The organism is Haematobacter missouriensis, from assembly GCF_000740775.1.
Classification (GTDB): Bacteria; Pseudomonadota; Alphaproteobacteria; order Rhodobacterales; family Rhodobacteraceae; genus Haematobacter; species Haematobacter missouriensis.
On record NZ_JFGS01000008.1, the window covers coordinates 1 to 57,671 of the forward strand.

A 57,671-nucleotide genomic window follows, 5' to 3' on the forward strand; every position below is an offset into this window, starting at 1 on the left:
GGAGGGTGTTCGCGTCCGGCCCGGCGGTCAAAATAATCGATAGTCATCAATTAACAGGCTGCTGAAAAAGACTTTTTGTCCTGTGCGGGAGCGGAAATCGTTCGCCATATGACGAAATCCCGCTGGAAATCCATAGACTTCCGGGCGTTTCTGGGCCCGGCACATGGGTATGACACTTAAGGACTTTTCCAACAGCCCATTAAGTATCTCAGGCACCGGCCGGCGCCCTGGATCACCCCGTCACAAATCTCTCTTGCGCGGCGAAAGTCCCGTCGCTAGCATCCTAGTAAATCCGTTGGGGTGCCCGCAAGGGCTGAGAGGCGTCACGCTAACCCATCGAACCTGATCCGGGCAATACCGGCGTAGGGAACGGAAACTGCGAAGGTGCCCCTTGGGCACCGTCCTGGTGTCGTCCCGTGCCGCCCGAAGTAGCGGAGGACGACGTGGCAAGGGCAGCACGGCTTCTCATCATTGCGGGGTCCGACAGCGGCGGAGGTGCCGGGATTCAGGCCGACCTCAAGACCGCCTCGGCGCTTGGTGTCTTTGGCACGACGGCGATCACCGCGATCACGGCGCAGAACACGCTGGGTGTGCAGGCGGTGGAGGTGCTTCCGCCGGCTCTGGTTGCCGCGCAGATCGGATCCGTGCTGTCCGACATCGGTGCGGATGCCGTGAAGATCGGGATGCTCGGCACGGCGGACATCGCGTGCGCGGTCTCTGCCGCGTTGGAGGGCTACGGCGGCCCAGTGGTGCTGGACCCGGTGATGGTGGCGAAATCGGGCGATGCACTGTTGAGCGACGATGCCGTCTCCGCCCTTGCCCGCCACCTCCTGCCCCGGGCGACGCTGCTGACCCCGAACCTTCCCGAGGCCGCGCGCCTTCTGAATGCCTCGACCGCCCGGACGGAGGCGGAGGCCGTGGAGCAGGGGTGCGCGCTGCTCGCGCTCGGGGCGAAGGCGGTGCTGATGAAGGGCGGGCATGCGGAGGGGCCGCTTTGCCGTGACCTGTTGGTGACGGCGAGGGGCATCCGCCGCCACGAGGCACCCCGCGTCGCCACGCGCAACACGCATGGCACCGGCTGCACGCTATCCTCCGCCATCGCGTCCTGCCTTGCGCGCGGCGCGACGCTGGAGGGGGCGGTGGCAGAGGCCCATGTCTGGCTGCAGGCGGCGATCCGCGCGGCGGATGGCCTTGCGATCGGTGCGGGGCACGGGCCTGTTCACCATTTTCACGCCGTCTGGCACGCGCAGGAGGTTCCGGCATGACCGATGTCGTCACCATCCTTGGCTCGGGCGTCGCAGGGTTGACCGTGGCGCAGGAACTGACGACGCGGGGCCTGCGGGTGCGGATTGTCGATCCCGCCGGGGCGCCCGGTCCGCAGGCCTGTTCGTGGTGGGCGGGCGGCATGCTTGCCCCCTTTTGCGAGGGGGAGAGCGCCGATCCCGCCGTGGTTCGCCTCGGCGCGCAGGCGGCGGAGTGGTGGCACGCGGCGGGCGTGGAAGTTGTGCGGGAGGGGACGCTGGTCCTCGCCCCCGGCCGCGACAGGTCCGAGCTTCTCCGCTTCGCCCGCCGGACGGAGGGGCACCGGACGCTTGACCAGGAGGGGATCGCGGTGCTGGAGCCGGACCTTGCCGAACGGTTCGATCGCGCGCTGCATTTCGCCGCGGAGGCGCATCTCGCCCCTCGCACGGCGCTGGCCAAGCTCATGTGCAACCTCGTCGGACGGGGCGTGGAATTCGCGGACGGTGGGGCGGCGGAGGGAGAGGTGATCGACTGCCGTGGCCTTGCCGCGCGCGACTGCCTGCCGGACCTGCGCGGCGTGCGGGGGGAAATGGTGATCCTCCGCGCCCCCGGCCTGATGATCCGCCGGCCGGTCAGGCTGCTGCACCCGCGCCACCCGCTCTATATCGTGCCGCGCGGGGAAGGCGTCTATATGCTGGGCGCGACGCAGATCGAGACGGGCGCGCGCGGCCCAGCGACGCTGCGCTCGGTGGTGGAACTGCTGAACGCGGCCTACGCGCTGCACCCGGCCTTTGCGGAGGCCGAGGTGGTGGAGATCGGTGCCGACGCCCGCCCCGCCTTTCCCGACAACATGCCGCGCGTCTTTCGGCGGGCAGGGCGCATTCACGTCAATGGATTGTTCCGGCACGGCTTTCTGCTGTCTCCCGCCATGGCCATCGCGGCGGCGGACCTGCTGATGGCAACCCGGCAGAAGGAGGAGACAGCATGAGGATCACGCTGAACGGCACGGCGGCGGAAGTGGAGGGCACGACGCTTTCCGCCGCGCTGGACGAACTGGGCTACGCCGGCGCGCGGGTCGCGACGGCGGTCAACGAAACCTTCGTGCCTATGACACGGCGGGCGGATCACGCGCTTCGCGATGGCGACCGGGTGGAGGTTCTCGCCCCCCGGCAGGGAGGCTGACATGCCGGTATTCTATGGAACCGAGGTCGCCTCGCGCCTCATGCTGGGAACGGCGCAATATCCCTCTCCCGCCGTGTTGGCGGAGGCGTTCCGCCGCTCCGGCGCCGGGATCGCCACCGTCTCCCTCCGGCGAGAGGGTGCGGGTGGCGAGGGGGGCGCGTTCTGGGGGCTGATCCGCGATCTGGGCCTGCCGCTCCTGCCCAATACCGCGGGCTGCCACTCGGTGAAGGAGGCCGTCACCACCGCCCATATGGCGCGGGAGGTCTTTGGCACCGACTGGATCAAGCTGGAGGTGATCGGCCATCCCGACACACTGCAACCCGATCCCTTTGGGCTGGTGGAGGCCGCCCGCATCCTGACCGGCGACGGCTTCAGGGTGTTCCCCTACACGACGGAGGACGGCGTGCTGGCGGGCCGTCTGCTGGAGGCGGGCTGCGAGGTGCTGATGCCGTGGGGGGCGCCCATCGGCACGGGGCGCGGCCTCTCCAATCCCTATGGGCTTCGCACGCTGCGCGCGCAGTTCCCCGACGTGCCCATGGTGATCGACGCGGGTCTCGGCCTGCCCAGCCATGCGGCACAGGCGATGGAGATGGGGTTCGACGCCGTGCTGCTGAACACCGCCGTCGCCAAGGCCGGTGATCCGGCCGCGATGGCGGAGGGGTTCGCCCGCGCGCTGGAGGCCGGACGACTGGCGTTCGAGGCCGATCCGATGGACCCCCGCGATATGGCGGCCCCCTCAACCCCCGTCATCGGAATGGCGGTGCTGGCATGAAGCTGGACAGGTTCTATCCGATCTTCGACCATCCCGACTGGCTCCGCCGGGCGCTGCCGCTTGGCGTGCGTTTCGTCCAGCTCCGGGTGAAGGACCGGCCGGAGACGGAGACGCGCGCCATGATCGCGAAGGCGCAGGCGCTCTGCCGTGCGGCGGGGGCGGTGCTGGTCGTCAACGATCATTGGCGGCTGGCGATCGACGCGGGCTGCGACTGGGTGCATCTCGGGCAGGAGGATCTCGACACGGCCGATATCGCCGCGATCCGGCGCGCGGGGCTGCGGCTCGGCCTGTCCACCCATGACGAGGCGGAGCTGGAACGCGCGCTGTGCCATGCGCCGGATTACGTGGCGCTGGGGCCGGTCTGGCCCACGATCCTCAAGAAGATGAAATGGCATGAGCAGGGGCTGGACAGGGTGCGGGACTGGAAGGCGCGGGTCGGTCCGATCCCGCTCGTCGCCATCGGCGGGCTGTCGGTGGAGCGCGCGCCGCTGGCTTTTGCCGCCGGGGCGGATGTCGTCTCCGTCGTCACGGACATCACCCTGAACCCGGAGCCGGAGGCCCGGATCCGGGCGTGGATGGAGGCGACGCGATGAACCGCTATGCCCGCCAGATCGCCGTGCCGGGCTTCGGTGCCACGGCGCAGGAGCGGCTGGGCCGTGCCACGGCGCTGGTGGTGGGCGCGGGCGGGCTGGCCGCGCCGGTGCTGCAATACCTCGCCGGGGCGGGTGTGGGGAGACTCCGCATCGTCGATCCCGACCGGGTGGAGGAGAGCAACCTTCACCGCCAGACCCTGTTCCGCCATGCCGATATCGGACACCCCAAGGCAGAGGCCGCCGCCCGCGCCCTCGGCGACCTGAACCCGGAGACGGCGGTGGAACCGGTCGCCGCGGCGCTGGACCCGGGCAACGTCGATGCGCTCGTTTCGGGCGTCGATGTGGTGCTGGATTGCGCCGACAGTTTCGCCGTCTCCTACATCCTCTCGGACGTCTGTCTTTCTGCGGGCATGCCCCTCGTCAGCGCCTCCGTCATCGGGACGGAGGGCTATGCGGGTGCGTTCTGCGGTGGTGCTCCCAGCCTGCGCGCGGTCTTTCCCGAGTTGCCGCCCCGGCTTGGCTCCTGTGCGGACGACGGGGTTCTGGGGCCTGTGGTGGGCGTGGTGGGCGCCATGCAGGCGCAGATGGCGCTGACACTATTGGCAGGGATGAAGCCCGCACCTCTGGGCCGTATCGTCAGCTACGACGGGAGGACGCAGCGGCTCGGCGGGTTCTCCTTCCTCGGTGCAGAGGAGGTTTCCGGCCCAAGGTTCGTTCACTCAGATGATATAAAAATCAACGACTTCACCGTTGACCTTCGCGCAGAAAATGAGGGGAAGATCATCTGCGCCGAAGCGCTGCGCCTGACGGCTGCGGATTTCGTCGCCGGTGGGCCGCTGCCACAGGAAGGGCAGCGCGCCGTGCTCTGCTGCCGCTCAGGCCAAAGGGCTTGGGTCGCGGCGGAAAGGCTCGCCACGCTTTGGCCCGGTGAAATCGTACTTGTCGCCCTTGGCGATCATAGGGAGCAACCATGAAACACCTCATGCTCACCGCCTGTCTTGCAGCCCAACCCGCGCTGGCGGCGGACCGGCTTACCGTCATGCTCGACTGGTTCGTGAACCCGGATCACGGCCCGCTCATCATCGCGGAGAAAAAGGGCTATTTCGCTGCACACGACTTGGAGGTGGAGATCGTGGCCCCCGCGGACCCGGCAGATCCTCCCAAGATGGCGGCCGCAGGGCGTGCGGATATCGCTGTTTCCTATCAGCCGCAGCTTCATCTGCAGGTGGCGGAGGGTGTGCCGCTCCGCCGGGTGGGAACGCTGATCGCCACCCCCCTCAACTGCCTGCTCGTTCGGGCCGACGGGCCTGTCAGGGATCTGTCAGACCTGAAGGGGCGCAAGGTGGGTTTCTCCGTCGCGGGGGTGGAGGAGGCGCTCCTCGGGGCGATGCTCGGCAGCGTCGGGATGACGAGCGCCGACGTGGAGCTGGTCAATGTGAACTGGTCGCTGTCCCCCGCACTGCTGTCGGGGCAGGTGGATGCCGTCATGGGCGCGTTCCGCAACTTCGAGCTGAACCAGATGGCCCTCAATGGGGTGGAGGGGCGGTGCTTCTATCCGGAGGAGCACGGCGTTCCCCCCTATGATGAGCTGATCTATGTCGCGAAGCTTGATGCGGATGCAGAGAAGATTTCCCGCTTCCTTGCCGCGACGGAGGAAGCGGTGCAATACATCATCAACCACCCGCAGGAAAGCTGGGAGATATTCGCGTCTTACGCGCCGGAGCTGAATGACGATCTGAACCGTATGGCATGGCGCGACACCCTTCCCCGGTTCGCCCACAGCCCAGCGGCGTTGGATCATGGAAGATACGCCCGGCTCGAGGCATTCCTTGCCGCTTCCGGCCTGTCGGACGGCAAGGCGAGCGTGAGGGATCTGGCAATTGACGTCGATCTGTCCCAATGAGTTACGGTAATATATTCATGTGCCTCCGCAGCGCGACTGGCGGGGCTTGGTCGGACTATGTCAGCCACCCCTTCGTCACCTCGCTCGGAGACGGCAGCCTGCCGCGAACGGCCTTTATGGGCTATCTGGTGCAGGACTACCTGTTCCTCCGCCATTTTTCTCGCGCTTGGGCGCTGGCCGTGACCAAGGCCGAAACACTGGAGGAGATGCGCCACGCCGCCTCCGCCGTGAATGCGCTGCTGAATGACGAGATGGCGCTGCATGTCCAGCTCTGCGCCCGCGCGGGGATCAGCGAGGGCGCTCTGGAACGCGCGGAGGAGCGGCTGGAAACGCTCGCCTATACGCGCTTCGTCATGGATGCGGGGCATGCGGGGGACTTCCTCGACCTGCTGGTGGCGCTGGCGCCCTGCGTCATGGGCTATGGGGAGATCGGCCTGCGCCTCCGCGCGCGCGGCACGGGAGGCCCCTATGCGGAGTGGATCGAAACCTATGGCGGCGATGCCTATCAGGCGCTCTGCCGCGACGTTGGCGGTCTGATGGACAAAGCGGGCGCGCGGCGGATCGGCACGTTCGTAGAGGACAGCCCCCGCTGGCCCTCGCTCGCCGGGCGGTTCCGCATCGCGACGGTGCTGGAGACGCGGTTCTGGGACATGGGCCTTGCGATGGGGGCCACAGCCACCCCGGCAGAGGCATGAGGCCGGGCCTGCGGCTTGCCGGCAGCGTGCATTCCGGTGCGGCAACGCTGCTTCGCCCGGTTGCCCTGACGGTGCCGGGCGGGCGCTGGACCTGCCTGCTCGGCCCCTCGGGCGTGGGAAAGTCCACCGTGCTGCACTGCTTTTCCGGCCTCGATCCCGGTCTGCGGCTTCGGGGGGAGGCGCAGGCGGAGGATGGCGGGAGCCTTGCCGGTCGTGTGGCGCTCATGGCGCAGGCGGACATGCTCGCCCCATGGCTCACGCTGCTCGACAATGTGATGCTCGGGGCGCGGCTTCGGGGGGAGCGGGCGGAGCCGGAGCGGGCGCGTAGCCTGCTGGGCGCCGTGGGACTGGCGGCAGAGGCTGAGCGGAAACCCCATGCCCTTTCCGGCGGGCAGCGGCAGAGGGCGTCTCTGGCCCGCACTCTCTATGAGGATCGTCCGGTGATCCTGCTCGACGAGCCGTTTTCTGCGCTGGACGTGGGCAACCGGGCGCGCATGCAGGCCCTGGCGGTGGAAGCGCTGAAGGGACGCACGGTGCTGCATGTCACCCATGACCCCGCAGAGGCCGCGCGGCTGGGGGAGCATCTGCTGCTCCTCACCGCCGATGGTCTGTGCGCCCTGTCGCCGCCGGAAGGGGCGATCCCCCGGCCACCAGACTGCCCCCGGACTCTGGCGGCCACGGGGGAACTGACCCGCCGGTTGATGGAGGTCGCATGATCCGCTGGCTCGCACCCGTCGCCGCGATCCTGTTGCTGTGGCAGGGGGTGGTGGGCTTCACGGGTCTTCCGCCCTACATCCTGCCCGCGCCGCTTCGCGTAACCGCGGCGATCAGGGACAATGCCGGGCTGCTGGCCAGCCATGCCATCGTCACGCTGGGCGAGATTGCGGTGGCACTGGTGTTGGGGGCGCTTCTTGGCGCGGCGACGGCGGTGGCGCTGGCGCTCTCACCGCCCCTCAGGCGGGTTGCGGAGCCGCTGCTGGTGCTGAGTCAGGCGATACCGGTCTTTGCCCTCGCGCCGATCTTCACGCTCTGGTTCGGCTACGGCATGGAGTCGAAGATCGCCGTGGCGCTGATCGTGGTCTACTTCCCCGTGACGGCGAGCTTTCTGGATGCGCTCCTGCGCACACCGCCGACCCTTGTGCGCCTGGCGGGCGTGATGCAGGCACGGCGCTGGACGATGATGTGGCATGTGCAGATCCCCGCAGCCCTTCCCGGCCTGCTTTCGGGTTTGAAGATCGCCGCGGTCTATGCCCCGATCGGAGCGGTGATCGGGGAATGGGTCGGCGCTTCACGCGGGCTCGGTTATCTGATGCTGCTGGCCAACGGGCGGGCGCGCACTGATCTGATGTTCGCGGCGGTGCTGCTGATCGCCGTCATCGCCGTGGGATTGCACCTCGCCACCGGCTGGGCGGCAAGGCGCATGATGGAGTGGCAGGAGCGTTAGATCCCCGCCGCGATCCCGGCTTCCGTGTCCGCGGTGGCCTCCGGCGCGGCGACGGAGAGGTCATTGGCGGGCGGCGTGGGAAGGGGGGTGCCGGGCGGAACAGTGCCTAGCCCGAACTGATCCCGGCGCAGCACGATGACCTTGGCCCCCGTTTCCACCCGGTCGTAGAGGTCACGCGAGTCCTGATTGTAAAGCCGGATGCAGCCAGAGCTGTCAGCCGTCCCGATCGTCCAGGGATAGGGTGTGCCGTGGATGCGGTAGAGCGTGTCGCGCCCGTTGCGGTAGAGATAAAGCGCCCGAGCGCCCAGCGGGTTATCCAGCCCGCCCTCCATGCCGCCACGGAGCGGCTCATAGACCTCCGGCTCACGTTTGATCATGTTGGCCGTGGGCGTCCAGCGGGGCCATTCGCGCTTCATCGGGATATAGGCGGTGCCGGCAAAACCGCGCCCTTCCTTGCCGACGGCGGCGGTGTAGCGGATCGCCCGATTATTCCCGAGGATATAGTAGACGTAACGGGCCCACGGATCGACGATGATCGTGCCGGGCTTCTCGTCAGACCAGTAATCCACCTCGCGGCGCACCTTGTCGTCGGAGAGCCAGGCGGGGTTGACAGCGGGGATGGTCATGTCGCCGTCCGGCTGGGCGGCATACATGGCGACGGTCTGTTCGCTGACGTAGTGGACCGGTCGCGACGCCTGCTGCGCCCCTCCGCCGCAACCGGCGAGCAGAAGGGAGACGAGGATCAGCGAAACGGGGGAGGTGAGCCTTGATCGGGAGCGTTGCGGGGCGGAGGGTCGGCTTTTCTGCTGCGGTGTCATCCGGTAACCGTTCATGGAGGTTTGAGGCCAAGCTAGCGCAAGCGGCACCGATTTCCCGAAAGGAGACAAAAGAAGGGCGGAGCGATGCAGGTGGGCCACTAACGGGGTGCTGTAAAGTTCCCCTGGGTCTGGGCGGGAGCGGACATCGTCGGTAATCTGGGGAAATCCAGTCCGAAATCCACGGATTTCTGGCAGTTCCGGGGCCGATTTCCGATTTCCAGAGCAAGGACAGGACAGGTCAGAGCTTTTTCAGCAGCCTGCTGAACCTGCCAGAGGATGCCCAGGGGAGTGCCGGTCGCGCGGGAAGACGCAACCGGCAGGTCGTCATTGGCCGCGCAGACGGCGTTGTTGGCCCATCGCGCGGATCAGGCTGGCCCGGGCGATCCATGGGCGGGAGGTCCAGTCGTCGATCTCGGCGGGTTCCGCTGTCGGGCAGCATTCGATCCGCCCGGTACCGGGGTCGATGCGCCAGACAGGGACATGCGCATCCGGCCGGGCCTCCGGCTGGATATGATCGCCCTGGCGAGAGGTGAAAAGGGTAAGGCAACGGGCAATGATGCCGTTCCGCGCGGGGATGGCGTGGGTCATGGCTCTCTCCTCGATGGGCCGCGCGGGCCGTCGGGAGAGCCTTTGTCAGGCCCGGTCCGAAAGCCGTTGCGGCAGGGGTCTTCGACTGCTGTCGCTGGACATCTGGTTTACCTGTGTGGAACTCCGGTCGGACTCGCCGCTCGGATGGGTGACATGTAACAGCACGGGTCGGGTTTTTCCAGCCCCGACCCGGCGCGTTCACGCAGGTGTTTCAGCCTGGGATGGACTTCACCGCAGTCTCCAGCAACCCGCCGAATTCGCCGGAGAACGCCTCTGGCGTCCACTCCTCCAGTGTGCCCGCCACATGGACCGCCCCGATGGGCCGCCGCGCCGTATCGAGCACCGCTGCGCCAAGCGCGATCTCGTGGCGAAGAAGCTGGCCGACCATCATCGCATGGCCCCGCGACCGTGCCGCATTCACCGCCTCCATCACCTCGGCAAGCGCGGTGACGGTGGTGGCGGTGAAGGGTGTGAGGTCGGATCGCGCGACGATCTCCGCGATTTCGTCATCCTTCAGATGCGCGAGAATGGCGACGCCGCCTGCCGTGCAATAGACGGGCACCGTGTTGCCGGTGAGTGTCGCGGTGAAAATCTCGTGCTTCGAAGGCATCCTGAGTGCGTAGATCAGCCGCGTGTCGTCCCAGAAGGACATGTCGACCCGCTCCCGCGTACGCCGTCGAAGCTCCAGAAGCACTGGTGTCGCCCGCTGGCAGACCGGGTCCAGCCGGAGCGCGGAATGCGCCATGGTCAGCACCCGCTTGCCCGGAAGATAGCCTTTATCCTCCCGATCGCGCACGATCATGCCCATCGACACGAGCGTGTGGACCATGCGTTGCGCCGCGCTCCTGTCAAGGCTGGAAAGCGTCGCTATTTCTTCCAAGGTCAATGGCTTACGGGCCATTTCGAACACGGTGAGGACGGAGATCGCCCGTGCCGCTGCCCGCACGAACAGTGGGTCTTCTGCCTCATTCCGTGCCGTTGCTGGATCGAAATTAGGCACGCCAATCAAGTCGCGGAACATTCAACCTCCCTGAGGTCACAAACTCGGTTGACAGCGCGTCGGGTCTGCGTAAGCTGAATTTCAATAAACAAGTATCGCCTGTCAATACAGGTGGACACCATCAGGGAATATCTCCGTTGCAACGACGTGTGGCCTTTGCGGGCTTTCTGCACGAGACGAATACGTTTGCCTCCGCTCCGGCGGACATGGCGGCCTTCCGGCAGGGGGGCGGGTATATCCCCTTGACCCGTGGCGCGGCGCTGCGGGAGGCGATCCGGGGGGTGAACCTTGGCATGGCAGGCGCCTTCGATCATGCGGAGGCCGCCGGCTGGGACGTGGCGCCCATCCTCTGGGCCGGTGCAATACCGTCGGCTCCGGTGACGGGGGCCGCCTATGAGGCGATCGTAGACGAGATTCTGGCCGGGCTGCGGGCTGCCGCACCCTTTGACGCCATCTTCCTCGACCTGCACGGCGCGATGGTGGCCGACGACGTGGACGACGGGGAGGGGGAGCTTCTGCTGCGCATCCGTGCCGACTTCCCCGATCACCCCATCGCCTGCGCGCTCGATCTGCATGGCAACATCACGCCGCGCATGTATCAGCTCGCCGATGTGCTGGTCGGCTTCCGCACTTATCCGCATGTGGACATGGCCGAAACCGGTCGGCGTGCCGCCGAAGCGCTGGACGGGCTGATGGATGCGCCGCAGGGCTGGTCGCGGGCGATGCGGCGGGGCGATTACCTGATCCCGATAAGCTGGCAATGCACGGGGATGGAACCGGCGCGGAGCCTTTATGCGCTGACCCGTGACCTGCCCGAAGGCGTGGCGAGCGCATCGGTCTTCCTTGGTTTCCCGGCGGCGGATTTCCCGGATTGCGGCCCTGCGGTCTTTGCCTACGGTCCGGATGCGACGGCGGTCGCGACCCATGCCGATCGCCTTGCCGCCGCGTTGGCGGAGCGGGAAGGGGCCTTTGCGGGGGAGGCTTTCTCACCCGAGGAGGCAGTGCGGGAGGCGATGCGTCTCGCCGCGGGCGGGGCGGGCCCCGTGGTCATCGCGGATACGCAGGACAATCCCGGCGCGGGCGGCTCCTCCGACACCACGGGGATGCTTCGCGCGCTTGTCTCCTGCGGGGCGGAGGGCGCGGCGCTCGGCAATTTCCACGATCCGGAGGCGGCGCGCGCGGCCCATGCCGCGGGCGTCGGTGCGGAGATCGAGATCCCCCTCGGCGGGCGGTCCGGGCTGAAGGATGACGCACCTTTCCATGCGCGGTTCCGCGTGGCCGCGCTGTCCGACGGCCGCGTCCATGCAACCGGTCCATATTATGGCGGTACGATGATCGACATGGGGCCGTCCGCTGCGTTGGAGATCGGCGGCGTGACGGTGGTCGTCACCAGCCACATAGCGCAGATGGCCGACCGCAACTTCTACCGCATGGTGGGAGTGGAGCCGGAGGCGCAGCGCATTCTGGTCAACAAGAGTTCCGTGCACTTCCGGGCGGATTTCGAGCCGATCGCGCAGGCGATCCTGGTTGCGACAGCGCCCGGCGCGATGCCGCTCTGCCCCTCCGCCCTGCCGTGGACGCGCCTGCGCCCCGGCATCAGGCTCCGCCCGAACGGCCCCGCCTTCGGCGCGGCCTGAACCCGTCATAAAAACGAACCGACAGAGAGGAACGACATGAGCTATCTTCCGCGATACATGGCCAAGGCCGGTCTTGCCGCCTCCTTCCTCGCGCTGGCTGCGGGGGGGGCGCTGGCGGAAACCACGCTGACCGTGGTCATGCATTCCGACCTGCGCGTGCTGGACCCGGTCATCACCACGGCACATATCACCCGCGATCATGCCTACATGATCTACGACGTGCTGGTCGCGGAGGACGAGAACTTCCAGATCCGGCCGCAGATGGCGGATGTCGCCGCCTCCGACGACGGGCTGACCTATACGTTCACGCTGCGCGACGGGCTGAAATTCCACGATGGCGCACCGGTGACGGCGGAGGATGTGGTCGCTTCGCTCACCCGCTGGTCCAAGAGGGACGCGGGCGGCCAGCTCATCATGGATGTGACGGATTCGCTGACGGCGAAGGACGACAAGACCGTCGTCTGGACGCTCAAGGAACCCTTCGGCCCGTTCCTTGCCACCATCGGCAAGCAATCGGCCCTGCCGCCCTTCATCATGCCCAAGCGCATCGCGGAGACCCCGGCGAACGAGGCGATCAAGGAGCATATCGGCTCCGGCCCGTTCAAGTTCGTGCCCGAGGAGTTCCAGCCCGGCGTGGGGGTGAGCTATGTCAGGAACGAGGATTACGTTCCGCGTGACGAACCTCCCTCCGGCTATGCGGGCGGCAAGGTCGTCAATGTGGACAAGGTCCGCTGGCTCACCATGTCGGACAGCCAGACGGCGGTGAATGCGCTGCAATCGGGCGATATCGACTATATCGAATCCATGCCCGCCGACCTGATCCCGCTGCTGGACGGTGATGACACGGTGGTGGTGGAGAAGCGCTCGCCCTACGGGATGCAGACCATGGGCCGCGTGAACTTCAAGCATCCGCCCTTCGACAATCCCGACATCCGCCGGGCGGCGCTTATGGCGCTGTCGCAGGAGCCGGTGCTGGCCGCGCTGACCGGCTCGCCGGACTACTACAAGGTCTGCGGCGCGATCTTCGGCTGCGACACGCCGCTGGCCGACGATACCGGCTCGGCCACGCTGACGGGCGCGGGCGATCCCGCGGGGGCAAAGGCGCTGCTGGAGAAGGCCGGTTATGATGGCACGCCCATCGTGCTGATGCAGCCGACGGACAGCCCGACGCTCCGCGCGCAGCCGGTCGTCGCGGCCCAGCAGCTTCGCGCCGCGGGCTTCAACGTGGACATGCAGCCGATGGACTGGCAGACGCTGGTCACGCGCCGCGCCTCCATGGAACCGCCCGCGAACGGCGGCTGGAACATCTTCTTCACCAACTGGATGCTGGCGGAGATCGCTTCTCCGACGATTTCCCCCATGCTGAACGGTCGGGGGGATGCGGGCTGGTTCGGCTGGCCGGAGGATGCGGAGCTGGAAGCGCTGAAAAAGAGCTTCATCGCCGCCACCACGCCCGAAGCGCAGAAGGAAGCGGCGCATAAGATGCAGGCCCATACGCTCGATCAGGTGATCTACATCCCGCTCGGCGAATACAACTTCCCGCAGGCCCGCCGCACGGTGGTGGAGAACATGCTGCCCAACCAGGTGCCGGTGTTCTGGAACATCACCAAAGCCGAAGACTGATGCCAGCCCTTGCGCCCGCCCCCTCCCGGCGGGCGCACTCCTTCCATCCCCCCGGAGAGATGTGATGCTCGCCTACACGTTGAAACGCATCCTGTCGGTTGTCCCGGTCCTCGTTCTCGTCTCCCTGTTCGTCTTCTTTCTCCTGCGTCTGACCCCCGGTGACCCGGCGGCGATCATCGCGGGCGACGCGGCGACGCCCGAGCAGCTCGAACGGATCCGGGAGGCGATGGGCCTGAACGAACCCGTCGTGACGCAGTATTTCCGTTGGATCGGCAAGCTGCTGCGCGGGGATTTCGGCACGTCGCTGATCTCCAACGTGCCGGTGCTGGAGCTGGTGGGCCAGCGCGTCTGGCCCTCCATCGCGCTGGCGCTGCTGACCATCGTCATCGCGGTCTGCGCCGCGATCCCGATGGGTGTCCTTGCCGCGTGGAAGCACAAGAGCTGGATCGATTATCTGGTGATGTCGTTCTCCGTGCTGGGCTTTTCCGTGCCGGTCTTCCTTGTGGGATACGTGCTTCTGCTGATCTTTTCGGTCTGGCTGGGATGGCTGCCGCCGCAGGGATACAAGCCGCTCTCCGCAGGGCTCTGGCCATTCCTTGAGCGTGCGATCCTGCCTGCGCTGACGCTCGCCTCCATCTACATCGCGCTCATCGCCCGGATGACGCGGGCCGCCATGCTCGACGTGCTGAATGAGGATTATATCCGCACCGCCCGCGCCAAGGGGGTGGGAGACAGGCGGCTTCTCTTCGTCCACGCGCTGAAGAACGCCGCCGTGCCGATCGCCACCATCGTCGGCACTGGTTTCGCTCTGCTGATCTCCGGCGTCGTGGTGACGGAGACGATCTTCAACATCCCCGGCATCGGGCGGCTGACGGTCGATGCGGTGCTCGCCCGCGACTACCCGGTGATCCAGGCGATGATTCTTCTGACGGCGACGCTCTACGTCTTCGTCAACCTGCTGATCGACCTGTCCTATTCGCTGTTCGACCCGAGGATACGCTACTGATGGAAGCCAACCGTTCCCTCGTGGAGAAGCCGCTCGCGCTCCGGCTTCTGTCCTTCTCCTCGCCCGCGAAAAGCGGCTGGGGGCCGTTCATCGCGCTGCTCCTTCTGGCGGCGGTGTTGCTGCTGACGATCTTCTCCCCCTGGATCGCCACGCATGATCCGCTGGCGATGGACCCGCTGAACCGTCTGAAACCCCCGTCGGAGGCGCATCTGCTCGGCACCGACAACTTCGGGCGGGACCTGTTCTCGCGCATGATCCTCGGCGGGCGGATCTCGCTGCTCATCGGCATCTGCACGGCGGTGGTCGCCATCACGATCGGTGTGCTGATCGGGCTGGTGGCCGGGTTCTTCCGGCTGGCGGATTCGATCATCATGCGGGCCATGGATGCACTGATGGCCATGCCGTCGATCCTGATCGCCATCGCGCTCGTGGCGCTGAACGGGCCGTCCATCGGCTCCGTCATCGCGGCGATCACCATACCGGAGGTGCCGCGCGTCGTCCGCCTCGTCCGCTCCGTCATCCTTTCGGCCCGGGAGGAGCCTTATGTGGAGGCTGCAACCGCGCTCGGCTCTTCCACGGGCAAGATCCTGTTTCAGCATCTGCTGCCCAACACCATGGCGCCGATGATCGTACAGGGCACCTATATCGTCGCTTCCGCCATTCTGACGGAGGCGCTGCTTTCCTTCCTTGGCGCGGGGATCAGCACGGAGATACCCACCTGGGGCAACATCATGGCGGAGGGGCGGCAGTATTTCCGCATCAGCCCCGCCATCGTGCTCTGGCCCGGCCTGCTGCTGACGATCTGCGTGCTATCCATCAACCTGATCGGGGATGCCGCGCGCGACGCGCTCGACCCCCGCATGAAGAAACGGGAGGCCTGAGATGCAGCTTCGCGACAGGGATTTCTCGGCCGAACCCGTGGTTCTCGACATCGAGGGGCTGGTGGTGGAGGTGGCGGGCGGCCAGCCCATCCCGGTGCTGAAGGGCGTGAGCTTCGACATCCGCCGGGGCGAGACGGTCTGCCTCGTGGGGGAGTCGGGTTCGGGCAAGTCCGTCACCTCGCTCACTGCCATGGGCCTGCTACCGAAGGATGCGCTGAAGGTGGCGGGGGGCTCCATCCGGCTGAACGGGACGGATCTCCTCGCGCTGTCGCCTGCGCAGATGAAGCGGATGCGGGCGGCGAGCCTCGCCATGATCTTTCAGGAGCCGATGACGGCGCTGAACCCGGTGATGAAGGTCGGCGCGCAGATCATGGAGGTGTTGGACCTCCACACCCGTCTGCCCGCGGCGGAGAAGAAGGCCCGTGTCATCGACATCATGGAGCAGGTTCATCTGCCCGACGTGCCCCGCATCTTCGAAAGCTATCCCCACCAGCTTTCCGGGGGCCAGCGGCAGCGGATCATGATCGCCATGGCGCTGATCCTGGAGCCGGCACTGCTGATCGCGGACGAACCCACCACCGCTCTCGACGTGACGACGCAGAAGCAGATCCTCTCGCTCATCGCCGAGCTGCAGGAGAAGCATGGCACGGCGGTCCTGTTCATCACGCATGACATGGGTGTGGTGGCGGAGATCGCCGACCGGGTCTGTGTCATGCGGCATGGCGAGATACTGGAACAGGGCGGCATCCGGCAGGTGCTGGAGGCCCCGCGCCATCCCTATACGAAAAGCCTGCTCGCCGCGGTGCCGAGCCTCGTCCCGCGAGAGCAGCGACCGGAGGCCGCGACCGCGCCGGTGATCCAGACCAAAGCGCTCGGCATGACCTACCGTTCCGGCGGGTTCCTGAGCCGCAAGACGGAGGTCCACGCCTCCCACGGCGTGACCTTCTCGCTCACCCGCGGGCGGACGCTGGGGATCGTTGGGGAGTCGGGATCGGGCAAGACGACGGTCGCGCGCTCCATCATGCGGCTCATCGAACCGACGGAGGGGGAAATCCTGCTCGACGGGACGGATATCGCCCATCTGACCACGGCGGGCATGAAGCCGCAGCGGCGAAAGCTGCAGGTGGTGTTTCAGGATCCGTTCCGCTCCCTCAACCCGCGCTGGACCATCGCGCGGTCGCTTACGGAGGGGCCGCTGAACTACGGCACCCCCTATGAGGAGGCGATCGCGGAGGCGAAGCGGCTGCTGAAGATCGTGTCGCTGCCGGAGGATGCGCTCCGCCGCTACCCGCACCAGTTCTCCGGCGGTCAGCGCCAGCGTCTTGCCATCGCACGGGCGGTGATGCTGAAGCCCGACGTTCTGGTAGCGGATGAAGCAGTCTCGGCCCTCGACGTCAGCGTGCAGGCGCAGGTGCTGGAGCTGCTGGCGGAACTGCAGCGCCAGACCGGCATCGCCATCATCTTCATCACCCATGACCTGCGCGTCGCTGCCCAGATCTGCGACGAGGTGCTGGTGATGCAGCGTGGCAAGGTCGTCGAGCAAGGCCCCGCCGCCGAGGTGCTGCGCGCGCCGAAGAATGACTACACCCGGTCACTGATAGACGCGGCGCCGGGACGCTTCTGGGATTTCGCGGCCGGAGGGCCGCTCGTCGCCTGATCGGGAGAGAGACATGGCACTCATCAAGTTCATCGAGGACAAGGCCCCGGAGATGCGCAAGATCTTCGAGGATCTGCATACCAACCCGGAAATCGGCTTCGAGGAGAACCGGACCGCCGCCATCGTGGAGAAATGCCTGACCGACTGGGGTTTCGACGAGGTTCATGCCGGCGTCGGCACGACGGGCGTCGTCGGCATCCTGCGCGGCAAGGGGCAGGGCAACCGCCGCATCGGGCTGCGCGCCGACATGGACGCGCTGCCGATCACCGAGACGACGGGCCTCGGTTATGCCTCTGCTCATGCGGGCAAGATGCACGCCTGCGGCCACGACGGGCACACCACGATGCTGCTCGGTGCCGCGCAATACCTTGCCGCGACGCGGGATTTCGACGGCACGGCGGTGATGATCTTCCAACCGGCGGAGGAAGGTCTGGGCGGGGCGCGGCGGATGCTGGCGGAGGGGCTGTTCGAGCGCTTCCCGTGCGACGAGATCTACGGAATGCACAACCAGCCGATGTCGAAGCTCGGCCGTGCGCGCATCCGCAAGGGCGCGATGATGGCGGGCGCGTCCTTCTTCGACATCACGCTGACCGGCAAGGGCAGCCACGCCGCGCAGCCCCACAACTCCCGCGACGTCCTGGTGATCGGGGCGGAGCTTGTGGGCCTGCTCCAGACGATCGTGTCGCGGAACGTGAACCCGGTGCAGCCCTGCGTCCTGTCCTGCACCCAGTTCCACACCGGGTCGGCCTACAACATCGTGCCGGAGACCGCGACGATCACCGGAACGGTGCGCTACTTCGACCGCGACGTGATCACACTCGTGGAGACGCGGATGGGAGAGCTCTGCGCGGGCCTTGCCGCCGCCCACGGGATCGAGATCCGGCTCGACATGCGCAACGTGTTCGACGTGCTGGTGAACGAGCCCGAGCTGGCGGACGACTACGTTGCCGCGGCGGCGGAGGTGCTTGGTGCGGAGAATGTCTCGGACGACGGGCCGATGGTCATGGGGAGCGAGGATTTCGCCGACATGCTGGGTCAGGTGCCCGGTGCCTATATCAACGTGATGCACGGGGGGGAGCAGCCGCTGCACAACCCGGGCTTCGTGCTGGACCCGGCGACGCTGCCCATCGGCTCCTCCATCTACGCGAAAATCGTCGAGCGGCGGATGCCGCTGACCAAAGAGGCCGCGTGATGGCCCTGGACCGCACGAAACCCGCCTCGTTCCTCGACCTCGCCTTCGACAGCGAGGACATGATCCGCCGCCTGCGCCCGTGGATCGAGACCGAAAGCCCGACCTTCGACGCGGAGGCCGTGGCGCGCATGGTCGATGTGGTTGCCTATGACGCCGCCGCCGCAGGTGCCAGCCTTGAGGTGATCCCGGGGCGGATGGGGTGCGGCCCCTCGCTCCGCGCCAGGTTCCCCCATGCGGATCAGGGAAAGCCCGGTATCCTCGTGTCCGGGCATCTGGACACGGTTCATCCCGTGGGGACGCTCGCGCAGAACCCCTGGCGGCGGGAGGAGGGGCGCATCTACGGCCCCGGCATCCAGGACATGAAGGGCGGCAATTTCGTGGCGCTGGAGGCCATGCGCCAGATCATGCGCGCGGGGATGCACACGCGCCTCCCCGTGACCTTCCTGCTGACGCCGGATGAGGAAATCGGCACCCCCGCCACGCGCGACCTGATCGAACAGGAGGCGCTGATGAACAAATACGTCATCGTGCCGGAACCTGCGCACAGGGACAACGGCTGCGTCATCGGTCGCTATGCCATCGCGCGGTTCAACCTGGAGACGCGGGGCGTGCCCTCACATGCGGGCTGGGCGCTGAAGGACGGCCGGTCGGCCATCGCGCTGATGGCGCGGAAGCTTCTGGAGGTGGAAGCGATGACGACGGAGGACTGCACCTTCTCCGTCGGTGTCATCCATGCGGGACAGTGGGTGAACTGCGTTTCCTCCACCTGCTTCGCAGAGGCGCTCTCCATGGCCAAGACGGACGCGGATCTGGAAGCCGGCGTGGCGAAGATGCTGGGGCTTTCCACCAGCGTCAACGATGTGGAGTTCGTCGTCACCCGTGGCGTGACGCGGCCTGTCTGGAAGCCCGGCCAGCCGCAGGACATGGCGCTGTTCGACGTGGCGAAGGGCATTGCCGGGCGCATCGGCTTCGAGCTGACGCATGAACCCTCGGGCGGCGGGTCGGACGGCAACTTCACCGGCGCGCTGGGGATCCCGACGATCGATTCCACCGGGGTCCGGGGGGCGGGGCTGCACACGCTGAACGAACACATCCTTGAGGACAGCCTCGTGGAGCGGGCGCAGTTCCATGCCGGTCTGTTCCTCGAACTCGCCTGAGTCAGCGCGGGCTGCTGAACGAGTTCAGAAGGCAGCCGGGAATGACCCGAAATGTGTGGTTTCCCGGCTGAACTTCCTCAGCTTGCGAAGGATCCCCGCTCCAACGCGGAGCTGAAGGTCTTGTTCAACGACCTGCTCGCAGCGCCCCTTCCGGGGCGCGCCGTTTCCCCCCATCCGCCGTGTGACCCATGCCAGAAGACACCACCCATCGCCTCTCCGGCCTGACCGGAGAGGTCGAGATCCGCATCGACCGCTGGGGTATCGCCCATATCCGGGCCGGAACGCAGGACGATCTGTTCTTCGCGCAGGGCTGGAACGCCGCGCGTGACCGGCTGTGGCAGATCGACCTTGCGCGCAAGCGCGGGCTCGGCCTGCTGGCGGGGGATTTCGGCCCAGGCTATCTGGAGCAGGACCGCGCCTCCCGTCTGCTGCTCTACCGGGGTGACATGGCGGCGGAATGGGCGGCCTACAGCCCTGACGCAGAGGCCATCTGCATGGCCTTCGCGGCGGGCATCAACATCTACGTGGATGGCGTGCTGGCGGGCGATCTGCCGCTGCCGCCGGAATTCGCGCTTCTGGGCAATATTCCCTCCCGCTGGACGGCCGAGGATGTCGTCCGGGTGCGCAGCCACTCGCTGACCCGCAACGCGACGTCCGAGGTGTTGCGCGCGCGGGTGATGGCGCTGGCGGGGGTGGAGAAGGGCGCCTGGCTCGACCTGCTGCGCAAGGAACTGGAGCCGCGGGTGGTGCCGGAGCCGGCGGTGGACCTATCGCTCATCTCCGCCCGGGTGATCCGCGATTTCCTGCTGGGGGTCAGCCCCGTCAGCTTCTCGCCCGAGCGGCTCGCCGCCACGCTGGCGGAGGCGCCGCTCTGGACCCAGCCGACCCCGCTCGGCGAGATCGACCGTATCGCATCCGCCGAAGGTTCCAACAACTGGGCGATTTCCGGGGCGCGGACGGCGACGGGGCGGCCGATCCTATGCCTCGATCCGCACCGCACGCATACGCTGCCCTCCGTGCGCTACATCGTGCATCTGACCATGCCGGGCTTCGACGTGATCGGCGCGGGCGAGGCGATGGTGCCCGGCATTTCCATGGGCCACAACGGCACCGCTGCCTTCGGTCTGACCATCTATGGCCACGATCAGGAAGACCTCTGCGTCGTTGACCTGCATCCCGACGACCCGCTGCTCTATCGCTACGGCGACGGGTGGGAGCGGATGCGCTGCGTGGAGGAGGACATCCCCGTCCGCGGCCATGATCCGCAGAAGGTCACGCTGCATTTCACCCGCCACGGTCCCGTGCTGCACGCCGACGGCAGCCGGGCCTATGCGCTCCGCACCGTCTGGACGGAGCCGGGAACGGCCCCCTATATGGCGAGCCTTGCGGTGATGCGCGCCCGCTCGCATCGGGACTACGTGGCCGCGCTCCGGGGCTGGGGCTGCCCCTCGGTGAACCATATCTACGCGGATACGCAGGGCGACATCGTGTGGAAACCCTCCGGTGCCGCGCCGGTCCGCGACGGGTGGGAGGGGCTTCTGCCGGTGCCGGGCGATGGAAGCCACGAATGGCGGGGCCTTGCCAGCCCCGACGACGGCCCGGTCGAGGTCAATCCCCCCCGCGGCTTCATCGCGACGGCCAACGCCATGAACGTTCCGAAGGACTGGCAGGGGGTGTGGCCGGGATACGAATGGCTGGACAGTTCGCGCCACGATCGGCTGAACGGTGTGCTGGCGGAGAACGACCGCGTGACGCTCGACGATTGCGCAGCGATGCAGACCGACACGATGGCGCTCTCTGCCCTGCAGGCCGTGCGCGCGCTGCGAGTGGCGCAGCGGGCGGGGTTGTCCGCCCGCGTGACGGCATTGCTCGATGGCTTCGGTGGCGATCTGCGCGCCGGGAGCGGAGCCGCCGCGCTGGTGGAGCTTTGGCTCTCCCGCCATCTCGGCCCCGCCATCGCACGGGAGGAGGGCGCGACGGAGGCGGTGCTGCCGCTTCTCGCCCCTTACGACACGCCGAGCCTCGTACGCTGGCTCGAGGAGGTGCGTCCGCTTCCCGACGCCGTGGGGGCGAGCCTCGAACGCGCATGGGACGATTGCGCCGCGCTGATGGGGGAGGATCCTGCGCGCTGGCGTTGGGGAGACATCCATCGCCTGACGCTCCGCCATCCGCTGCACCGGCTGGCGCCGGAGGGCTGGTCCTTCGCGCCGCTGCCGCTCGGCGGGTCCAACGCCAGCCCGAACTACGCCGCCTATCGCGCGGGCGATCTGGAAGTGACGACCGGCCCCTCCGTGCGGATGCTGATCGACGTGGGCCACTGGGACGAAAGCCGTTTCGTCAATACACCCGGCCAGTCCGGCGTGCCGGGAACCGCGCATTACGGCGACCTTCAGGCGGACTGGCACACGGGCCGCTATCACCCACTGCTTTATAGCCCGCAGGCCATCGCGGCGGAGACGGAGGCGCGCATCGTCCTCCGCCCATGAGGGCGAGATGACCCTCGCGGCCCGGTGCTCCGAAGGAGAGGGTCATCTGTGGCAGGCTGCCGAAAAACTTCGGCAGTCTCATGCTCGGGAAATCGGGATCTGCCCCCGGGAATGATCCCGATTGCGCGGACGTCTGGCCGGTTTCCGTCTGGTACCCCTCCGGCGCGGACCTGAAAGGTTTTTGAGCAGCCTTTGCGGATTTCGAGCGGGTGGAAACCCTGTTGCACACCGTCCACGCAGCGGGTTTCATTCGCTGCCCGCTGCCCGCTGCCCGCTGCCCGCTGCCCGCTGCCCGCTGCCCGCTGTGGGCGGGCTACGGTCGAAACGGATCGCGGGGCGGAGGCAGTTCCGCAAGCGCAGCCGCGTAGCAGGGTGCAGGGGGCAGAACGGGGGCCAGCAATGCCTGCAAGGCATGATAGAGGTCGGCCTTGCCGCGATAGATCCGCTCCGTCGGCCTTCCCGCCGCATCCACCTCGTGCAGCCAGCCGCCCGCCTGCCGGTCGATCAGGGTGAGGTCGATGTAGTCCCAGAGCCGCCGGTACCACGCCTCGAACCGCGGCGCGCCCGTTCTGCGGTGCAGGGCCGCCGCCGCAACCACGGCCTCCGCCTGCACCCAGTGCGCGCGGTTGGCGATGGAGGGACGGCCCTCCCAGTCCAGCGTATAGACCAGTCCGGGCAGGCCATCGGCACCCCAGCCGTCCGCCATGCCGGTGTCGAACAGGGCGACGGCATCGTCCAGAAGCCACTCCGGCACCGCGGCGCCCTGCCGGATCAGCGCCGCCTCCAGTTTCAGCAGCAGATGTGCCCATTCCATCGCATGCCCCGGCGTGGTGCCGAAGGGGCGGAGGTCATCCCACGGGCGGTCCCGGTTGTAGTCGCGGAGCGGCGCCCAGTCGCGCCCGTAATGCTCGGGCAGGCGGTAGCCGTTGGCGCGGGCCGCACCGTGGATGAGACGCGCCGCCACGCGGAGCGCACGTTCGCGCCAAAGCGGCTGGCCGGAGATATCGGCCAGCGCGAGCATCGCCTCCACCCCGTGCATGTTGCTGTTGGCACCGCGATAGTCCTCCTCTCCGCCCCAGTCAGGGTCGAAGCTCTCACGCAGTGCGCCCTCCTCCTCCGACCAGAAGCGGGTTTCCAGCACCTCGGCAGCCTCTGCGAGCAGTGCCTCTGCGCCTGCCGCTCCAGCCGCGACGGCGGAGCTTGCCCCGAGCGCCACGAAGGCGTGGAGATAGGCGAGCTTGCGCCCGCCGCCCGCCGCCGTGGCCCACCAACCCCCGTTGCGCTTGTCCCGAAGCGGGCCGCTGAGCGCCGCCACACCATGCGCCACCAGCGTCTCCGCCCCCGGCAGGCCCTGCAGCGCCGCCAGCGCGTAGGAGTGCGTCATCCGTGCGGTGATGATCGTGTCAGCCACCGCGCCGCAAGGCACGCGGCCCGCATTGTCCAGCGCGACGAAGCCGTCGCCCACGCGCGAAGGCTTGGAGAAATCCAGCAGGCGTTGGGCCTCCCGCTCCAGCCAGCGGCGATGGGGCAGGCGGTCCAGCCAGTCGGGCGGGGTCGGGGATGGGGACATCTGATGCGCCCTCCAAGCGCGGGTTCGGGCGCAGTATAGCCACCGCGAGCGGGCCGCCCAGTTTCGAATTCGCTGCGGCCCCGGTCGCCGGGTGGGCGGCGCGGGCCTTCCTCTCAGGCACGCTGCACTGACGTCGTGGCGCGCAGGGGTCTCTTCGCGGGATCATGGCGGAGCGTTATTCGCCTGCCTGACAAGACTTCTTGTCCTGCGCTTGAGCGGAAATCATTCGCGATCCGACGCTATATCCCTGCCTTGGGGCATTCTGGGGCCGATCCTCCGGTTTCCCGCGCATAGGCATGACATTTCGGGATTTTTCAGCAGCCTGTTAACGCGACAAGGGGTTTTGATGGGCTACCGCGTTGGGCGGTCAAGGCGTTTGGAACGGGCTCGCGCAGCCTCTGTGCATCCGTGCGTGCCTCTTCCCCGAATGCCCTTGCCCAGCCTCCGCCGCAGAGGTGGTTTTACAACTCTTCGCCGTCTTTCGCGGTTGCCGGATATGTATGCCCGGCGGATGTTCCGCGCGGGGACACCGTCGCGTGGGGGCCGGCATGCCGGGCGGCGGGGATCACATGCAGGCTTCCCGCCCTCACGCCGCGCTGGGTCGTCACCGCATCGGCAAAGGCGCGCACTTCCGCCGTCGCGCCTTTCAGCACCACGACTTCCAGACAGTCGTCATGGTCCACGTGGACATGCAGCGCCGCAACGGAAAGGTCGTGATGGTCGTGCTGCGCCGCGGTGAGCCGCCGGGCGAGTTCCCGCGTCTCGTGTTCATAGACATAGGTCAGCGTGGCAAAGCAGTTGCCCTCCGCCTCCTCGGCTACCTGCCGCGCCTCCACCTCCCGCAGGATGTCACGCATCGCCTCCGACCGGCTGGCATAGCCGCGTGCGCTGGCATAAGCGTCGAGCGTGGCAAGCTGCTCCGCATCGATCGTCATCGTCACCCGTTGCATCCGGCCCTCCGTGCCACTCTTCCGCACAGTGTATCGGATGCCTCTTGCCGGTTCCACGCCGCTTGCGGTAGGCATTTTTCCTGAAAACATCATACGCAGGGCGGCCATGCGTCAGAAACTGATCCTCGCCCTTTCGGCGGCCTTCGTTCTTTCCGCAGGTATGGTATCGGCGCGAGAGGATCTGGTGCTGGCCATCGGGGGAGAGCCGGAGACGGGTTTCGATCCGATGGCGGGCTGGGGCAGCTATGGCAATCCGCTTTTCCAATCCACCCTGCTCAAGCGCGGCCCGGTGCTGGAGACGCTGCCCGATCTCGCGACCGAATGGCGGCTTTCGGAGGATCGCCGTGTCTGGACGATCACCATTCGCCCCGATGCGCGGTTCAGCGACGGGCGCCCCGTCCGCGCGCAGGACGTGGCCTTCACCTTCCGCACCGCGCGAGAGGCGGCCGGCCCGCTCGACCTCTCCGTGATGGAGGGGGCGGAGGCGGTGGATGACCGGACGCTGCGCATCACCCTCTCCCGCCCGTGGATCACGTTCGCAGAGGCGTTCTACAGCCTCGGTATCGTGTCGGAGGCGGGCTATGGGCCGGGCTACGGGCGCGCTCCCGTCGGTTCAGGCCCATACCGCTTCGTGTCATGGTCGGAAGGCGGACAGCTCATCGTCGCCCGGAACGACGACTATTACGGCAAGAAACCCGCCTTCCGGCAGATCACCTTCCTGTTCACCGGGGCGGACAGCGGATTGGCGGCGGCAAGGGCAGGTGCCGCTCAGATGGTGGCCGTACCCCCGCAGCTTGCCGAGGCGGTTCCTTCTGGCTTCCACGCCGTTTCCGCGCGCACGGTGGACAATCGGGGCATCAGCCTGCCCTTCACCCCCCCGCATGAGGAGGGGGCGCGGCAGGTCGGCAATCCGGTCACCTCAGACCCGGCGATCCGTCGGGCGATCAACCTGTGGCTTGACCGCGCGTTGATCGTGGATGTGGCGCTGGAGGGGTATGGCACACCCGCCTTCGGCCCCGCCGACGGCCTGCCGTGGGGGGGTGATGCCACCATCGCCCCTGACGGGGAAGCTGCGCGGGCCACGCTAGATCAGGCGGGTTGGCTTCCCGGCCCCGACGGGGTCCGTGTCAGGGGCGGGACGCGCGCGGCGTTCACCATCAACTATCCCGCGGGCGATGCGACACGGCAGGCGCTGGCGGAGACGGTGGCCGAACTTCTCCGCCCCCTTGGGATCGCGGCGGTGGCGAAGGGGGGAAGCTGGCAGAGCATTGGCCGTGTGATGCATGCAGAGCCGGTGGTCTTCGGCTTCGGTAGCCATTCGCCCTATCAGGTCTACGCGCTCTATTCCCAGCGGTTGCGGGGGGTGGAGTATCTGAACCCGACCTTCTACGCCAACCCGGAGGTGGAGGCCCTGTTCGATCGGGCGCAGGCGGCGGAGAGCCTTGAGGCGTCCTATCCGCTCTGGGCGGAGGCCGCGCAGCATTACGGCACGGCGAGCGACAATGCGTGGGCGTGGCTGGTCAACCTCGATCATGTCTATCTCGTCGATGATTGCCTCGACCTCGGCCCTTTGCAGGTGGAACCGCACGGCCACGGCTGGCCGATCACCGCAGGGATCTCCGAATGGCGCTGGACCTGCGAATGATCGGAGGCAGGTATCTCCGTGAGCGTGAGCGTGAGCGTGAGCTGGGCCGGAACTCTGCCGGGGCGAGCAACTCCAGGGGCCTCGCGCCGCGACCCATACGCCGGGGGCGACGGACCCGCCCTTCCGCGTACGGGCCATCGTGGATCGGCTGGGAGGCGATCCACACCCTGGGCCGCGAGGCGGGATGCGAAACCTCATCGTGCGGCCCGGCGAAGGGTGGCGCAGCGGACGACCGAAGGTCCGCGCATGGACCCTCCGCTCGCCCGGCCGGAACGGGCGGTGAGCCGGAGGCCCGCGCCTTCCTGCGCCGCCATGGCAGCGGGCTGCGACCGCTTTCCCGCAGGGTTGCCGGGGGGGGGACCCGCTCCCGCACGCACAACTGCAGGGTTGCCGGATCGGAGAGCCGTCAGGACGGGCGCTCGGAGATCCCCTCTCACGCGCCTGAGGCCGGCATCGGGTGTCGCCATCGCGACCTTTCAGGGCGCGCCTTCGGCAGCGCCGCCGATCTTCGCCGGACCCAGCGCGCCGGACGTGGCGCGACCCCCTGCCGCCGGGCGGCTCGTTCTCCGACCCTGCTCAGCGAGGCCACCTTCCGCCCGATCCTGCGCCATAGCGGCTCCGATCGCCCCCGTCCCGCGTTCCGCGATGTGGCGTCCCGTGGACAGGTGTCCTGTGTTCAGCCGTTCTATGGACGGGAGTTCTATGGAAAGGGGTTCAGTGTTCGGGCGCCCCGCCGTCCGGGCGTCCGCAGTCTGGGCGTCCGTAGTCCAGTCCTCGGTAGTCCGTTCCTCCGTGGTCTGATCCGCGGTCTGGTTCCCCGTGGTCTGTCAGCGAGGATTCTGGCAGCCCCACCGGCACCCCGTAAGCGGACACCCCGTGGTATGGCGTCCGGCAGGGTTGCGGCGCGCGGCGCTGCCTTCCGCCTGTTGCTGCCGCCCGGTCCGGACCGCCATGACATCGCGTCTTGCGGTGATGGCCTGCTCACTGCGTCCCCCGCAAGGTTGGCGCGACGATGGAGGGTTGGATGCGCCCCTCGCGTCGCCGTTCCCGTCGGTGGCGGTCCTGCGGAGCCGCTGCCGCTTCGTGGTCTGCTGACCGCCCGCGTGATCGCCCGCGTGCGCGCCTGCCTGCCTGCCCGAGCGCCTGTCCGATTGTCTGCCCGGGCCGAGTCAGGCGGCAATCCCGCCGCTGCTTCCGGCCGGCTCAGGGCGGCGAAGGAGCGGGCGCCATCCGGGGCAGAGGCCGCGCCGGAAGGCGTCCGGGCTCCGTGGGCAACGGCGTGAGGGCGCGCGGTCTCCCTCGCGGTCTCCTCTGGCCGGTTCTGCGGCTGCCTGCGGTGCTGCTGACCGTGGCCCTGGCCGCGTTTCTGCTGATGAAGACATCGCCCGTCGATCCGGTGGATGCCTATCTCGGCCCGGCCATCGCCCATCTGGGGCCAGAGAGGAAGGCGGAGATAGCCGCCCGCTGGGGGCTGGACAGACCGGCAGCGGATCAGTTCCTCCACTGGGCGCGGAACCTGATCGCCGGAGACTGGGGCTTCAGCACGAGCTTCAACGCGCCGGTGGCCGAGGTGCTGCGCGCGAGGCTCGGCCCCTCGGCATTGCTGGCGGGAGGGGCATGGCTGCTGTCGGGGCTTCTGGGCTTCGGATTGGCGCTGGTGGCGGCGGGCTGGCGCGGGCGCTGGCCGGACAGGCTGATCAAGGGGTATTGCTACCTGCTCGCCGCAACGCCCACCTTCTGGCTGGGCATGCTGCTGCTCCTGTTGTTTTCCGTCGCGCTCCGCTGGACGCCGGTGTGCTGTGCCGGGCCGATCGGCGTCCCGGCAGAGGAGGTGACACTCGCCATGCGCCTTGCCCATCTGATCCTGCCGCTTGCCGTGCTGACGCTCTTCGGCGTGGCGCAGGTGGCGCTGCATGTCCGGGCGAAGCTGGTGGAGGTGCTGGCGAGCGATCACGTTCTGCTCGCCCGCGCGCAGGGGGCGGGGCGGTGGGACATCCTCCTGCGGCATGGCGCCCCCAATGCGGCGCTGCCCGCGATCACCATCCTTTTCGCCTCCACCGGAGAGATTTTCGGCGGCTCCATTCTGGCGGAGCAGGTGTTTGCCTGGCCGGGGTTGGGGCGGGCGACGGTGCAGGCGGGCCTGCAGGGCGATGTGGCCCTGCTGCTCGCCATCACGCTGGTCACCGCCGCCGTGGTGGCAAGCGCCAATACGGCCGCCGACCTGCTCTACCGGCTGGTGGACCCGCGGATCCACCGGGGTGCCCCATGACTGCCGGTGTGATCACGGGGCGGGGGAGGGCAGCGGTGACCGGGCTCTGCGTGGCGCTGCTTCTGTTCGGGCTGGTGGTGGCATCGCTGTTGCCCGGTCAGGGCGGGCTGGCGGCGGATTTCGGACAGCGGAACCTGCCCCCCTCTCTCACGCATCCGTTCGGCACGGATGCGATGGGGCGGGACATGCTGGGGCGGGTGGTCAGCGGTCTGGTGCTCAGCCTGCGGATCGGGCTGCTGGCGGCGGGCATGTCCGTGGTGATCGCCGCGCTGATGGCCGGTGCAGCCGCCCTTGGTCGTTGGCCGGACAGGGCGGCGGGGTTCGTGACCGATGTCATGCTCGCGCTGCCGCATCTTCTGTTGCTGGTGCTGCTGTCATTCGCCTTCGGCGGCGGCACGGGCGCGGTCATCTGGGCGGTGGCGCTGTCGCACTGGCCCCGGCTCGCGCGTATTCTGCGAGCGGAGTTGCTCCAGCTTCAGGCCGCCCCCTATGTGGAGGCATCGCGCGGATTCGGGCGCTCCCGCCTGTTCATCCTTCGCCACCATATTCTCCCGCATCTCGTCCCCCAGATGCTGGTGGGGTTCCTGTTGATGTTCCCCCATGCCATCCTGCACGAAGCGGGTCTGACGTTCCTCGGCTTCGGGCTGGAACCGTCGCGGCCCGCCATCGGCGTCATGCTGGCAGAGGCGATGCGGCATCTCTCGGCGGGGCGCTGGTGGCTGGGCGTGTTCCCCGGGCTCGCGCTGCTTGCCATGGTGCTGGCCTTCGACGCGCTCGGCTCCGCGGCAGAGCGGCTGGCGAACCCGAAGGAGGGGCGGAATTGATGCTGGAGGTGGCGGACCTTTCGGTGACATTCCGGCGCTACAGCGGGCTGTTCCGGCAGGTGGAGAAGGCCTGTCTGACGGGGGTGAGCTTCCGCCTTTCCCCGGGGGAGGTGCTGGCGGTCATAGGCTCCTCCGGCGCCGGCAAGAGCATCCTTGCCCATGCCATCCTTGATCTTCTTCCCGCCAATGCGGTTCTGCGGGGGAGCGTGCGCGTCGCCGGGCGGGCGACGCTATTGCCGCAGAGCACCGCGCATCTCGACCCGCTCGCCTCTGCCGGTCGGCAGATCGGGCGCGCTGCGGATCGCGCCGGACGGCGGCGAGCGGTTGTCCCCGCGCTGGCGGGGGTGGGCCTCGCGGCAGGGGTGGCGCGGCTTCGCCCGCACGCGCTTTCCACCGGGATGGCCCGCCGCGTGATGCTGGCCGCAGCCCTCGCGCAGGAGGCCGGGCTGATCGTGGCGGACGAGCCAACGGCGGGGCTCGATCCGCACCACCGGAATGTCATTCTCGACCGCCTCCGCGCGGAGGCGGACCGGGGCGCGGGCGTGCTGCTCATCACGCATGATCTCTCTGCTGCCCTTGCCCGCGCGGACAGGGTCGCGGTGCTGGAAGGGGGCGTGCTGGCCGGGGTGGAGCCGGCGCGTGCCTTTGCGGGTGCGGGGGAGGGGCTGTCGCCCGCCGCCCGACGGCTCTGGCGTGCGCTGCCGGAAAACGGGTTTCTGAGCGATGCTTGAAGCCCGCGCCCTCACGCTGTCCCATGGCCGGGCGCCGGTGGTCCGCGGCCTGTCGCTCCGCCTGTCACCGGGGGGCGTGCTGGGCGTAGAAGGCCCCTCGGGCACGGGCAAGACGACGCTGGGCCGCGCCCTGGCCGGGTTGCACACCCCTACCGGGGGGGAGGTGCTGCTGAACGGGCGCGCGCCGCCGCGGGGTGCGGTACAGTATCTCCACCCGGAGCCGGGACAGGCGATGAACCCCCGCTGGCGGATCGCCCGGATCGTGGCGGAGGCGGGCAGGCCGGATCCCGCCGTGGCCGCGGCGCTCGGCATCCGGGCCGACTGGGCGGACCGCTTCCCGCACGAGCTGTCGGGAGGGGAGTTGCAGCGCGTTTCCCTCTTCCGCGCGCTGACGGCAGAGCCTGCCTATCTGGTGGCCGATGAGATCACCGCGCCGCTCGACCCGGTGGCGCAGGCGCTTATCTGGCGGGCGCTCCTCTCCATCGCCGCCGCACGCGGGATCGGCATCCTCGCCATCAGCCACGACGCCCCGCTCCTCGACCGGATCGCCGGGGAGCGGCTTTGCCTTTCGCCCCCTGCGACACTGAGGACCGGGGGCGTGGCGCACTACTTTCGTCGCTGTCGACAGCTTTTCTCCTGAAAGGCTCTATCTGAAGCCTTCGACCAGCAAGGAGATGGCATGACGACGGGCAGCACAGCGAAGCATCACGTGGTCGTGGTCGGCGGCGGTTTCGGCGGCCTTCAGGCGGTGGTCCGCCTCAAAGGCTCTCCGGTCCGCATCACACTGATCGACCGGCGCAATCATCACCTGTTTCAGCCGCTGCTCTATCAGGTCGCGACGGCAGCGCTCACCACATCGGAGATCGCCTGGCCCATCCGTCACCTGCTCCGCGAGCGGAACGAGGTGACGACCCTGCTCGCCGATGTGCAGGGCGTCGATACCGGATTGCAGGAAGTCATGCTCGATGACGGCAGCCGCGTGGGCTACGATACGCTCATCCTCGCCACCGGTGCGCGGCATGCCTATTTCGGCCATGACGAATGGGAAGAGGATGCGCCCGGTCTCAAGACGCTGGAGGATGCGACCACCATCCGACGACGCTTCCTGCTGGCCTTCGAGCGTGCGGAGCGGGAAGAAGACCCGGCCCGCAGGCGCGCGCTCCTGACCTTTGTGGTGGTGGGCGCGGGGCCGACGGGCGTGGAACTGGCCGGCACCATGGCAGAGGTCGCCCGCAAGACGCTGGAGGGGGAATTCCGCAGCTTCGATCCCGCCTCCGCCCGTATCGTGCTGATCGAAGGGGGGCCGCGGGTGCTTCCGTCCTTCCCGGAGGAGCTGTCGGACTACACCATGCGCGCTCTGGAGAAGCTGGGGGTGGAGGTGGTGCTGGGCCAGCCGGTGACCGCCTGCGACGCGGAGGGCGTGACCTTCGGTGACACCCGCCTGCCCGCCGACACGATCATCTGGGCGGCTGGCGTGCGCGCCTCTCCGGCAGGACAGTGGGTCGGGGCGGAGACGGACCGCGCCGGTCGCGCCAAGGTCGGCCCGGACCTGACGGTGGAGGGGCATCCGGAGATATTCGTCATCGGCGATACCGCCGCGGTCACATCTGACGGCAAGCCCGTGCCGGGCATCGCCCCCGCCGCCAAGCAGCAGGGCGGCTACGTCGCCGATGTGATCGCCGCCCGCCTTCGGGGGCAACCGGTGCCGAAGCCGTTCTCCTACTACCATGCAGGCAGCCTCGCCACGATCGGCAAGCGGCAGGCGGTGATCGATTTCGGCAAGTGGAAGCTGAAGGGGGCGCTGGCGTGGTGGATCTGGGGCCTTGCGCATATCTATTTCCTGATCGGGGTCAGGAACCGGCTGAGCGTTGCGTTGAGTTGGCTGTGGATCTACCTCCGAAATCAACGGGGATCGCGTCTCATCACCCAGGGCACCGCAACGACCACCACCGCCGGAAACCCGGATCAGGAGGAGAGGGAGGCGAGGGAGAAGGAGGCCCGCTGAGCATACCTCCTTCATCCCGTAGGTGACGGTGTTGATGCGGGACAGTGTGGGGCATGTGCAGACGGCACTGCGTATCGTGCGCCACGCCGTTCGATTGTCGCGTATCGCCACCACACTACACCGCCAAGCATTATGCGGAAGGCTGAATGCGTATCGCCATCACGCGTGTCCGGTGTCGAAAGGCGACGCCGTCAATCCTTATCTCACCGCCGCACCGCCATATTCCACCGGGAGTTCCCAGGCTTCCCGGCGCCCGGCCTCGAATGCCGTCAGATCGGCGGGATAATGCAACCCGTCTCGCGCCCGGATCGCGGCCTCGTCCGCAGCGCGGCGAAAGACGGCGGCCTCCTCCGTATCGCTGAGCGCGGCCAGCGCGGCCAGCGCCTTCTGCAGCCGGATGGATACCTCCAGTTCCGACGCATCGCGAAGGATGGGCCTGAAGGCGTCCTCCACGAAATCCTTGACCCACGGGCAGGCGACGTGCAGTCGCTCCGAACCTTTCTCATCCGTCCTTTCGGTCTGGAGCAGAATGACGAACACCCGTTGGATGGCGTTGATGGTCTCGATCACGGTGCCCGGATCATTGACCGCAGAGGAGAGCGCCCGGCTCGCGATTTCCGACAGCGCGATGAAGCCCAGCCGCGGGTCATCGCCGAAACTCCTGTGACGCTCCACCGTGAACGGCCGTCGGAGGCTTTCGACCACGGCGTCATCCAGCTTGCCCACTGCGAAGAGCACGGGACGGCGGGGATGGATGTAGGTGCCCGCGATGACCGGCAGGTGCAGCGTCAGATCATTCTCCTCCGCAAGCTCTATCAACCGCGCCGTGTTGACATGGACGATGGAGCCTGTCTGATCGATGAAGATCGGCTTTGCCGCCTCCGGCACCGGAACTGCCGGAACGCCGCCGAGACACGGATTGTAGGCATGTTTGCGCGCGACCCGCGTGGCCGCCGTTTCAACTCGATCGATCACGTCGGACATCCGCCCGAAGCTGGTGATGTGGGCGATCCAGCCCAGCAGCGTCACCGCGATCAGGACGACGACGCCGATCGTGCCGATGAACAGGATGATCCGGCCCTTCTCGTCGTAAAATCCCGTCGAAAGGGCGATGATCCCGACGAGCGAGAACAGAAAGGTGCCAAGGAATGTCGACAGCGCATTCTGCGCGGTCTGGTCCTCTATCAGCAGTTGGGTGGAGCGTGGCGTGGCAAGATTGGTCGCGGAGGAATAGGCCGATACGACGGCGGTCAGCGAAAATGTCGTCACCGCCAGCATGGAGGACGCGAGGATCTGCAGGATATTGCCGACGGAATCCTGTCCCAGATCCGCATCCAGTTCATCTGGTAGAAGCGGTCCCAGGTATTTCGCTGCTATTGCCAGCATGACCGCCAGAATGCTGAACACTGCCGCCCGAAACCAGATACGCCGCGCCAGCCGCGCGAGAAACAACCGCCAGTCAATCATATTCCCTATCCATGCTCCGGCGCTAAGGTGGCGCGGCTGCGAATGAAGTCCATTGCCGCCGGGAGATAACCCGCTTTCCTGATCCGGCGACGCGAAATATATTACATAATACCAACTATTGCGCATGGCGCGGTGTCGCTGGGACGCGATAATGTCATCCTCAAGCAAACCGGAAATGTCACTCGCTGGGGGCGTGGAGCCAAGGGAATTCCCCTGTGAGGTGATGATGAGCGAGCACGAACTTCACTGGATGCGTTGCCGATGTGTATGCAGGTGGATGCCGGTGGCCTGACGGTGGATGCGGGGGTCGGAATTTTGGCGTCAGGCTGACGGGAGAGGTTTCGACTCCCAAAGAGATGGCGCAGTGGCGGTTCGACCCCCGACCCCGCGGTCAACCAGCAAACACTTTGATCCCGACGGCCGGGCCGGGCTACGCGCTGATGAGCAATCCGGGAGTGCTGAACGGATTTCGGCTCTCCCGTGTCCCGCCCTGAACCGTCTCACCCCGAAAACACCGGCTTCACGGCTCTGACGGCGTTTCAGTCGGAGGCGTCGCGAAAGTCGCCATATGCCGTCCACCCGCCGTCCACCGGCAGGACGGTTCCCGTGATGGCAGAGGCGGCAGGCGAGGTCAGGAAGACCACCGCAGCCGCAACCTCCTCAGGCAGGACGAGTCGTCCGAGCGGGGTTCTGCGCCGGATCGCCTCCATGTCGATACGTCCGTCCGCTGCGAGCTTGCGGACCAGCGCCGTCTCCACAAAGGCGGGAGCGACGGCATTGATCCGCACGCCCTGCCCCGCCCATTCACAGGCAATGCTCCGCGTCATCGCCACGATCCCCGCCTTGGCCGCGCCATAGGCATTGCGTTTGGGCAATCCCGTGATTCCGGCGATGGAGGAGAGATTGACGATCGAGCCCGTGCCGCGTTCCAGCATACCCCGCCCGATTTCCCGCGTCATCAGGAAGGCACCTGTCAGGTTCACGTCGACCGAACGGCGGAAAGCGGTGGCCGTCTGCTCCAGCGTGGGAAGATGGCTGTCGGCAATGCCCGCATTGTTGACGAGCACATCCACCGGGCCAATGCTCTCTGCCAACGCCATGACCTGATCCTCGGCCGTCACGTCGCAGGCGACACCGCGATGGTCCGGTCCGAGTTCCGCCGCGCGCGTTGCCGCGGCGTCGCCGTTCAGGTCCGCGATGACGATGCGGTGCCCCGCCTCCGCCAACGCCCGGGCAATGGCGAAGCCGATGCCGTCTGCGCCGCCTGTGACGATAGCGAGCCGCTTTGCCGGTGCCTGCCCATCACGCATAGCCAGGCCTCGGCACGAATCCCATCAGGCTCTGCGACAGACCTCCGTCCACCACGATGTCCTGCCCGCTGACATAGGAGGCGCGGCGGGATGCAAGGAAGAGGGCCACATCCGCCATATCTTCCGGCCCCGCGATCCGACGGAGCGGCACCATCTCCTCCCGCCGGGATTTCACCTCGGCATCGGCATAGAACGCAGCCGACATGGGCGTCATCACCAGCCCCGGGCTCACGGTATTGGAGCGCACGCCCCGCGGCCCCCATTCCTGGGCAAGCTGACGGGAGAGCATGAGCGTGGCTGCCTTGGAGGGCGAATAGGCCCCGGATTGCGGCTGCGGCTGCGTCCCGGCGATCGAGGCGACATGGACAATTGCACCTTCCCCCCGTTCGAGCATTGCGCGACCGAATTCCTGTGAAGCCAGCAGATAGCCCGTAAGGTTGATGCGCAGCATCGCTTCCCAGTCCGCGACCGCCAAATGCTCGAGCGCGCCGGGGCGCAGGATGGCCGCGTTGTTGACCAGCACGTCCGCCCCGCCCAGTTCCCGCTCGACCTGCCGGGCCGCGCTCGCCACGGCCTCCGGGTCGCCCATGTCACAGGTCAAGGCGAGCACGCCGCCAAGCTCCGCCGCCGCGCTCTCGGTCCCCGCGCGGTCAATGTCCAGCAGCACGACCCGCGCGCCTTGCCCGGAAAACGCGGAAACCATCGCCCGCCCTATACCGCCCGTCGCCCCGGTGACCACGATGACCCGGTCCCGCAACTCCAGCCAACTCATCGCCCCGCCTCCGGTGATCGCCGTTCACCACCACACCGCGGTCTGTCGTCTCTCATCGTATCCTCCCGAGATCGGGCGGAAGAATATACGGCCACATCGCGAGACCAAATGGACGAACGGCTTTCAATCTTGCACAATTCGCAACGGGGGAAACGGTGTTTCGGGGGGAGCATCATGCCGGAGAGGGCGACGACGCTCATACCGCGCTATTATCTTTATGGAGATCAGGTCGCGGATGTCGAAAAGGATTTTCTGCATATCGAGCCCATCCGTGACCGCTCCGGGCCGAACGATTGGACTATTCGACCGCATGCGCACCCCGATCACTTCCAGATCCTTCTGCTGACGGCGGGCGGCGGGATGATCCGTGTGGAGGAGAAAAGCATCGACCTCCTGCCGCCTGTCGTCATCGTTCTGCCGCCGGGAGTCGTGCATGAGATCAGGTTTGAAGAAGGGACGGACGGACATGTCATCACCGCCGCCCATTCCTTCGTTCAGGCAAGCGCGGTGTCGGACAGGCGGCTCTTCGATGCCGCCCTGCGTGCGGCTGTCTATCCGGTGGTGGGGACCGGCGTGGATCTGGCGGCCTGCCAGGAGACTTTCCGCTGGATGCACCGGGAATACATCTGGTCGGCCCCCGGCCGTCAAACGGCGATACAGGCGCTGTTCGCCCGCGCGCTGGTCATGGTGCTCAGGCTTTCCGTGGCGCATGATGCGGCATGGGTCGGTGCCCCGGGCCATGATCTGCTGGCCCGTTACCGCGCCCTTCTGGAGGTGCATTTCCGATCGGAGCGCTCATTGGCCTTTTATGCCGAAGCGCTGGCCGTGACGCCCGCCCGCCTGAATGCCGTCTGCCGGGCGCGAAGCGGTCGGACGGCCTCCGCGCTGCTCTACGAAAGGCTCATCATCGAGGCGAAACGTTATCTGGTCTATACGGAAAGCACCGTGGCGCAGGTAGGTCATATGATCGGCTTCGATGATCCGGCCTATTTCAACCGCTTCTTCTCACAGCGGGTAGGCCTCTCCCCCGGCGCATTCCGGCTGGCACAGGCGGAACGCTTGATCTAGCAGACCGCGGAAAAGCCGGGCACCTGCCCGAACTTGCGTTCAAAGCCGGAAATCGGGCCGTTCACGGGTCCAGCTCGCGCTTTCTCCGCGCGCTCCTCAACAATGCGGGAAGGTCTCCGCCGCAGGCCGACCCGCGAGCGTTTTCCCAGTGGCCCGCGGGACGAAGGTATTCTCCAACCTTTTCCTTCCATCGTCCATTTTCCGCCGCTTCCTGCCGGGTCATTCTGTAGCGGGGAGACTGGGTACGGGCTGCATTTCTGAGCCCGACCCGCAACATCATTTTACCTTCCGCCATCGCGCGGAGGCATCGGGCAATCGCCCCCGGGCCAAGGGGACGACACGCGCCCGACAACGGGGAGGACAGAGAGAAATGACCATTACGAGACGCACCCTGCTGGGCACCGGAGCCGTGGCGCTGGCGGCAGGGCTTCTGCCCGCCCGCCGCGCCCGGGCGCAGGGCGCGCCGATCCGCATCGGCGTCATCACGGACATGTCGGGGGTCTATCAGGACGTGTCCGGCCCGACGACCGTCGCCTGCGCCCGGCAGGCGGTTGAGGAATTCACGGCCGCCAACCCCTCCATCCCGGTGGAAGTGTTGGTGGCCGATCACCAGAACAAGCCCGATATCGGCCTTTCCATCATCCGGGAATGGTTCGACCGAGGCGGGGTTGACGTGATAACGAACGTCGGCAATTCGGCCGTGGCGCTCGGTGCGATCCCCCAGCTCGAGGAAAAGGACAAGGCCGCCATCATCACCACCGCCGGGTCTTCGGATCTGACGGGCAAGAGCTGCTCCGCACAGCTCGTGCATTGGAGCTGGGACAGCTGGGCGCTGGCGCATTCCACTGCTACGTCGATGGTAAACACGGGAGGGGCGAAGTGGTTCTTCATCACCGCCGACTATGCCTTCGGCCATGCGGCGGAGGCGGATGCGACCCGTTTCGTAGAGGCGGCGGGCGGCGAAGTGGTGGGTGGCGTCCGCTTCCCCTACGGCTCGACAAGCGACTTCTCCTCCTTCCTGCTTCAAGCGCAAAGCTCCGGCGCGAATACGATCGGGCTGGCCTGCTCCGGCGCCGATCTCATCAACTGCCTGAAACAGGCTCAGGAATTCGGCATCCCGCAGTCCGGGGTCAGGATGGCCGCGCTGGTGGGCTACATCACCGACGTTCTGGGGATGGGGCTGGACGTCGGGCAAGGGCTGTCGCTTACCGAAACCTTCTATTGGAATCTGAACGACCGGACCCGCGCTTTCACCTCGCGCGTGAAGGGCAAACTGCCGGAGGGAACTTTTCCGAACATGAGCCAGGCGGGCGATTACGCAGGCGTCATGCACTATCTCAAGGCGGTGAAGGAGATCGGGGTTGGGGCCGCGAAAGCCTCGGGCCGGGCCACGATAGACGCAATGAAAGCCATGCCGACGGATGACGATGCCTTCGGACAAGGCGTGATCCGCGCGGATGGTCGCAAGATCCACCCGGCCTATCTCTTCGAGGTGAAGTCGCCCGATGCCGTCGTCTCGCCCGGCGACGTGTTCACGCTGAAAGCGACAATCCCTGCGGAGGAGGCCTTCCGCCCGATGGCCGAAGGCGGATGCAAGCTGATACCCGCCTGACCGATGCTCGGGATCGGCCTGCCCTCTGGCGCGGCAGGCATCGGCTCCCGGTTCCGTTCGGCGGGGCAATGGATGCCCTCCCCGACCGCTGTCGGAGGTGAGAGCACACGTCCTTCTGCGAGGGGGGCGCGACCGTGATCTCCTCGCCGAGCCCCGGGCCGAACGATCCGGGCTGGTGGTTCTTGGCGGGCTGCGGAAAAGTCGGGCACCTACCCCGGGCTGCGTCGAAAGCCAGAAAACCTGTCCGGTTACGCGCCAAAACTTGCGGCTTCCGGGCGCATCTGGACAGGGTGGGAAAGACCTCCGCCCCAGGGTCACCGTGGAATGCCTTTCAGCAGGTCCTCGGTCTTTCGAAAGCGGTTAGTGCCCCTGCTTCCGGGCGCGGGCATTGCTCTCCAGCATAGGCTTCTGGACGCAAGGCGCATCGCGCATCCCCCGTCAGTCCTTCAGTCCTTCAGTCCTTCAGTCTGAAGGTATTATCGGCGTTCAATTGCACCGGCGCTCGACGGGGCCGGATTGTCCAGTCCTCAGACAACCCTTGCCTGCCCAGCCTTCGTGCGGGATGGCCCGGCGTGTTGCCATCGCAAGGGTTCTGATCGTCAAACAGGGCATCCTTTCGACGGACGAATCGTTCGGCATGCCGGATGCCGTCATCCAAGGCGGTTTCCAAACTCCATCTTTGCCACGGTGATAGGGTCTGAAATCCCATGGCGAGTTGGATGTCAGACCATCGACGTGCACGGATGAGGGCGCGGTGGCGGAGAGCATCTTCGGTCACCTGACGCTGGCACACGCGACCACAAGCAGATGCAGGATGAGCTGGCGGACCGGCATGACCCTCACTTTACGACACCCAGAAGCGCGGCAGGAAAGGAGGGGAGGATGCAAGATGCCACCCCTTCAGGCGCCGGCCTTGGTGTTCACCAAACGCTCCGCGCCTCGGCTCCTTTCCATGCTATATCCCTCTCGTCAGGGTGGAGAGCGGCATGGCGCGACGGGACGAAAAGGGAGGGGCCAGCCCGCTGGTGACAGGCCCCATCGGCACAACGCTCCTGCTCTTTGCGTTGCCCACGCTCGGCTCCTCGGTGCTGCAGTCGGCGAATGGCTCCATCGATGCGGTGTGGGTCGGGCGGCTGCTGGGAGAAGACGCGCTGGCCGCGACCACGAACGGCAATCTTATCATGTTCATGCTGACCGCCTTCGTGTTCGGCTTCGGCATGGCGGCGACGATCCTTGTGGGGCAGTCCTTTGGCCGGGGCGACCTTGACGGCGCGCGACGCGTCGTCGGCACGACGCTCGGCACATTCGTGCCTCTGGCGGTGCTGGTTTCCATAGCGGGCTGGTTCTTGGCGCCGCGGCTTCTGGGGGTGCTCGGCACATCGGAACAGATCACGCCACTCGCCCGCGATTACCTGCGCGTGACGTTTTTCGCGATGCCGGCGATCCTGATGCAGACCATGCTGATGATGGCGCTGCGCGGCAGCGGTGACGCGATCACCCCGCTTGTCTTCATGGCGCTTTCGGTGGTGCTGGACGTGGTGCTGAACCCGGTTTTCATCCTTGGCCTCGGTCCGGCACCTGCCTTGGGGATCGGCGGCTCGGCAATGGCCACGGCCCTGGCGAATTACATCAGCCTGCTGGCCATGCTGGTCTACATCTATACGCGCGACCTTCCGCTCCGGCTCCGCGGCGGCGAGTTGAGCTATCTCCGGCCCACGCCTTCGGTGCTGAAGATCATGTTTCGCAAGGGGTTGCCCATTGGCATCCAGATGATCGTCGTCTCCAGTTCCATGCTGACCATGATGACGATGGTGAACCGACTGGGCGTGGATACGACGGCCGCCTTTGGCGCAACCCAGCAGCTCTGGACCTATGTACAGATGCCGGCCATGGCGCTTGGCGCGGCGGTGAGCGCCATGGCCGCGCAGAATATCGGCGCCGGCCGGTGGGACCGTGTCTCACGCGTGACGCGGGCGGGGGTGTGGTTCAACATCGTGCTCACGGGCGGGCTGGTGGCGCTGCTGGCGCTGGTGGATGACAAGGCGCTTGGGCTGTTCCTCGGGCCGGACAGCCCGGCCATCCCGATCGGTCAACACATCGGCTCGCTGGCCACATGGGGGTTCATCACCTTCGGCGTTTCCATGGTGCTGTTCGGCACGGTCCGCGCGAACGGACAGGTCGTCTGGCCGCTCATTATCCTGTTCGTGTCTATGTACCCGGTGCGGATCGGCGTGGCGTTCGGCCTGCAAGGGTGGCTGGGTCCCGACGCGCTGTGGTTGAGCTTCCCGGCGGCAATGGTGTCCACCATGCTGATGGCGACCGTGCTCTACCTCCAAGGCGGCTGGCGGAAGGAGGCCGACATGCGGGTCGATGGTGACATTGGCCCGTCTCAGACGGCTGTGACCGCCGAGGCAGCCCCGCCCCGAAACCCTTCTGCGCCGGATGCTCCGGTCGTCCCCGTCAGGAAGAGCCCGAACGCACCTTCCGCCTGATGAAACGATGAAACAGAAAGGCCGCGCCCCCGGCGAGGACAAGGACCACCACCAGATGCTTCAGCAGGTGAAGCCTGCCGAAGGCCGCCTCTATTCCCGTACCGAACCAATATCCCAGCGTTACGAACAGGCAGGCCCAGATCATGGCGGCAAGCGCGTTCAGCCCAACGAAATGCAGGGCGGGATAATCAGTGGCGCCTATGGCGACCGGGCTGATCGTACGCATCCCATAGATGAAGCGGAAGCCGAAGACGAAGGCGGCTGGGTGCCGCTCGAAGATCGCGCGTGCATGCTGAAACCCTGCGCTGTCGGTGAGTTTCCGCACATGGACGTTGTCCCGCAAGTAGCGTCCCGCCAGAAACCACGCCTGATCGCCCACAAAGGATCCGAGCGCCGCCGCGGCGACGGCGGGCCAGAAGTGCAGCAGCCCACGGTGCACCGCCGCGCCGCCGATCATCGTAACCGTCTCCCCCTCCAGAGCTGCACCGGCAAAGAGCGCAGGAAGGCCGTAGCTGGCGATCAAGCTTTCCATCGTCATCCCACGTATCCTCCGTCAGTGTCCCGTGAGCCGGTCCGCCAGCGCGGCGAGGCGGGAGGTCCGCGTGACCCCTGCCCGTGCCTCCTGCCGGTCGGCCTGCCGATAGAGCCCGTACATGCCCATGACTCCCAGCCAGCGGAGCGGTTCCGGCTCCCACCGGCGCGTGTCGTGGTCAACCCAGGGCAGCCCCGTCCGTTCCGTGCGTCTGCCGAGCAGCAGGTCCGCGAGCGTCCGCCCCGCGAGATTGGTCGTGGAAACCGCGAGGCCGACATAGCCGCCGGCCCGTCCTATGCCGCTCTGCTCGTCGAAGGAGAGGGCGGCGCACCAGTCGCGCGGTACGCCCAGCACACCGCACCACGCATGGTCGAGCCGCAGCTCCTTCGTCTGCGGGAGCAGGCTGTGCAGAATGCGGCGCAGATCCGCGACGGTTGCGGCCTGCGTCTCACCGCGATGATCCAGCGCCGAGCCGAAGCGGTAGGGCACGCCCCGCCCGCCCATGGCGATCCGGTTGCCCGCCGTCCTCTGCGCGTAGCAATAGGCGTGGGCATTGTCGGCAAGAAGTTCATGCTCCCCCCAGCCGATCTCCTCCCACAGCGCGTCGGGAAGCGGCTCCGTCACCACCAATGCGCTGTTGAGCGGCAGGAGATCGCGCCGCCGCCCCGGTAGGCGGGGGGTGAAGCCTTCTGTCGCGATGACGATCCGGCCCGCCCTGATCCGCCCGCGATCCGTGGTGACACAACCGGGCGCGATGGCTGTCACGGCGGTCTGCTCATGGATGACGACGCCTCTCCGCTCCACCGCTGCCGCAAGGCCGCGCACGAGCTTCGCAGGCTGCACGCGCGCGACCCCATGAGTCACGAGCGCCCCCTCCGCTCCGGCGACACGGATGCGGGACCGGGCGGCCTCCGCGCCGATGAGGGAGAAGCGCTCCGTCGGCACCTGCCATGCCCGCGCCTCCGCGAGCGAGGTGTCGAGGCGGGAAAGCTGTGCGGGGTTGCAGGCGAAGGTGAGCAGATCGGTCCGGCGGATGTCTGCGGCAATCCCCTCCGCCCCTGCGACGCGGATCACCTCATCCACCGTCGCGCGGAGCTGGGCCTCCATCGCGATCACCCCGGGCCGGTCGTGGTAGCGCTCGCGCGACCAGCCGAACTCGCCGGAGCACCAGCCGCCGTTCCGGCCCGAGGCACCGAAGCCCGCGAACTCCTTCTCCACCACCGCGATGGAAAGCCCCGGTTCCGCCGCCTTCAGGTAGTAGGCCGTCCAGAGACCGGTGAATCCCGCGCCGATGATGCAGACGTCCACCTGCCGGTCACCATCAAGCGCCGGTCGCGGGGCGGGCACACCCCCCGCATCCGCGAACCAGAAGGAAACCTCACCGTTCCGCATGGCACCCGACCTTCCGCGTGGCGGCGATGTTCGATGTCCATGATGCGCCCTGCTCCACCGGTGCCATCCCGCCCCAGCGCGGCGATGGACGCTTCCAAAGGCGCGCGCGTGGTGTCGCCGGGCGCCTTGGCACCCGTGGGCCGGGGGGACCGGCCCTGAAGGGGGTGCCGGGGCAGCGCATCGGCGTCATGTGGCGGGAACCGCGGCGGGCGCGGGCGCAGCGGTCACGCGGGGCGGCCGCGCCTGTGGCCAGCCGGTTGCCAGATGCCAGGCATGGCCCGCGCGGAGCACCGCCGCATCCGCGCCCGCCCGACCGATAAGCTGCATCCCCATCGGCAGCCCCCCATCGCCGAAGCCCACTGGGATGGAGAGGGCGGGCAGGCTCGCAAGGCTCGCGGGGATGACCACCTCCATCCAGCGGTGATAGGTGTCCATCTGCCGCCCGGCCACGGTCTCCGGCCAGCGCCACTCCGCCGGAAAGGGCCATACCTGCGCGGACGGCAGCACCAGCAGGTCGAACTGCTCGAACAGCCGTGCCGCATGGGCATACCAGCGGCTGCGGACCGCGCTGGCTTCATAGGCAGCCACGGCGGAAAGGCCCGCACCGCGCTCCACCTCCCAGATGGTTTCCGGCTTGGTGAGGCGGCGCTTTTCCGGGTCGCTGGCGAGCGCGGCCTTGCTTCCGGCCGAAAGCATGGCCCGAAGGGTGATCCACGAGTCCCAGAGTTTCTCCGCCGGGAACGGCGGAGGGAGCGGCTCCACATGCGCACCCATCGCCTCCATCTGCCGAAGCGCCGCCTCGCACAGCGGAAGGATGCCGGGCTCCATGGCATAGGCGCCGCCCCAGTCGCCCAGCCAGCCGATACGAAGCCCGGAGATCCCCCCGTCCAGCGTCGCAGCCCAGTCGGCATTCGGGCGCGGGAAGGGCTTTTCCGGATTTTCGCCCGCGATCACGGTCAGCAGGCGGGCCAGATCCTCCACGTCGCGCGCCATCGGCCCGTTGGTGGCGAGCGTGGAGAGGAACCCGTCCCCCTCCGCCTCATCCGCGACGAGGCCCCATGTCGGGCGGAAGCCATAGACGTTGCAGAAGGCCGCGGGGTTGCGCAGTGATCCCATCATGTCCGATCCATCCGCCGCCCAGACCATGCGCGCCGCCAGCGCCGCCGCAGCGCCGCCGGAGGATCCGCCCGCGCTGCGCGACAGGTCGTAGGGGTTCAGCGTCGCGCCGTGGACGGGGTTGAACGTGTGGCTGCCCTGCCCCCATTCGGGCACGTTGGTCTTGCCGGTCAGGATCGCGCCCGCCGCCCGGATCCGCTGGGCCAGCAGCCCGTCCTTCACCGGAACATGCGTGGCATGGAGCGGTGAACCCCAGGTGGTGCGGATCCCTGCGGTGAGCGCCAGGTCCTTGATCGCGAAGGGAATACCATGAAGCCAGCCTTGCGGCGGCGTATCGTCCAGCGCCCGTGCCTCTGCCATCAGCACCTCCGGATCGCGGGGGGAGACGATGGCGTTCACGCTGCTGTTCACGCTGTCCAGACGCGCGAGATAGGCCGCCATTACCTCTGAGGGCGCGACGGATCGTGCATGGATCAGCGCCGACAGGCGGGTGGCGGACAGTTCGGTAAGTTCCATGTGGATGCGATGCCTTCCCTTCTCGGTCGCGTACCGGGCCGTAGCCGCCCTCAGATGAGCCTGAATCCGCCGCGCCGTCCAGCCCGCGTGAAGCGAATGCTCTGGCCGTATTTCGCTCACTGCCGCGCCGGGGGGGAAACGGTCCCTCCTTGGGGGCTGACGAAATGGCTTGTCGATGCGCGGTAAATCGGCCCGGAATAGCTGCATTTCCGGGTGGATTCGTCAGATCGCGGACGTATTTCCCCTCCGCCGCAGACCTGTAGGGCGGCGGACGGGCCGCATGGGATCCGCATGCCCGCGCCGGAACGTGTCTTGCATACGGAGGGCACAAGGCGAAATCTCTGACGGGTCGGAACAGCCGGACCAGATGCATTCCCCACGCCGCCAAGGCGAAACCGACGGATGCCCACAAGGCATGGTCCACGGGTGCATTGCCCGAGCGCGAGGCGAAGCCTTCTCGTTTCAGGAAGGCTCCATGATCTGAGATATGCCACCCCGCCATGCAGCGCAGTCGCGCGCGTGTGAAATCCTACGCGATGACCTAGTGCGGCCGCTTGCATCCTGATCCCTTGCACATGAAAGTGAGGCTGATACCGGCTCGCAGCCGATGAGAGCAGCCCGCTCCCTTCCGCGCGCGGGCCAAAGATCCAGACGTGGGGTTTGCATCCTGCAAGGGCTGACGGGCCGCTCCCTTCCGCGCGCGTCCAAAGCCTACCAGCTTTGGGTTCACGCCCCTCTCCGCCGCCATCCCCAGCGCGTGCAGATCAAAGGTGGTGCCCCCGATTTTCAATTGTGCCTTGCGCCGCATCCCGGGCGTGCGGGTCAAAGCCCACAATCTGCGTCCCGGCGAAAAGGCCGTCCGGCCATTCCCCGCGCGTGTGGGTCAAAAGCAATGGAGATCCACCCCTCGCGCCCGTCCGTGGCCCATCCCACCTGCGCGCGCCAAACGCCAGACAGAAGAGATATTATCCATGCCCATCAGCCATCTCCCGCGCGCGTACGGACCGAACCGGGTCGTGCCCCGGCCGCCGCCAGCCGGAAGGCCCATCCCACGCGCGCTCGTCCCAAGCCGGGGCGGTGGGAGGACGGCCGTGGAGTTCGAGGCCATCACCCCGCGCGCACGGGCCAAGCCAATGCGCGCCGCCGAGCCACCCCCGTCCTCCGGCCATCCCCCACGCACCCGGGCCAAGCTGCGGCAGCGGGAGGGTCGCCATGGATTTCGAGATCATCCGCATGCGCGCGGACCTAGCCTAGAGGTCTCCTTGGCGTTGCCGTCCAAGAACCATCCCTCGCGCGCGGGCCAAGCGCTCCTGTAGCGGTGACATCCCCCATGCGCACGACCAAAAGCTAAGCATCGCGTTCGGCCTATGGACCCGTAGAGATCTTGCCGGAGCGTATCACGCCCGCGCTGCAGCCCTGGATTCCGCCAGAGAAAACGGTGGGGTGAGGAGCATGCCGGGAACCCCGGCAGCCCCCTCTACCGGGAATGCGAGTTCCTGACAAGGTCGCCCCCGCCGCAAGGAATTGCCCATCCCGCGCGACGGGCAGCCGGTTATCGCGATGCATGCCGTCAGGCCGTGGCGGCCTTATCCACGTCGCCCTTGTAGGAGTCCTTAAGGCTGGCAAGGTTCAGCAGCATCGTGGCTGCGGGCGCCGTCATCCCGTGGCGGTGGATGGAGGAGCGGACCCACATGCTTTCCGTCCTGCGGCTGCCGGACAGGGCGATCACTTCCCGCGCGATCTCCAGAGGCTCACCCACGAAGATCGGGCCGTCCAGCAGCCGGATCTCCTGATCCGCGAACAGGCCGATGGCAGGGCCGCGCACCGGGAAGGGATCCTGCTTGTTGGTGTAGCAGAACAGCACGCTCAACATCTCGAAGGGGATCACCGCCTCGCGCCAGCTTCCGACGGCACCCCGGTAGGCCGGCGACGGTTCGGTGATGCGGGAGAGCTTCTCGGACAGGCTGAACGGGTAGAGATGGCCCATGTTCTGATCGAAGCCCATGGAAATCGGGCGGCGGGGCGTCCGCATCCCCACCCGCACATCGGCGAGGATCCGCGCGCCCTCCAGCGGCGGCAGAGCCGCCATTCGCTCCTCCAGCGCGGAAACCGGATGATCGGGACCGATGGAGAGGCTACCGCGCAGGATCTCCGTCCCGTCCTCCCGCTCCATGCGGATCTCGGCCTGGTCGGGAGCGACCTGCCGCGCCATGGCGCGGAGCCGGTCACCCTCGAACGCGGGGTTGCGGAAATGGGCGGAGATACAGCCCGCCGCCAGCCAGCGGTCTCCGAACAGGCGGACGGCCAGCGGGTCGAACTGGCTGAAATGGGTCGGCCCCTCGATCGTGCCGCCCTTGAAGCCCAGTGTCTGCGCCGCGCGGTCATCGTGGATGGAAGCGTGGCCGTCATAGTTCTGGGCAGAGAGCATCTGCGCAGGCGCGCGAAGTGGCCCTGTCAGCCAACCATCGGTTTCGGTCAGCGGCGTGGGAAAGAGGCTGGTCATCTCATCTCCTTGCAAGGGTTACCCGCCGGCTGGATCTGTCCGCTGGCAGGAATAAGCGGGAGGGTGCTCCGCGGCCGGGCGCCATGGAGGGGGGGGATAGCTCCCCGTCCGGTTTCCGTGGGGCCGATACCGGCGCGCCGCCTTTCCCATTGTCCGCGGCAGAGACCGCACACGGCTCCGGGCCGCCGCATCCTGCGCATCGGAGCGGCCGCGGCGAAGTGAGGCGGCAGCCGCAGGCAAAAGCTCTGATCAGACGTCGACCGGCACAGGCGATGGCGGAGTGCGCTCACCTCCTGCCGCAGAGAGAGACACCCTTTCAGACGGACACACCGTTGCAGACTGTGGCGCCCCTTCGAACTGCCACGCCCATTCACCGGGTGGCCGTCGCTCGACAGATGACCCAGAGACCCGCCGAGGCTCCATCGCCCGGCGGGCGCAAGCACCGGCATCGCCAGAACCGCCATCAGGATCCGGCGGGTTCGGGCGTGGGCAGGAACTGGGGCAGATCGGTCTTGCGGACCTTGCCCGTCGGCGTGAGCGGCAGGGCGGCGATCACCACGATCTCCGGCACCTTGTAGGCCGCGATACGCTCGCCCAGCCAGCCCGCGAGATCCGCCGCGGACACGCGGCCCCGGTGCTCCTCCTTCAGTTCGACGAAGGCCACGGGCACCTGACCCTTTTCCGCATCATCACGCCCGATGACGCCGCTGCCGACGACGGCGGGATGTTTGCCCAGCAGGCCCTCGATCTCCACGGGGAAGATGCTCATGCCCTTGACCTTCAGCATTTCCTTGCGGCGGCCGAGGTAGTGCAGGAACCCCGCGCTGTCGATCACGCCGATATCGCCGCTGTGCAGCCATCCGCCCCGGAGCGCGGCAGCACTCTCCTCCGGCTTGTTCCAGTAGCCCTTGAGCAGCGCGGGTGTCCGCACGACGATCTCCCCCTCCGTATCCGGCGGCAGGATCTCCCCGGTGTCGAAGTCGCAGATCTTGAACTCCGTCCCCGGTATCGGCAGGCCGACGAACACCGGCTGCGCCTTCAGGTCGTAGTCGTCGTCCTGCATGCCGGTGGTGAAGGTGTTGGAGGTATGCGTCTCCGTCATCCCCCAGCTCGATTCCGCGAGCGTGGTGCCGGTCAGGTCATGCCAGCGCTGGCGGTACTCCACGTTCAGCTTCTTCACGAAGGAGGTGACACGCAGGCGTTTCAAGCAGGACAGGTCGAACTCGCCGAAGCGGGGGTGGTCCATCAACTCCACCGCGCCATCGACCATCATCGCCATGCTGGTCACCCGGTAGCGGTCCACCGCCTGCATCACGCCCAGCGGATCCCAGCGTGACAGCAGCACCAGAGGCCGCCCGGTCACCGCCGGAAACACCAGCGCCGCATTTTCGCCCGCGATCCAGAATTCCGGGAAATAGCTCAGGAAGATCAGGGTCCGGTCGCCCGCCATCGCGACGGACCAGTTGGCGGCACCGGTATAGAGCATGTCGCGCTGTGTGTGGACGCAGCCCTTGGGCATGCCCGTCGTGCCGCCCGTGTAGTTGAGCGCCGCGACCCCGTCCAGATCCGCGCCGCTGACACGCTCCTTCGGGGCGGCGCGGACAGCCGGCAGGAACGGCTCCGCTCCCGCCATCGGCGCGGGCGGCTGGCGCACGAAGCCCGGCACGTTGAAGGTGGGTTGCTCCGGGACCAGTTCGGAGAGGCTGGTGGCGAACACCTTGCGCAGCCGGGTTTCCGCCCGCACCTCATCGACGACGGGAAGCAGGGTATCCTGCGCGACGATCACCTCCGCGCCGGAATCGTTGAGGTGGTAGGCAAGCTCATAGCCCTTGGAGAGCGGGCTGATCGGCACATGCACCGCGCCGAGCTTCAGGATGCCGAAGAAGGCGATGTGGAACTGCGGACAGTTGGGCAGGAGGACCGCCACCCTGTCGCTCTTGCCGATGCCGAGGCCCTGGAGAAGATTGGCGAACCCCTCGCTCAGCCGGTCGAGCTCGCCCCAGGTGATCTCCGTCCCATAGTAGATCAGCGCGGTCTCCGCCGCCTTCGTATCCCCCCAGTGGCGCAGATAGTCGGAAAGCGGCCGTTCCCCCAGCGGATAGGTGATCTCGGCGGGCACGCCCTTCGGCCATGACTTCGCCCGTCGCGCGGCCAGATCGGCCAGATATCCGGTTTCGTCTATCGTTGTGCTTGGCATCTCATTTCCCTTGTTCGGGCGCACGGTTCGGCTGGACGGTGGCAGCGCCCGCGTCACGGAGGGCCCGTGCGTCAACTCGTGCGTCAACTCATGCGGGGGGCCGGAGGGCCGCCCGCCCCTTCTCCCCCGTCCCCTCTTCCCGCGCGTCTCACTGCTCGCGCGATGTCGGATCCAGCGCCTCGCGCAGCGACTCGCCGAGAGCGTTGAACGCCAGCGCGGTCACGAGGATGGCGATGCCCGGCGCATACATCTGGGCGGGTGCGATCTCCATGTAGAGGTAGGCACGCGCCAGCATGGAGCCCCAGCTCGAATCTGGCGGCTGCATGCCGAGGCCGAGGAAGCTCAGGCTCGCTTCCGCCAGCAGAGCGACAGCCATCAGCATGGTCATCTGCACGATCACCGGCTGGATCGCGTTGGGCAGGATATGGTGAAGCAGGATGCGCGGAGTGGAGGCCCCGAAGCAGCGGGCGGCGTCCACATACAGCTCCTGCCGGAGCACCAGCGTCCGCGCCCGGACGAGCCGCGCGAGCTGCGGCGCAAAGACGATCCCCACGGAGATCATCGCATTGGTCAGCCCGATACCGAGCGCGCCCGTCACCGCGATGGCGAGCACGATGGACGGGAAGGACAGGAAGGTGTCGATCACCCGGCTGATGATGGTATCCGTCCAGCCGCCCGCATAGCCCGCGATCAGCCCGATCGGGATCCCCAGGAGCGCAGCGACGCCGACCGCAAGGAACGAGGCATAGATGGAGGCGGAGGCGCCATAGACCAGCCGGCTGAAGATGTCGCGGCCCAGATCGTCGGTGCCGAGCAGATGCGTCATGCTTGCTGGCTCCAGAATCGCCATATAGTCCTGCGCCGTCGGATCGTAGGGCGCGATCCAGCGGGCCAGCAACGCCGCACCCACGATGATCGTCAACGCGATTGCCGACAGCAGAGTCCGGGTGTCGTGGCGCAGCCAGTTCCACACCGGCTTCCACCGGGTCTCCTGCCGCATCGAACTGGTGGAAATATCGGTCATTTCTGGCTGATCCTCGGATCGAGAACGCTATAGAGCATGTCGGTGACGAGGTTCACGAGGATCACCGTCACCACCATCACGAGCACGATGCCCTGCACGACCGGGAAATCCCGTTGCAGCGCCGCATTGACGATGGAATTGCCCATGCCCGGGATGGCGAACACCACCTCCACCACCACCGTGGCGGCGAGCGTGCGGTTGATGAGCAGGCTGATCACGGTCAGCAGATTGACGCTGACGTTGCGCAGCCCGTGCTTCCAAAGGATCACCGCCGGCGACAGGCCTTTGGCATGAAGCGTGCGGACATATTGCGAGGAGAGGATCTCCGTCAGGGAGCTGCGAAGCTGACGGGACACCTCGGCGATGCCGCTGGAGGCGAGCGCCAGCGCCGGCAGCGTCGAATACCAGATCGCCTGCCAGATGTTGTCGAGCGGCGAGACGAAGCCCGTCGCCGGAAACCACATCCTGTTCAGGGCGAAGGTTGCGACGAAGATCATCGCGATCCAGAAGTTCGGCAGCGCGATCCCGATGGAGGAAAGCGTCATCACGAATCCATCCAGCCGCGAACGGGGACGGCTCGCCGCGAGAATGCCGAGCGGCACCCCGACCACGATGGATACCACGACGGCATAGAGCACGATGAACAGCGTGTTCGGAAACACGCGTTTCACCGTTTCCAACACCGCCTCCCCCGACAGGAGGGAGTTCGACAGATCCCCCGTCACCGCATGGCCGAGCCAGGACAGGTATTGCACGATGAACGGCCGGTCGAGGCCGTAGAGCGTGCGGATCTCCTCGATCCGCTCCTGGGTGGCGTTCTCACCGGCGAGGGTGATGGCCACGTCGCCTGGCAGCAGCTTCATAAGCGTGAACACCATGAAGGTGGCGAGGATGAGTACCGGGATGGATTGCAGGAGCCGATTGACGATGATCCTGCGGTGGACCTTGGTCAGCATGGGCGACCTCCGCTGTTGAGCCGCATGTCGGGATCACCCGACACGCGTGACCCCGTTGAACTTCGGCTTGCCGAGCAGGTTGGCGGTGAAATTTTCCACGCCCTCGACGTAGGCATCGACCTCGTAGCGGACAGTGAGCGGGATGGAGATGGCGGACTCCGCCCCGAGCTTCTGTGCCGTGGCGAGGGCGGCCTTCCGCTCCGCCTGATCGGCGGTGGCGCGGCTGGCAGTGATGGCGGCTTCGAACCCGTCGGGAGCCGCGACCTTGCCGGTGTTGAAGTAGGAATTCTGCGAAAAGACCAGGTCATAGGACATGCTCGGGTCCGGGCGTCCCGTCCAGGCGGACAGCAGCGCGTCGCCGATCTTCTCCGGCCCGAAGAAGCGACCGGAGGATTCCGCGATTGGCGCGTTGGTGAACCGCCCCTTCACGCCGATCCGGGCAAGCTGGCTCATGATGACCTCCTGCCGTTGCACGGAGGCCTGATCGGGATAGCCGCGGAAATCGAGTTGCAGCCCGGAGACACCCGCCTCCTTCATCAGCGCCGCCGCCTTGTCCGGGTCATGGGCGTTGAGGGTCTGAGGCTCCGCCGAATAGGCCCAGTGCGTCTTGGGCAGAAAGCCGTAGGCCGCCTCGCCCACACCGGCCTGTGTCGCCAGCAGGAAGGCATCCCGGTCGATGGCGAGGCTCAACGCCCGCCGCACGCGGGGGTCCTGCAACGGCCCGCGCCCGGCGTTGAGATAGATGTTGTAGATATAGAGCGTCGGCGTTTCCATCAGCGTCAGGTTGGGTGTGCGCTTGATGATGGGGATCTGGCGCTCCGAGAGCTGGTAGCAGATCTGCGCCTGCCCCGACTGAACGGCGCGGAGCCGCGTGGTCGGTTCGGGCACCACCAGCAGTTCGATCTTGGCCATGCCGGGCGCGCCTTGCCGCCAATAACCGGAATAGGCCTCGCCTGCGACCCGCTCGCCATCTGTCCAGCCAGTGAATTTCCACGGGCCCGCACCCACGGGGGCGCGGTCAACGCGGCCGTCCTCGGCTTCGCTGAGCGCCTTGGGGGAAATCATCATGCCCGCACGGTCCGAGAGGATGAGCGGCAGCGCGCTGTCCGGCTCCTTGAGGCGCAGCGTCACCTGCAGCGGGCCGGTGACTTCCACGCTCTCCACCGTTTCCAGATCGGCGCGGATGTTCGAAACGGGTGCTTCCCTGCTGCGATCGAGGTTGAGCTTCACCGCCTCCGCATCGAGCGGCGTGCCGTCGTGGAAGGTCACACCCTCCTGCAGGTCCAGCACCAGCGTCTTCGGGTCGGTGAAGGTGAAGGCCCGCGCAAGCCCGGGAACAGGTTCCAGCGTGTCGGGCGTCCAGTCGATGAGCGTATCGTAGAAGTTGAACAGGAACACGTGATCGGAGCCGGAGCCGCCCGTCGCTGGATCAAGGCTGGACGGGTTGGCATTCGCGGCCACGGTCAGCGTGCCGGTGGTCGCCGCGCGCAAGCCGCCCGGCAAACCGACGGCGCCTATGGCCGCCGTGGCGCCCAGGCCGATCAGGATCTGCCGGCGGCGCATGTCGGGAAGCAGCCGGGCGATGTTGCGACGTTCCTCAGTGGTGAAGCTCATAGGACACCCTCCCCGGTCTCCTGTGGCCGCGCTCAGGCGGCAGCGTATGACTCTGACTCGCCGCCTTCAGGCGGCGACCGTGAAATCGAGCTCGCCCGCGAAATGACAGGCGACGAACTGTTCGGGCCGCATCTCCCGCCATTCGGGTACTTCCGCCGTGCAGCGCGCCGCTGCGAAGGGGCAGCGCGTGCGGAAGCGGCATCCGCTGGGCGGCGAAATTGGGCTCGGGATTTCTCCCTTGAGCTGCATCCGGCGCGAGGTGCGCATCGCCGCGGGCAGCGGCTCCGGCTCCGCCGAAAGCAGTGCGGCGGTATAGGGATGGAGGGGCCGGTGGATGATATCCTCCGTATTCCCCAGCTCCATGAACCGGCCCAGATAGGTGACAGCGATCCTGTCGCTCACATGGGCGACAACGGAGATATCATGTGCGATGAAGGCGAAGGACAGGCCAAGGTCGCGCTGCAACGCGTTGAACAGGTTCAGAATCTCACCCCGGATCGACACGTCCAGCGCCGCCACCACTTCATCGCAGACGACGAATTTCGGCTCCAGCGGCAGGATGCGGGCAATGTTCACCCGTTGCTTCTGCCCACCGGAGAGCTGATGGGGATAGCGCTCCGCCAGATCGGCGCGAAGCCCCGCGCGGTCCAGCGATTCCATTGCCTTGCGCCGCATCTCCTCCCGGCTCATCCCGCCCTTGATGACCATCGGTTCCATCAGGCTCTCAAGAATGGTCTTGCGCGGATTGAGCGATGCGTTCGGGTCCTGAAAGATGATCTGATAGCGCCGCCGCCGCTCCCGGTATTCCTTGCGCGACAGGCGACGAAGATCGTCGCCTTCATAAAGGATATCGCCCTCCGTCGGCTCGAGCAGTCCGGCCAGCGCCCTGCCGATGGTGGTCTTGCCGGAGCCGGATTCGCCTATGATCCCGAAGGTCTCCCCCGCGAGAACGGAGAAATCGACCCCGTCCACCGCCTTCACCGTTTCCGTTCCGCTGTTGACGGGAAAGCGGATGCGCAGGTCGCGGACCTCGATCACGGCGTCACGCGCCGCTGTCATGGTGGTGTCCCTCATGCGACGGCTCCTTCCAGGTCGAGATCGTGCTGCCGCCAGCAGCGGGCCATCCGGTCCGGGCCGGATGGCTCCAGCGTCTGCGGTCGCTCGCATCCGGCGCGGGCGAAGTCGCAACGCGCACGGAAGCGGCACCCCTCCGGCATCTGTGCGGGGGCGGGCACGCGGCCCGGGATGAACGCCAGTTCCCCCCGCTTCTGATTCAGCCGCGGCAGCGACCGCAGCAGCCCCGAAGTATAGGGATGGCGCGGTTTCAGCAGCACGTCATCGACGGGCGCATCCTCAACGATCTGTCCGGCATACATCGTCAGCATCCGGGTGCAGGTCTCGGCCACCACGCCCAGGTCATGGGTGATGAACAGCAGCGCCGTTCCCGCCTCCTCGCTCAGCCGGCAGAGCAGATCCATGATCTGCGCCTGAATGGTCACATCCAGCGCGGTCGTCGGCTCGTCGGCGATGAGGAGTTGCGGACGGCAGATCAGCGCCATGGCGATCATCGCCCGCTGGCGCATGCCCCCTGAAAGCTGGTGCGGATATTCGTCATACCGCCGCTCGGGTGCAGGAATTCCCACGTCGCGGAGCGCGTCGATCGCCGCGGTGCGCGCATCCGCCCGGCTCGCGTCACGGTGGAGGCGGTACGCCTCGCTGATCTGGTCTCCGATGGTGAAAACCGGATCGAGCGCGCTCATCGGTTCCTGAAAGATCATCGCCATGCGATTGCCGCGCATCTGCCGCAGGCGGCGGGGCGGCATGGTCAGGACGTCCTCTCCCTCGAACATGATGCGGCCACCCAACCGGGAGGTGCGGGGCAGCAGGCGCAACAGCGACAAGCCGGTCACGGACTTGCCGCAGCCGCTTTCCCCGACCAGACCGACGCGTTCGCCGCGTTGTATGGTGAAGGAAACGTCCTTGGTGATCTGCACGGCGCCAAAGGCGATGCTCGCCCCCTCGACGCTCAGCAGCGGCGTATCCGTTTCCTTGCCGGTAACCGGACGCGACCCTGCGTCGGGCTGCGCATAGGCAATGGTCATGATCCCCCTCCCCTGCAATCGCAACCGCGGATCAGTGCCGTCCGACCGGGGGTCGGCCTGATCCGGGTATTTGCCGACAGCGGCAAATGTCGCGGCGGTCGTTGCATGGCAATCCTCCCCGACGGCGCGCGCCCTCCCCGGCGCATACCGTGTCAGGTGACAGAAGCACCCACATGGTCAACTGTCAACAACGTACCCATCAGTAACCTTTCATTTGTCAGGATTCCTCCGGGAACAAAGAAAGGGGATGATTGCTCACCCCCTTTTCCCTTAGTCTCCTCTGACTGGGCGATGGTCTAGCCGGCCTCAAACCGTCGGTTCGCCGCAAGACGGGCAAGGGCGCCATCCCGGCTTTCCTCCAGAACGGCGCGCAGCCGGGCTTCTGCCGTCAGCGTGTCCCGTGCCGCGATCGCCTCCCATACAGCGGCCATCTGCGCGGCCCGGCGTTCCCGGGCCGCTGGGGTGGCGTAGTCGAGCGGCTTGCGCCAGATCGTCGTCCAGAGCGTCTGCTCATTCATTTCGCGCATGAGCTGCACGACGAGCTCGTTGCCGCTCGCCCTGGAGATTGCGTGGACAGCACGTGTCATTCCCAGTCCGAAGGTCAGGTGCGTGCTTTCCTCATCGGCCGCAATGAGGGCCAAATCCTCAATGCGCACGCGGATTCTCTCCAGTGCCTCCTCCTCGCGGTCCCGTTCTCCCAAAGTCCGGACCGCGAGACAGGACAGCGCCATACGCACGTTGAACAGATCGGCGATGGAGGCGAGAGAGATCGGCAGCACATGCGCGCCGCGGCGCGGCGTGATGTCGATGAGGCGTCGCTTCTGAAGGATGCGGAAAGCCTCCCGCACCGGGCCGCGGCTGACGCCGAACTGCTCCGCTACCTGCTGCTCCACCATCCGCTGGCCGGCGGTGAAACGACCATCCACGATCATCACGCCACAGGTATCGGCGATCTGCTCGGGGATGGTTTTCGGGCTTCTCAGAAGCGTCAAGGTCATGGTGAATCGTCTCCGCAGGCCGAAAGACGGATGCGTCGCACCCGCCTTTCAGAAGCATCAACAGATCGCTCCGCAAGTCAATTGCCAATTGTTGACAATTGGCAGAACGGCAGCCGCCCCACCTACCAGGTATCGATGAAGGGCCGTTTGCGTCCCGACATCGGTGGCCGCAGCTTTACCGAGCGCAGCCCCGCAAGGATCCATTCCCGCGTCTTCACAGGGTCGATCACCGCGTCGATCTCCAGGCTGGAGGCGACGGAGATCGCCTTCCCCTGCTCCCGGTATTCCTCAAGCAGCCTGTCGTAGAGGCGCTGCTTCTCCTCAGGGTCGGTCACCTCATCAAGCTCGCGCCGGAAGCCCAGCCGCACGGCGCCTTCCAGGCCCATCGGGCCGAACTCCCCGGTGGGCCAGGAGACGGTGAAGAAGTTGTCGTAGGTGCCGCCGCCCGCCATGCTCATCGCGCCCAGCCCGTAGAATTTGCGCAGCACGACGGTGAAGAGCGGCACGGTGATCGAACGGCCCGTCACATACATCCGGCAGACATGCCGCACGAGCGCGGTCTTTTCAGCCTCCGGCCCGACCATGAAGCCCGGTGAATCGCAAAGCGAAACCAAGGGGATATCGAACGCATCGCAAAGCTGCATGAAGCGTGAGGCCTTGTCCGACGCATCCGCGTCGATGGCACCGCCCAGATGCTTGGGATTGTTGGCGATCACGCCGAAGGGCTTGCCCTCGATGCGGATAAAGGCGGTGACGATACCCACGCCGAATTCGCGGCGCAGTTCCAGCATGGAACCCACGTCGGCGATGGTTTCCAGCGCCTCGCGGACTTCGTACACGCGCAGGCGGTTCTCCGGCACCACATGGCGCAGGCGGCGCTGGTCGGGGGCCTCCCACTCCGCGATATCTCCTTGGAAGTATGACAGATACTGCCGCACGACACGGCAGGCCTCTGCCTCGTCCTTCACACGGATATCGACGACGCCGTTCGCGGTCTGCACGTCGATCGGGCCGATCGCCTCGGGCGGATAGACGCCAAGCCCGCCGCCCTCGATCATCGCCGGACCGGCCATGCCGATATTGCTTGTCTCATCCGCGATGATCACGTCGCAGCAGCCCAGCAGCGCGGCGTTCCCGGCAAAGCACCGCCCGGACACCACGCCGACCAGCGGCACCTGCCCGCTCAACCCGGCGAAACGGGAGAACGTACCATTGGAGATCCCGGCATAGGTCGCGCGCTCTGTGTCGCCCGGGCGCCCGCCGCCCCCTTCTGCAAAGAGCACGACGGGCAGGTTCCACTGCTCCGCCACATGCAGGATGCGGTCGAGCTTGCGGTGATGCCGCTGCCCCTGCGTTCCGGCCAGCACGGTATAGTCGCCGACCGCAAAGGCGCACCGCGCGCGATCAGCGCCGAAAGCCCCGCCGTTGACCGTGCCGAGGCCGGTCAGCATGCCGTCCCCGGTCGTGTTGCGGATCAGATCGTCGAGCGGGCGGCGTTGCCGCTGTGCGGCGATGGCAAGCTCCCCGTATTCCACGAAGGTTTCCGGGTCGCAGATCTGCGCGATGTTCTCCCGCGCCGTCTGCTTGCCCTGACGGTGCCGCTTTGCCACTGCGTCGGGGCGGTTCTCGTCCCGGCCGAAAGCGCGGCGCTGCTCCATTTCCGCCAGATCGTCGCGGATATGGTCGAGGTCGAGCGCCGCATCCTTTGCCTGTTCCTCTGCACCGCCATCCGCCGGCTCGAGGGCAAGGAGCATTTCACCAAACATGACCGTCTGGCCCGCGCCCGCGCCCACCGCCACGACACGCGCCGCGCAGGGGGAAGACACCACATGCTCCATCTTCATCGCTTCTAGGATGGCGAGCTGCTGGCCCGCCCGGACCTCGTCGCCTTCCTTCACATCCATGGAGACCACCGTGGACTGCATGGGCGCGCGCACCGGCTCCGCCCCTTCAAGCACAAGCTCCGGCGTCCGCGCCGTCGTCGCGGCGGAATCCGCTGCATCCGCCACAGGCACGTAGGCTTCTGCGGCCTGCGCGAGTTCGGCCGCATGCGCTTCGATGAAGCGCGTGGTCACCGCGTTGGCCTGCACCTCCGGCCGCGCGATCAGCGCGCGGAGCCAGGGGATGTTC

General features: G+C 67.1%; 48 protein-coding genes and 1 riboswitch (1 of these 49 running past the window's edge). Of the genes, 27 read left to right on the plus strand and 21 right to left on the minus strand.

Annotation, left to right across the window (positions count from 1 at the left end):
- The first annotated feature begins 286 nt into the window (after positions 1-286).
- Positions 287-386, plus strand: a riboswitch (TPP riboswitch).
- 30 nt (positions 387-416) lie between these two features.
- The 10 genes from thiD to CG51_RS08130 are packed head-to-tail and all read left to right on the plus strand — an operon-like array spanning position 417 to position 7,831.
- Positions 417-1,265, plus strand: coding sequence for a bifunctional hydroxymethylpyrimidine kinase/phosphomethylpyrimidine kinase (gene thiD, locus CG51_RS08085; RefSeq protein ID WP_035743809.1), 849 nt, complete (start codon positions 417-419; stop codon positions 1,263-1,265).
- Positions 1,262-2,230 carry an FAD-dependent oxidoreductase gene (locus CG51_RS08090; protein ID WP_035743810.1) on the plus strand — a complete coding sequence of 323 codons (969 nt, stop codon included), beginning with the start codon at positions 1,262-1,264 and terminating at the stop codon, positions 2,228-2,230. Before thiD ends, CG51_RS08090 begins: the two co-directional genes overlap by 4 nt.
- Positions 2,227-2,424 carry a sulfur carrier protein ThiS gene (thiS, locus tag CG51_RS08095; protein WP_035743811.1) on the plus strand — a complete coding sequence of 66 codons (198 nt, stop codon included), beginning with the start codon at positions 2,227-2,229 and terminating at the stop codon, positions 2,422-2,424. Before CG51_RS08090 ends, thiS begins: the two co-directional genes overlap by 4 nt.
- A 1-nt stretch (position 2,425) precedes the next feature.
- Entirely contained in the window at positions 2,426-3,196 is a 771-nt protein-coding gene (locus tag CG51_RS08100; RefSeq protein WP_035743812.1) for a thiazole synthase, read from the plus strand.
- A complete protein-coding gene (locus CG51_RS08105) occupies positions 3,193-3,789 on the plus strand; it encodes a thiamine phosphate synthase (RefSeq protein WP_035743814.1) in 597 nt (198 codons plus the stop codon). The genes CG51_RS08100 and CG51_RS08105 overlap by 4 nt, the downstream gene beginning before the upstream one ends.
- Positions 3,786-4,763: a HesA/MoeB/ThiF family protein gene (locus CG51_RS08110; protein ID WP_035743816.1), complete on the plus strand. Its 978-nt coding sequence runs from the start codon at positions 3,786-3,788 to the stop codon at positions 4,761-4,763. Before CG51_RS08105 ends, CG51_RS08110 begins: the two co-directional genes overlap by 4 nt.
- On the plus strand, positions 4,760-5,692 hold the full coding sequence (locus CG51_RS08115) for an ABC transporter substrate-binding protein (RefSeq protein WP_035743817.1): 933 nt from the start codon (positions 4,760-4,762) through the stop codon (positions 5,690-5,692). Before CG51_RS08110 ends, CG51_RS08115 begins: the two co-directional genes overlap by 4 nt.
- Positions 5,689-6,387, plus strand: a complete 699-nt coding sequence (locus tag CG51_RS08120; RefSeq protein ID WP_035743819.1) for a TenA family protein — start codon at positions 5,689-5,691, stop codon at positions 6,385-6,387. Before CG51_RS08115 ends, CG51_RS08120 begins: the two co-directional genes overlap by 4 nt.
- A complete protein-coding gene (locus tag CG51_RS08125) occupies positions 6,384-7,103 on the plus strand; it encodes an ABC transporter ATP-binding protein (RefSeq protein WP_051930256.1) in 720 nt (239 codons plus the stop codon). Before CG51_RS08120 ends, CG51_RS08125 begins: the two co-directional genes overlap by 4 nt.
- Positions 7,100-7,831, plus strand: a complete 732-nt coding sequence (locus CG51_RS08130; protein WP_035743821.1) for an ABC transporter permease — start codon at positions 7,100-7,102, stop codon at positions 7,829-7,831. The genes CG51_RS08125 and CG51_RS08130 overlap by 4 nt, the downstream gene beginning before the upstream one ends.
- Here the strand turns inward: CG51_RS08130 and CG51_RS08135 are convergent.
- From CG51_RS08135 to CG51_RS08145, 3 genes are all read right to left on the minus strand, one after another.
- Positions 7,828-8,649 (minus strand): L,D-transpeptidase, encoded by an 822-nt coding sequence (locus CG51_RS08135; protein WP_084695110.1) that lies wholly within the window; start codon positions 8,647-8,649, stop codon positions 7,828-7,830. The two genes, CG51_RS08130 and CG51_RS08135, sit on opposite strands and share 4 nt — an antisense overlap.
- Positions 8,650-8,973: 324 nt before the next feature.
- Positions 8,974-9,237: a hypothetical protein gene (locus tag CG51_RS08140; protein ID WP_035743826.1), complete on the minus strand. Its 264-nt coding sequence runs from the start codon at positions 9,235-9,237 to the stop codon at positions 8,974-8,976.
- Positions 9,238-9,448: 211 nt separating this feature from the next.
- Complete coding sequence (locus tag CG51_RS08145) at positions 9,449-10,258, minus strand: IclR family transcriptional regulator (protein WP_084695100.1); 810 nt, start codon at positions 10,256-10,258, stop codon at positions 9,449-9,451.
- Positions 10,259-10,374: 116 nt separating this feature from the next.
- Between CG51_RS08145 and CG51_RS08150 the strand changes: the two genes are divergently transcribed.
- From CG51_RS08150 to CG51_RS08185, 8 genes are all read left to right on the plus strand, one after another.
- Positions 10,375-11,874: a M81 family metallopeptidase gene (locus tag CG51_RS08150; protein WP_035743828.1), complete on the plus strand. Its 1,500-nt coding sequence runs from the start codon at positions 10,375-10,377 to the stop codon at positions 11,872-11,874.
- Between the two features lie 36 nt (positions 11,875-11,910).
- Positions 11,911-13,497 (plus strand): ABC transporter substrate-binding protein, encoded by a 1,587-nt coding sequence (locus tag CG51_RS08155; RefSeq protein ID WP_035743831.1) that lies wholly within the window; start codon positions 11,911-11,913, stop codon positions 13,495-13,497.
- 64 nt (positions 13,498-13,561) lie between these two features.
- Positions 13,562-14,503, plus strand: a complete 942-nt coding sequence (locus CG51_RS08160; protein ID WP_035743833.1) for an ABC transporter permease — start codon at positions 13,562-13,564, stop codon at positions 14,501-14,503.
- Positions 14,503-15,384 (plus strand): ABC transporter permease, encoded by an 882-nt coding sequence (locus CG51_RS08165; RefSeq protein ID WP_035743835.1) that lies wholly within the window; start codon positions 14,503-14,505, stop codon positions 15,382-15,384. The genes CG51_RS08160 and CG51_RS08165 overlap by 1 nt, the downstream gene beginning before the upstream one ends.
- A 1-nt stretch (position 15,385) precedes the next feature.
- Entirely contained in the window at positions 15,386-17,041 is a 1,656-nt protein-coding gene (locus tag CG51_RS08170) for an ABC transporter ATP-binding protein (protein ID WP_035743837.1), read from the plus strand.
- Positions 17,042-17,054: 13 nt separating this feature from the next.
- A complete protein-coding gene (locus tag CG51_RS08175) occupies positions 17,055-18,233 on the plus strand; it encodes a M20 aminoacylase family protein (RefSeq protein ID WP_035743839.1) in 1,179 nt (392 codons plus the stop codon).
- Positions 18,233-19,390 carry a M20/M25/M40 family metallo-hydrolase gene (locus tag CG51_RS08180; protein WP_051930258.1) on the plus strand — a complete coding sequence of 386 codons (1,158 nt, stop codon included), beginning with the start codon at positions 18,233-18,235 and terminating at the stop codon, positions 19,388-19,390. The genes CG51_RS08175 and CG51_RS08180 overlap by 1 nt, the downstream gene beginning before the upstream one ends.
- Before the next feature lie 188 nt (positions 19,391-19,578).
- Entirely contained in the window at positions 19,579-21,876 is a 2,298-nt protein-coding gene (locus CG51_RS08185) for a penicillin acylase family protein (protein ID WP_035743842.1), read from the plus strand.
- A gap of 313 nt (positions 21,877-22,189) precedes the next feature.
- Here the strand turns inward: CG51_RS08185 and CG51_RS08190 are convergent, their stop codons facing one another.
- Both CG51_RS08190 and nikR read right to left on the minus strand, forming a co-directional pair.
- The gene (locus tag CG51_RS08190; RefSeq protein ID WP_035743844.1) at positions 22,190-23,446 is read right to left on the minus strand and encodes an AGE family epimerase/isomerase; all 1,257 of its coding nucleotides are present in this window, start codon (positions 23,444-23,446) and stop codon (positions 22,190-22,192) included.
- Positions 23,447-23,907: 461 nt separating this feature from the next.
- Complete coding sequence (gene nikR / locus CG51_RS08195) at positions 23,908-24,396, minus strand: nickel-responsive transcriptional regulator NikR (RefSeq protein WP_084695101.1); 489 nt, start codon at positions 24,394-24,396, stop codon at positions 23,908-23,910.
- A gap of 106 nt (positions 24,397-24,502) precedes the next feature.
- Here nikR and CG51_RS08200 point away from each other — a divergent pair, with 106 nt between their 5' ends.
- A complete protein-coding gene (locus CG51_RS08200) occupies positions 24,503-26,041 on the plus strand; it encodes an ABC transporter substrate-binding protein (RefSeq protein WP_035743935.1) in 1,539 nt (512 codons plus the stop codon).
- 476 nt (positions 26,042-26,517) lie between these two features.
- Here CG51_RS08200 and CG51_RS20910 read toward each other — a convergent pair whose 3' ends face one another.
- Positions 26,518-26,652, minus strand: coding sequence for a hypothetical protein (locus tag CG51_RS20910; protein WP_276861521.1), 135 nt, complete (start codon positions 26,650-26,652; stop codon positions 26,518-26,520).
- A 668-nt stretch (positions 26,653-27,320) separates the two neighbouring features.
- Between CG51_RS20910 and CG51_RS08205 the strand changes: the two genes are divergently transcribed.
- From CG51_RS08205 to CG51_RS08225, 5 genes are read left to right on the plus strand one after another with little or no spacing between them, the layout of a single operon-like run.
- Complete coding sequence (locus CG51_RS08205; RefSeq protein ID WP_244901201.1) at positions 27,321-28,310, plus strand: ABC transporter permease; 990 nt, start codon at positions 27,321-27,323, stop codon at positions 28,308-28,310.
- Entirely contained in the window at positions 28,307-29,134 is an 828-nt protein-coding gene (locus tag CG51_RS08210) for an ABC transporter permease (RefSeq protein ID WP_035743848.1), read from the plus strand. Before CG51_RS08205 ends, CG51_RS08210 begins: the two co-directional genes overlap by 4 nt.
- Entirely contained in the window at positions 29,134-29,865 is a 732-nt protein-coding gene (locus CG51_RS08215) for an ATP-binding cassette domain-containing protein (protein WP_035743850.1), read from the plus strand. Before CG51_RS08210 ends, CG51_RS08215 begins: the two co-directional genes overlap by 1 nt.
- Positions 29,858-30,505, plus strand: coding sequence for an ABC transporter ATP-binding protein (locus CG51_RS08220; RefSeq protein ID WP_084695102.1), 648 nt, complete (start codon positions 29,858-29,860; stop codon positions 30,503-30,505). Before CG51_RS08215 ends, CG51_RS08220 begins: the two co-directional genes overlap by 8 nt.
- A 39-nt stretch (positions 30,506-30,544) precedes the next feature.
- Positions 30,545-31,870, plus strand: coding sequence for an NAD(P)/FAD-dependent oxidoreductase (locus CG51_RS08225; protein WP_084695103.1), 1,326 nt, complete (start codon positions 30,545-30,547; stop codon positions 31,868-31,870).
- 198 nt (positions 31,871-32,068) lie between these two features.
- Here CG51_RS08225 and CG51_RS08230 read toward each other — a convergent pair whose 3' ends face one another.
- The 3 genes from CG51_RS08230 to CG51_RS08240 all read right to left on the minus strand — a co-directional run bounded on the left by CG51_RS08230 (position 32,069) and on the right by CG51_RS08240 (position 35,419).
- Positions 32,069-33,337, minus strand: coding sequence for a DUF2254 domain-containing protein (locus CG51_RS08230; RefSeq protein WP_051930260.1), 1,269 nt, complete (start codon positions 33,335-33,337; stop codon positions 32,069-32,071).
- A 539-nt stretch (positions 33,338-33,876) separates the two neighbouring features.
- Positions 33,877-34,647, minus strand: a complete 771-nt coding sequence (locus CG51_RS08235; protein ID WP_035743852.1) for an SDR family NAD(P)-dependent oxidoreductase — start codon at positions 34,645-34,647, stop codon at positions 33,877-33,879.
- Positions 34,640-35,419: an SDR family NAD(P)-dependent oxidoreductase gene (locus CG51_RS08240; RefSeq protein WP_035743854.1), complete on the minus strand. Its 780-nt coding sequence runs from the start codon at positions 35,417-35,419 to the stop codon at positions 34,640-34,642. Before CG51_RS08240 ends, CG51_RS08235 begins: the two co-directional genes overlap by 8 nt.
- 174 nt (positions 35,420-35,593) lie before the next feature.
- Between CG51_RS08240 and CG51_RS08245 the strand changes: the two genes are divergently transcribed.
- The 3 genes from CG51_RS08245 (at position 35,594) to CG51_RS08255 (ending at position 40,591) form a co-directional block, all read left to right on the plus strand.
- Entirely contained in the window at positions 35,594-36,487 is an 894-nt protein-coding gene (locus CG51_RS08245; protein ID WP_035743857.1) for a helix-turn-helix domain-containing protein, read from the plus strand.
- Between the two features lie 370 nt (positions 36,488-36,857).
- Positions 36,858-38,099 (plus strand): ABC transporter substrate-binding protein, encoded by a 1,242-nt coding sequence (locus CG51_RS08250; protein WP_035743860.1) that lies wholly within the window; start codon positions 36,858-36,860, stop codon positions 38,097-38,099.
- A gap of 986 nt (positions 38,100-39,085) precedes the next feature.
- Entirely contained in the window at positions 39,086-40,591 is a 1,506-nt protein-coding gene (locus CG51_RS08255; protein ID WP_035743862.1) for an MATE family efflux transporter, read from the plus strand.
- Here the strand turns inward: CG51_RS08255 and CG51_RS08260 are convergent.
- The 12 genes from CG51_RS08260 to CG51_RS08315 form a co-directional block, all read right to left on the minus strand.
- Entirely contained in the window at positions 40,560-41,129 is a 570-nt protein-coding gene (locus tag CG51_RS08260) for a DedA family protein (RefSeq protein ID WP_035743864.1), read from the minus strand. The two genes, CG51_RS08255 and CG51_RS08260, sit on opposite strands and share 32 nt — an antisense overlap.
- Positions 41,130-41,144: 15 nt before the next feature.
- The gene (locus CG51_RS08265; protein ID WP_035743866.1) at positions 41,145-42,515 is read right to left on the minus strand and encodes an NAD(P)/FAD-dependent oxidoreductase; all 1,371 of its coding nucleotides are present in this window, start codon (positions 42,513-42,515) and stop codon (positions 41,145-41,147) included.
- A 186-nt stretch (positions 42,516-42,701) separates the two neighbouring features.
- Positions 42,702-44,147: an amidase gene (locus tag CG51_RS08270; RefSeq protein WP_035743869.1), complete on the minus strand. Its 1,446-nt coding sequence runs from the start codon at positions 44,145-44,147 to the stop codon at positions 42,702-42,704.
- Between the two features lie 1,570 nt (positions 44,148-45,717).
- The gene (locus CG51_RS08275; protein ID WP_035743871.1) at positions 45,718-46,650 is read right to left on the minus strand and encodes a hypothetical protein; all 933 of its coding nucleotides are present in this window, start codon (positions 46,648-46,650) and stop codon (positions 45,718-45,720) included.
- 463 nt (positions 46,651-47,113) lie between these two features.
- Complete coding sequence (locus CG51_RS08280) at positions 47,114-48,847, minus strand: AMP-binding protein (RefSeq protein ID WP_035743881.1); 1,734 nt, start codon at positions 48,845-48,847, stop codon at positions 47,114-47,116.
- A gap of 148 nt (positions 48,848-48,995) precedes the next feature.
- The gene (locus CG51_RS08285) at positions 48,996-49,871 is read right to left on the minus strand and encodes an ABC transporter permease (protein ID WP_035743883.1); all 876 of its coding nucleotides are present in this window, start codon (positions 49,869-49,871) and stop codon (positions 48,996-48,998) included.
- Positions 49,868-50,827, minus strand: a complete 960-nt coding sequence (locus tag CG51_RS08290; RefSeq protein WP_035743886.1) for an ABC transporter permease — start codon at positions 50,825-50,827, stop codon at positions 49,868-49,870. The genes CG51_RS08285 and CG51_RS08290 overlap by 4 nt, the downstream gene beginning before the upstream one ends.
- A 33-nt stretch (positions 50,828-50,860) precedes the next feature.
- On the minus strand, positions 50,861-52,441 hold the full coding sequence (locus CG51_RS08295; protein ID WP_051930261.1) for an ABC transporter substrate-binding protein: 1,581 nt from the start codon (positions 52,439-52,441) through the stop codon (positions 50,861-50,863).
- Between the two features lie 66 nt (positions 52,442-52,507).
- Positions 52,508-53,515 (minus strand): ABC transporter ATP-binding protein, encoded by a 1,008-nt coding sequence (locus CG51_RS08300; protein ID WP_035743889.1) that lies wholly within the window; start codon positions 53,513-53,515, stop codon positions 52,508-52,510.
- Entirely contained in the window at positions 53,512-54,543 is a 1,032-nt protein-coding gene (locus CG51_RS08305) for an ABC transporter ATP-binding protein (RefSeq protein WP_051930263.1), read from the minus strand. The genes CG51_RS08300 and CG51_RS08305 overlap by 4 nt, the downstream gene beginning before the upstream one ends.
- A gap of 296 nt (positions 54,544-54,839) precedes the next feature.
- Positions 54,840-55,541 (minus strand): GntR family transcriptional regulator, encoded by a 702-nt coding sequence (locus CG51_RS08310; RefSeq protein ID WP_084695104.1) that lies wholly within the window; start codon positions 55,539-55,541, stop codon positions 54,840-54,842.
- Positions 55,542-55,663: 122 nt separating this feature from the next.
- A protein-coding gene (locus CG51_RS08315) for a carboxyl transferase domain-containing protein (protein ID WP_198947621.1) crosses the window boundary here: on the minus strand, positions 55,664-57,671 show its 3' portion. The gene runs 1,292 nt beyond the window's last position; only the last 2,008 of its 3,300 coding nucleotides appear in the window; its start codon lies off the right edge, out of view — the gene reads right to left on this strand; its stop codon occupies positions 55,664-55,666.

Excerpts from the sequence above, each read along its gene's own strand:
- CG51_RS08250 (WP_035743860.1), top strand. The coding sequence starts at position 36,858 with ATGACCATTACGAGACGCACCCTGCTGGGCACCGGAGCCGTGGCGCTG.
- CG51_RS08230 (WP_051930260.1), bottom strand. The coding sequence starts at position 33,337 with ATGATTGACTGGCGGTTGTTTCTCGCGCGGCTGGCGCGGCGTATCTGG.
- CG51_RS08270 (WP_035743869.1), bottom strand. The coding sequence starts at position 44,147 with ATGGAACTTACCGAACTGTCCGCCACCCGCCTGTCGGCGCTGATCCAT.
- CG51_RS08265 (WP_035743866.1), bottom strand. The coding sequence starts at position 42,515 with ATGCGGAACGGTGAGGTTTCCTTCTGGTTCGCGGATGCGGGGGGTGTG.
- CG51_RS08135 (WP_084695110.1), bottom strand. The coding sequence starts at position 8,649 with ATGACACCGCAGCAGAAAAGCCGACCCTCCGCCCCGCAACGCTCCCGA.
- CG51_RS08185 (WP_035743842.1), top strand. The coding sequence starts at position 19,579 with ATGCCAGAAGACACCACCCATCGCCTCTCCGGCCTGACCGGAGAGGTC.
- CG51_RS08090 (WP_035743810.1), top strand. The coding sequence starts at position 1,262 with ATGACCGATGTCGTCACCATCCTTGGCTCGGGCGTCGCAGGGTTGACC.
- CG51_RS08255 (WP_035743862.1), top strand. The coding sequence starts at position 39,086 with ATGGCGCGACGGGACGAAAAGGGAGGGGCCAGCCCGCTGGTGACAGGC.
- CG51_RS08120 (WP_035743819.1), top strand. The coding sequence starts at position 5,689 with ATGAGTTACGGTAATATATTCATGTGCCTCCGCAGCGCGACTGGCGGG.
- CG51_RS08215 (WP_035743850.1), top strand. The coding sequence starts at position 29,134 with ATGCTGGAGGTGGCGGACCTTTCGGTGACATTCCGGCGCTACAGCGGG.
- CG51_RS08180 (WP_051930258.1), top strand. The coding sequence starts at position 18,233 with ATGGCCCTGGACCGCACGAAACCCGCCTCGTTCCTCGACCTCGCCTTC.
- CG51_RS08190 (WP_035743844.1), bottom strand. The coding sequence starts at position 23,446 with ATGTCCCCATCCCCGACCCCGCCCGACTGGCTGGACCGCCTGCCCCAT.
- CG51_RS08105 (WP_035743814.1), top strand. The coding sequence starts at position 3,193 with ATGAAGCTGGACAGGTTCTATCCGATCTTCGACCATCCCGACTGGCTC.
- CG51_RS08220 (WP_084695102.1), top strand. The coding sequence starts at position 29,858 with ATGCTTGAAGCCCGCGCCCTCACGCTGTCCCATGGCCGGGCGCCGGTG.
- thiS (WP_035743811.1), top strand. The coding sequence starts at position 2,227 with ATGAGGATCACGCTGAACGGCACGGCGGCGGAAGTGGAGGGCACGACG.
- CG51_RS08245 (WP_035743857.1), top strand. The coding sequence starts at position 35,594 with ATGCCGGAGAGGGCGACGACGCTCATACCGCGCTATTATCTTTATGGA.
- CG51_RS08260 (WP_035743864.1), bottom strand. The coding sequence starts at position 41,129 with ATGACGATGGAAAGCTTGATCGCCAGCTACGGCCTTCCTGCGCTCTTT.
- CG51_RS08240 (WP_035743854.1), bottom strand. The coding sequence starts at position 35,419 with ATGAGTTGGCTGGAGTTGCGGGACCGGGTCATCGTGGTCACCGGGGCG.
- CG51_RS08225 (WP_084695103.1), top strand. The coding sequence starts at position 30,545 with ATGACGACGGGCAGCACAGCGAAGCATCACGTGGTCGTGGTCGGCGGC.
- CG51_RS08295 (WP_051930261.1), bottom strand. The coding sequence starts at position 52,441 with ATGAGCTTCACCACTGAGGAACGTCGCAACATCGCCCGGCTGCTTCCC.
- nikR (WP_084695101.1), bottom strand. The coding sequence starts at position 24,396 with ATGCAACGGGTGACGATGACGATCGATGCGGAGCAGCTTGCCACGCTC.
- CG51_RS08115 (WP_035743817.1), top strand. The coding sequence starts at position 4,760 with ATGAAACACCTCATGCTCACCGCCTGTCTTGCAGCCCAACCCGCGCTG.
- CG51_RS08275 (WP_035743871.1), bottom strand. The coding sequence starts at position 46,650 with ATGACCAGCCTCTTTCCCACGCCGCTGACCGAAACCGATGGTTGGCTG.
- CG51_RS08145 (WP_084695100.1), bottom strand. The coding sequence starts at position 10,258 with ATGTTCCGCGACTTGATTGGCGTGCCTAATTTCGATCCAGCAACGGCA.
- CG51_RS08110 (WP_035743816.1), top strand. The coding sequence starts at position 3,786 with ATGAACCGCTATGCCCGCCAGATCGCCGTGCCGGGCTTCGGTGCCACG.
- CG51_RS08285 (WP_035743883.1), bottom strand. The coding sequence starts at position 49,871 with ATGACCGATATTTCCACCAGTTCGATGCGGCAGGAGACCCGGTGGAAG.
- CG51_RS08130 (WP_035743821.1), top strand. The coding sequence starts at position 7,100 with ATGATCCGCTGGCTCGCACCCGTCGCCGCGATCCTGTTGCTGTGGCAG.
- CG51_RS08290 (WP_035743886.1), bottom strand. The coding sequence starts at position 50,827 with ATGCTGACCAAGGTCCACCGCAGGATCATCGTCAATCGGCTCCTGCAA.
- CG51_RS08140 (WP_035743826.1), bottom strand. The coding sequence starts at position 9,237 with ATGACCCACGCCATCCCCGCGCGGAACGGCATCATTGCCCGTTGCCTT.
- CG51_RS20910 (WP_276861521.1), bottom strand. The coding sequence starts at position 26,652 with ATGGCGCAGGATCGGGCGGAAGGTGGCCTCGCTGAGCAGGGTCGGAGA.
- CG51_RS08280 (WP_035743881.1), bottom strand. The coding sequence starts at position 48,847 with ATGCCAAGCACAACGATAGACGAAACCGGATATCTGGCCGATCTGGCC.
- CG51_RS08100 (WP_035743812.1), top strand. The coding sequence starts at position 2,426 with ATGCCGGTATTCTATGGAACCGAGGTCGCCTCGCGCCTCATGCTGGGA.
- CG51_RS08125 (WP_051930256.1), top strand. The coding sequence starts at position 6,384 with ATGAGGCCGGGCCTGCGGCTTGCCGGCAGCGTGCATTCCGGTGCGGCA.
- CG51_RS08175 (WP_035743839.1), top strand. The coding sequence starts at position 17,055 with ATGGCACTCATCAAGTTCATCGAGGACAAGGCCCCGGAGATGCGCAAG.
- CG51_RS08200 (WP_035743935.1), top strand. The coding sequence starts at position 24,503 with ATGCGTCAGAAACTGATCCTCGCCCTTTCGGCGGCCTTCGTTCTTTCC.
- CG51_RS08235 (WP_035743852.1), bottom strand. The coding sequence starts at position 34,647 with ATGCGTGATGGGCAGGCACCGGCAAAGCGGCTCGCTATCGTCACAGGC.
- CG51_RS08160 (WP_035743833.1), top strand. The coding sequence starts at position 13,562 with ATGCTCGCCTACACGTTGAAACGCATCCTGTCGGTTGTCCCGGTCCTC.
- CG51_RS08305 (WP_051930263.1), bottom strand. The coding sequence starts at position 54,543 with ATGACCATTGCCTATGCGCAGCCCGACGCAGGGTCGCGTCCGGTTACC.
- CG51_RS08300 (WP_035743889.1), bottom strand. The coding sequence starts at position 53,515 with ATGAGGGACACCACCATGACAGCGGCGCGTGACGCCGTGATCGAGGTC.
- CG51_RS08155 (WP_035743831.1), top strand. The coding sequence starts at position 11,911 with ATGAGCTATCTTCCGCGATACATGGCCAAGGCCGGTCTTGCCGCCTCC.
- CG51_RS08170 (WP_035743837.1), top strand. The coding sequence starts at position 15,386 with ATGCAGCTTCGCGACAGGGATTTCTCGGCCGAACCCGTGGTTCTCGAC.
- CG51_RS08210 (WP_035743848.1), top strand. The coding sequence starts at position 28,307 with ATGACTGCCGGTGTGATCACGGGGCGGGGGAGGGCAGCGGTGACCGGG.
- CG51_RS08310 (WP_084695104.1), bottom strand. The coding sequence starts at position 55,541 with ATGACCTTGACGCTTCTGAGAAGCCCGAAAACCATCCCCGAGCAGATC.
- CG51_RS08165 (WP_035743835.1), top strand. The coding sequence starts at position 14,503 with ATGGAAGCCAACCGTTCCCTCGTGGAGAAGCCGCTCGCGCTCCGGCTT.